General features: G+C 64.0%; 35 protein-coding genes, 1 tRNA gene, 2 rRNA genes and 4 pseudogenes (2 of these 42 cut by a window edge). 8 read left to right on the forward strand and 34 right to left on the reverse strand.

Features of this window, described 5'->3' with window-relative positions; translation table 11 throughout:
* Positions 1-299: the 3' portion of an SDR family NAD(P)-dependent oxidoreductase gene (locus LRS09_RS06425; RefSeq protein WP_257804972.1), read on the forward strand. It extends 463 nt beyond the left edge of the window; 299 of the gene's 762 nt are visible here — the last part of the coding sequence; its start codon lies off the left edge, out of view; it ends in the stop codon at positions 297-299.
* Between the two features lie 413 nt (positions 300-712).
* On the opposite strand, the gene LRS09_RS06430 is transcribed toward LRS09_RS06425, so the two are convergent.
* The 3 genes from LRS09_RS06430 to LRS09_RS06440 are packed head-to-tail and all read right to left on the reverse strand — an operon-like array spanning position 713 to position 3,391.
* Positions 713-1,555: a DUF1365 domain-containing protein gene (locus tag LRS09_RS06430; protein WP_257804973.1), complete on the reverse strand. Its 843-nt coding sequence runs from the start codon at positions 1,553-1,555 to the stop codon at positions 713-715.
* A complete protein-coding gene (locus LRS09_RS06435; protein ID WP_257804974.1) occupies positions 1,552-2,973 on the reverse strand; it encodes a deoxyribodipyrimidine photo-lyase in 1,422 nt (473 codons plus the stop codon). Before LRS09_RS06435 ends, LRS09_RS06430 begins: the two co-directional genes overlap by 4 nt.
* Before the next feature lie 34 nt (positions 2,974-3,007).
* Positions 3,008-3,391, reverse strand: coding sequence for a DUF2147 domain-containing protein (locus tag LRS09_RS06440; RefSeq protein WP_257804975.1), 384 nt, complete (start codon positions 3,389-3,391; stop codon positions 3,008-3,010).
* 131 nt (positions 3,392-3,522) lie between these two features.
* Between LRS09_RS06440 and LRS09_RS06445 the strand changes: the two genes are divergently transcribed.
* A complete protein-coding gene (locus tag LRS09_RS06445) occupies positions 3,523-3,924 on the forward strand; it encodes a DUF2177 family protein (RefSeq protein ID WP_257804976.1) in 402 nt (133 codons plus the stop codon).
* Here the strand turns inward: LRS09_RS06445 and LRS09_RS06450 are convergent.
* The 5 genes from LRS09_RS06450 to LRS09_RS06470 are packed head-to-tail and all read right to left on the reverse strand — an operon-like array spanning position 3,889 to position 7,557.
* Entirely contained in the window at positions 3,889-4,485 is a 597-nt protein-coding gene (locus LRS09_RS06450) for a hypothetical protein (RefSeq protein WP_257804977.1), read from the reverse strand. The two genes, LRS09_RS06445 and LRS09_RS06450, sit on opposite strands and share 36 nt — an antisense overlap.
* A 5-nt stretch (positions 4,486-4,490) precedes the next feature.
* Complete coding sequence (locus tag LRS09_RS06455; protein WP_257804978.1) at positions 4,491-5,531, reverse strand: cyclopropane-fatty-acyl-phospholipid synthase family protein; 1,041 nt, start codon at positions 5,529-5,531, stop codon at positions 4,491-4,493.
* A 12-nt stretch (positions 5,532-5,543) separates the two neighbouring features.
* Complete coding sequence (locus LRS09_RS06460; RefSeq protein WP_257804979.1) at positions 5,544-6,350, reverse strand: DUF1295 domain-containing protein; 807 nt, start codon at positions 6,348-6,350, stop codon at positions 5,544-5,546.
* Entirely contained in the window at positions 6,347-6,997 is a 651-nt protein-coding gene (locus LRS09_RS06465) for a ChrR family anti-sigma-E factor (RefSeq protein WP_257804980.1), read from the reverse strand. Before LRS09_RS06465 ends, LRS09_RS06460 begins: the two co-directional genes overlap by 4 nt.
* On the reverse strand, positions 6,994-7,557 hold the full coding sequence (locus tag LRS09_RS06470; RefSeq protein ID WP_257804981.1) for a sigma-70 family RNA polymerase sigma factor: 564 nt from the start codon (positions 7,555-7,557) through the stop codon (positions 6,994-6,996). The genes LRS09_RS06465 and LRS09_RS06470 overlap by 4 nt, the downstream gene beginning before the upstream one ends.
* A gap of 235 nt (positions 7,558-7,792) precedes the next feature.
* Here LRS09_RS06470 and LRS09_RS06475 point away from each other — a divergent pair.
* Positions 7,793-9,132 (forward strand): annotated as a pseudogene (locus LRS09_RS06475) (NAD(P)/FAD-dependent oxidoreductase).
* A gap of 833 nt (positions 9,133-9,965) precedes the next feature.
* Here the strand turns inward: LRS09_RS06475 and LRS09_RS06480 are convergent.
* From LRS09_RS06480 to LRS09_RS06565, 19 genes and pseudogenes are all read right to left on the reverse strand, one after another.
* Positions 9,966-10,718 (reverse strand): FadR/GntR family transcriptional regulator, encoded by a 753-nt coding sequence (locus tag LRS09_RS06480; RefSeq protein ID WP_257804982.1) that lies wholly within the window; start codon positions 10,716-10,718, stop codon positions 9,966-9,968.
* 8 nt (positions 10,719-10,726) lie between these two features.
* Complete coding sequence (locus LRS09_RS06485; RefSeq protein ID WP_257804983.1) at positions 10,727-12,346, reverse strand: acyl-CoA synthetase; 1,620 nt, start codon at positions 12,344-12,346, stop codon at positions 10,727-10,729.
* Positions 12,347-12,368: 22 nt separating this feature from the next.
* A complete protein-coding gene (locus tag LRS09_RS06490; RefSeq protein WP_257804984.1) occupies positions 12,369-13,562 on the reverse strand; it encodes a CaiB/BaiF CoA-transferase family protein in 1,194 nt (397 codons plus the stop codon).
* Positions 13,559-14,417 (reverse strand): annotated as a pseudogene (locus LRS09_RS30200) (SDR family NAD(P)-dependent oxidoreductase). Before LRS09_RS30200 ends, LRS09_RS06490 begins: the two are co-directional and overlap by 4 nt.
* The gene (locus LRS09_RS06500; RefSeq protein ID WP_257804985.1) at positions 14,332-15,504 is read right to left on the reverse strand and encodes an acyl-CoA dehydrogenase family protein; all 1,173 of its coding nucleotides are present in this window, start codon (positions 15,502-15,504) and stop codon (positions 14,332-14,334) included. The pseudogene LRS09_RS30200 and the gene LRS09_RS06500 overlap by 86 nt, the downstream one beginning before the upstream one ends.
* Before the next feature lie 12 nt (positions 15,505-15,516).
* On the reverse strand, positions 15,517-16,599 hold the full coding sequence (locus LRS09_RS06505) for a phosphotransferase family protein (protein ID WP_374684813.1): 1,083 nt from the start codon (positions 16,597-16,599) through the stop codon (positions 15,517-15,519).
* Between the two features lie 522 nt (positions 16,600-17,121).
* Complete coding sequence (locus LRS09_RS06510; protein WP_257804987.1) at positions 17,122-17,295, reverse strand: hypothetical protein; 174 nt, start codon at positions 17,293-17,295, stop codon at positions 17,122-17,124.
* 35 nt (positions 17,296-17,330) lie between these two features.
* The gene (locus LRS09_RS06515; RefSeq protein WP_257804988.1) at positions 17,331-18,368 is read right to left on the reverse strand and encodes an ABC transporter ATP-binding protein; all 1,038 of its coding nucleotides are present in this window, start codon (positions 18,366-18,368) and stop codon (positions 17,331-17,333) included.
* On the reverse strand, positions 18,368-19,348 hold the full coding sequence (locus LRS09_RS06520) for an ABC transporter ATP-binding protein (RefSeq protein WP_257804989.1): 981 nt from the start codon (positions 19,346-19,348) through the stop codon (positions 18,368-18,370). Before LRS09_RS06520 ends, LRS09_RS06515 begins: the two co-directional genes overlap by 1 nt.
* Positions 19,349-19,378: 30 nt before the next feature.
* Positions 19,379-20,194, reverse strand: a complete 816-nt coding sequence (locus LRS09_RS06525; protein ID WP_257804990.1) for an ABC transporter permease — start codon at positions 20,192-20,194, stop codon at positions 19,379-19,381.
* Positions 20,191-21,168, reverse strand: a complete 978-nt coding sequence (locus tag LRS09_RS06530) for an ABC transporter permease (protein WP_257804991.1) — start codon at positions 21,166-21,168, stop codon at positions 20,191-20,193. Before LRS09_RS06530 ends, LRS09_RS06525 begins: the two co-directional genes overlap by 4 nt.
* A 59-nt stretch (positions 21,169-21,227) precedes the next feature.
* The gene (locus LRS09_RS30205; protein ID WP_374684814.1) at positions 21,228-22,112 is read right to left on the reverse strand and encodes an ABC transporter substrate-binding protein; all 885 of its coding nucleotides are present in this window, start codon (positions 22,110-22,112) and stop codon (positions 21,228-21,230) included.
* A complete protein-coding gene (locus LRS09_RS30210) occupies positions 22,003-22,857 on the reverse strand; it encodes an ABC transporter substrate-binding protein (protein ID WP_374684815.1) in 855 nt (284 codons plus the stop codon). The genes LRS09_RS30205 and LRS09_RS30210 overlap by 110 nt, the downstream gene beginning before the upstream one ends.
* A gap of 354 nt (positions 22,858-23,211) precedes the next feature.
* Positions 23,212-24,570, reverse strand: a complete 1,359-nt coding sequence (locus tag LRS09_RS06540; RefSeq protein ID WP_257804992.1) for an amidase — start codon at positions 24,568-24,570, stop codon at positions 23,212-23,214.
* 56 nt (positions 24,571-24,626) lie between these two features.
* Entirely contained in the window at positions 24,627-25,556 is a 930-nt protein-coding gene (locus tag LRS09_RS06545) for a polysaccharide deacetylase family protein (RefSeq protein WP_257804993.1), read from the reverse strand.
* Positions 25,553-26,473 (reverse strand): polysaccharide deacetylase family protein, encoded by a 921-nt coding sequence (locus LRS09_RS06550; RefSeq protein ID WP_257804994.1) that lies wholly within the window; start codon positions 26,471-26,473, stop codon positions 25,553-25,555. The genes LRS09_RS06545 and LRS09_RS06550 overlap by 4 nt, the downstream gene beginning before the upstream one ends.
* Entirely contained in the window at positions 26,463-27,152 is a 690-nt protein-coding gene (locus LRS09_RS06555; RefSeq protein ID WP_257804995.1) for an isochorismatase family protein, read from the reverse strand. The genes LRS09_RS06550 and LRS09_RS06555 overlap by 11 nt, the downstream gene beginning before the upstream one ends.
* A gap of 11 nt (positions 27,153-27,163) precedes the next feature.
* Complete coding sequence (locus LRS09_RS06560) at positions 27,164-27,943, reverse strand: VOC family protein (protein ID WP_257804996.1); 780 nt, start codon at positions 27,941-27,943, stop codon at positions 27,164-27,166.
* Complete coding sequence (locus LRS09_RS06565; RefSeq protein WP_257804997.1) at positions 27,940-30,261, reverse strand: molybdopterin-dependent oxidoreductase; 2,322 nt, start codon at positions 30,259-30,261, stop codon at positions 27,940-27,942. The genes LRS09_RS06560 and LRS09_RS06565 overlap by 4 nt, the downstream gene beginning before the upstream one ends.
* A 194-nt stretch (positions 30,262-30,455) precedes the next feature.
* Here LRS09_RS06565 and LRS09_RS06570 point away from each other — a divergent pair, with 194 nt between their 5' ends.
* Positions 30,456-31,406 (forward strand): LysR substrate-binding domain-containing protein, encoded by a 951-nt coding sequence (locus LRS09_RS06570; protein ID WP_257804998.1) that lies wholly within the window; start codon positions 30,456-30,458, stop codon positions 31,404-31,406.
* 35 nt (positions 31,407-31,441) lie between these two features.
* On the forward strand, positions 31,442-32,776 hold the full coding sequence (locus tag LRS09_RS06575; RefSeq protein ID WP_257804999.1) for an FAD-binding oxidoreductase: 1,335 nt from the start codon (positions 31,442-31,444) through the stop codon (positions 32,774-32,776).
* 70 nt (positions 32,777-32,846) lie between these two features.
* Here the strand turns inward: LRS09_RS06575 and metC are convergent, their stop codons facing one another.
* Positions 32,847-34,028: a cystathionine beta-lyase gene (gene metC / locus LRS09_RS06580; protein ID WP_257805000.1), complete on the reverse strand. Its 1,182-nt coding sequence runs from the start codon at positions 34,026-34,028 to the stop codon at positions 32,847-32,849.
* Positions 34,025-34,867 (reverse strand): sulfurtransferase, encoded by an 843-nt coding sequence (locus tag LRS09_RS06585; protein WP_257805001.1) that lies wholly within the window; start codon positions 34,865-34,867, stop codon positions 34,025-34,027. Before LRS09_RS06585 ends, metC begins: the two co-directional genes overlap by 4 nt.
* Before the next feature lie 1,556 nt (positions 34,868-36,423).
* Here LRS09_RS06585 and LRS09_RS30215 point away from each other — a divergent pair.
* From LRS09_RS30215 to LRS09_RS06595, 3 genes and pseudogenes are all read left to right on the forward strand, one after another.
* A pseudogene (locus LRS09_RS30215) lies at positions 36,424-36,660 on the forward strand (transposase); the annotation flags it as partial.
* 151 nt (positions 36,661-36,811) lie between these two features.
* Positions 36,812-37,228: pseudogene (locus tag LRS09_RS06590) on the forward strand (transposase); the annotation flags it as partial.
* A gap of 165 nt (positions 37,229-37,393) precedes the next feature.
* A complete protein-coding gene (locus LRS09_RS06595) occupies positions 37,394-38,023 on the forward strand; it encodes a DUF1629 domain-containing protein (RefSeq protein WP_257805002.1) in 630 nt (209 codons plus the stop codon).
* 354 nt (positions 38,024-38,377) lie between these two features.
* On the opposite strand, the gene LRS09_RS06600 is transcribed toward LRS09_RS06595, so the two are convergent.
* From LRS09_RS06600 to LRS09_RS06615, 5 genes are all read right to left on the reverse strand, one after another.
* Positions 38,378-39,493 (reverse strand): IS110 family transposase, encoded by a 1,116-nt coding sequence (locus LRS09_RS06600; protein WP_374684816.1) that lies wholly within the window; start codon positions 39,491-39,493, stop codon positions 38,378-38,380.
* Positions 39,403-39,774 (reverse strand): Arm DNA-binding domain-containing protein, encoded by a 372-nt coding sequence (locus LRS09_RS30220; RefSeq protein ID WP_374684817.1) that lies wholly within the window; start codon positions 39,772-39,774, stop codon positions 39,403-39,405. The genes LRS09_RS06600 and LRS09_RS30220 overlap by 91 nt, the downstream gene beginning before the upstream one ends.
* Before the next feature lie 261 nt (positions 39,775-40,035).
* A tRNA-Met gene (locus tag LRS09_RS06605) sits at positions 40,036-40,112 on the reverse strand.
* A gap of 133 nt (positions 40,113-40,245) precedes the next feature.
* Positions 40,246-40,362, reverse strand: a 5S ribosomal RNA gene (gene rrf, locus LRS09_RS06610).
* A gap of 71 nt (positions 40,363-40,433) precedes the next feature.
* A 23S ribosomal RNA gene (locus tag LRS09_RS06615) occupies positions 40,434-40,938 on the reverse strand (it continues 2,298 nt past the right edge of the window).

Here is a 40,938-nt window from a genome sequence, read left to right on the forward strand (position 1 = left end):
GCTCGCTGGCCAGCAATGCCGACCCGGCCTTCCCGTACCGCAAGATCTACGGTCCTGGTTATGCCGCCTCGAAGACCGCGCTGAACGGCCTGGCGCTCTCGATGATGATCGAGCTCGAGGGAACCGGCATCAAGGTCAATCTGGTCTCGCCCGCCTTTACAGCTACCGCCCTCAACAATTTCGCCGGCACCGAGACGGTCGAGGACGGCTCGCGTGAGGTGGTGCGCGTCGCGCTCCTTGGCCCCGACGGTCCGACAGGTACCTTCACCCGCTGGAACAACCAGACAATCCCATGGTGACGGGAACTCGCGGGGCGCCCGCCATGCGGTACCGCACATTTGGCCGCACCGGCATCAAGGTTAGCCCATACGTCCTCGTGTCCTGATGTTCGAAACAATGGCCAGTTCCGATCACGAGCTATCGCCGGTGCCGCGCGATACATATCCAACCCTGTTGTCGACGCCGCATCAACATGCATCGACGTCGGCCGGAGTGGCGCCTCTCGCAAACGGTCTTCACAAGCAAACGATCGGCACGGAAAAGACGGACGGCTGATCTGCGTTCGCACCAGGCCGGGGGTGTCAAGGGCAAAGGCAGATTGCCGCTTGATGTCGTCGTTTATGACACAGCGGCAGGTCATCGACCCGGAAGCCGCCGGTCTGTTTCCCCTCCCCAGCGCTGCCGAGCAGTAATGCGTCCATGCCAAGCCCTTCTATTCGCCCGCTTCGATGCTTCCATGGTCGCGAAAGCTCGCGGGTGGCGGTGCCGGCGGACTCTTGTGGAACGGCGCGCCTTTCATCCAGAGCTTGAGCGCCTGCCAATGGATGCCTACGGTCACCTTCAGCGTGCTGAAGGGGAAGCGCGCGAGACATGCCAGAAGGCTTGCATCGCTCAGCAGCCGCGCCTCGCCGCTGAAGGTGGCTGCCAGCAGCGGCGTGCCGCCTTCAGTCTCGTGGATACGCAGCCGTACCACTCTTCCCGGCGGCAGCACGCGAAAATGATAACGCGCGTCCATGCCCACAAAGGGGGAGACATGAAGGATCTTCCTGCGGGTCTGGCGGATGCCGTCCGGGCCCGTCTCGCCTTCCCGCACGGGCGCGACATAGGCGTGGCGCTCGCCAAACGTGTTGCGAACGGCATAGATCAGCGCCAGCAGCTCTCCGTCCTCGTCATAGGCGAAGTAGACAGAGATCGGATTGAACACGTAGCCGAGAAAGCGCGGATAGGCGAGCAGGAGGATACGCGAGGCCGGCCGTTTCAGGCCGGCCTGGGCCAGCAGCCGGTCGGCGAGCCGCCGCGGCGTTTCGCCCTCACGTTCGGCATGGTCGCTCTCCCTGAAAGAGAGGATGCCCGGCCGGTTGACGCGAAGCAGTCTCGATATGCGGTCGAGCTCGTCCAGCCTGTCCAGATCGACAAGCAGAGAGAACACGGAATAGGTGAAGCGGTGGCCGAACGGCTTCAGTCGCTGGTGCATGACCTTGCCGGCATAGAGCGTGCCGGCCTCCGCCGGCGGCGCGCCGTTGGCGGCCATGGTGGTGACGCGCGCGCTGTTCATGCGTCGCCCCTCATCATGCGATAAGCGGCAAGGGCGCGTTCGCGCGCGCTCGTGTGGTGGACAACAGGGTGTGGATAGGTCTCGCCGAGCGTGACGCCCGCCCTTTCCAGCATCTCGCCCGGTGCGTCCCACGGCTTATGGAGATAGCGGGCAGGCAAGCCGTCGAGCTCTGGAACCCAGCGGCGGACATAGGTTCCGTCGGGATCGAACTTCTCGCCCTGAAGCACCGGGTTGAAGATACGGAAATACGGAGCGGCATCCGCGCCGCAGCCTGCGACCCATTGCCAGTTGCCGGGGTTGCTGGCCGGGTCGGCGTCGACCAGCGTATCCCAGAACCAGCGCTCGCCCTCGCGCCAGTCGATCAGAAGATGCTTGGTCAGAAAGGAGGCGGCGATCATGCGCACGCGGTTGTGCATCGTGCCGGTGCGCCATAACTCGCGCATGCCGGCATCGACGATCGGGTAGCCGGTTTGCCCGCGCCGCCATACGTCCAGCGCCTCATCGTCAGATCGCCACGGAAAGGCGTCGAAGCCGGGCTGGAAATTCTTCTCGTGAATGTGGGGGTTGTGGAAGAGTAAATGGTAGCAGAATTCGCGCCAGCCGATCTCCTTTCTGAACTTGGCGATGTCGGCCCTCCCGGCTTCCCTACCGCGCTCTCGCAGCGCCGCGAATATCTGGTAGGGCGTGATCTCGCCATGGGCCAGGTGCGGAGACAGGCGCGACGTCGAAGGGCGTCCGGGAAAATCGCGACCGTCCGAATAATCTTCCAGGCGTCCGGAGAGGAACTCTTCAAGACGCGCCTGTGCCCCGTCCTCGCCAGGCGTCCAGCATTCCCGCAGCCCGCCTGCCCAGTCAGGCGATGTCGGAAGCGGCAGAAGATCATCAAGGCTCTCCGACGCGACCTCACCGGAAAAGCCGTCCAGTCGTTTCGGCGCGTCGACCGGATCGCGTGGCTCGGTGTCGCGGGCGAGCGCGCTCCAGAACGGAGTGAAAACCTTGTAGAAGGATCCCGATCCGGTCAAAAGGCGCGACGGCTCGTGCAGCAGATGGCCGTCGAAGCTCTCTGCTTGCAGGCCGCGTTCGCGCAGGATCTGCTTCAGCGTGGTGTCGGCCGCGATGCCACCGGGATCGTAGCGGCGATTCCACAATACCGTGTCGGTTCCAGTTTCGGCGAGAAGATCCTCCATAACGGTCCCCGTCGCGCCGCGCCGCAGCACGAGGCGCGCGCCGAGCCTCTCGAGCTTGCCTGCGACAGCGGCCAGGGAGTGGTGGAGCCACCAGCGCGAAGCGTCGCCCAACGGTCGGGTTCGCTCGCTTTCCTCATCGAGGATATAGGCGGCGAGCACCGGCTTTCCCGTGTTGACCGCGGCCGACAGCGCGCCATTGTCACCGACGCGCAGGTCGTTACGAAACAGCACCAGCGCCGGCTTTTGGGCATGGGCTTTCGCGCACTCACCGTGCCGGCGTCCAGCTCACACTGCGGCAGAGCACGCCGCCCAAAACGCAGCCGCGCGTAACGAGTCGGTTTTCGCGCAGTTGGACCGTGATCGAGTAGGTGCGGTCACGTTTGGGGTCGTAGGCGGTTCCGCGTAGCTGCGTTTTGGAGTGCGGCTCAAGCGTCATCACGAGCACGTCGCCGGCTTCCTCGCCGCCGCTGGTGTCGCCGATCCACAGGTTCGTTGCGCAGATGTCATTGCCGCACGACGCGATCCGGACTCGGGCGTTGCCGTCGTCGCGCAGCCACACGCCGCTGAGGTCCGCAGTCTGCTGGGCAGCCACGGACGAAACCGCCGCTGGCAGGAGGGCTGCGACTGTCAGGAAAAGCAGGTTCTTCATGACCGTCCATCCAATTGGATTTCCCTTATACGCGCGCAAGCCGGCGCCGGTTCACCATGGGTGATCCAATTGCCGCCCGGTTCCGTAGAAACTCGCGCAGAAGCGGCAGACATTCCGACGGAGGCGCAGCCATGAAGACAGTGATCATCGCCTATCTCGCCGCCGGCATCGCCTTCCTGATCATCGACGCGATCTGGCTGACGATCATGGCCGATGCGCTGTACCGACCGCTTCTGGGCGACAGGATCGCGCCGCAGTTTCACCTCGCGCCGGCTGTTGCTTTCTACCTGATCTATATCGGCGGCATCGTGTTTTTCGCCGTGATGCCCGCACTGGCGAGCGGCGGTCTGGCAAAGGCTATGCTGAACGGGGCGGCGTTGGGGCTGGTGGCCTACGCCACCTACGACCTGACCAACCACGCTACCTTGCGTGACTGGCCGCTCGCGGTGACACTCGCTGACATAGCTTGGGGGATGGCGGTCACGGCCGTCGGCGCGTCAACCGGATTTCTGGCTGCTACCCGATTCGGCTGATCCTTCGGCGCGTGCAAGCACGTTTGAGAAGACGAGCGCCGCGCAGGTGGTGAGCGCGGCCGCGCTGACGGCGTTGAGCCGCATCAGCGCCGCATATTCGGCTGCAGTGTAGGCGACAGCTGGCGCGCCGTAGCGTCCGTGCAGGAGCAGGAAGCAGAGGAAGGCGAGGCCGGCGATGGCAAAGGCGACGACGCGCTCGCCCGGCCGGAACAGAAGCAGCGCCAGCACCGCGCAGGGGATCAGGAAGACTTCGACGGCCGAATGCACGCCGAACAGCTTTGCGCACAGGACCGTGTTGCAGATGCCGGTAAGCGGCAGCAGCGCGCGAGCGGCAAGCGTGCTCCTGCGCGCCAGGGCGGGCACTGCAAGGAAAAACGGCGTCGAAAGGAAGGTGCCGAAGGCCGGTGCGATGTCCGTGCTCACCAGCCACCAGAGATAGAGTGGATAGAAGGGTTGGTTAGAGGCCACGAGGAGTGCGATGAAATTCGATGATGCCACCAACGGGTCAGGATGGTCCGAGTAGGCGCGCAAGGCGGCGATGAACGCGCGGGCACGCCGCATCGCCGTCACCGCACCGGCGTCGGGGTGGCAGGGCACAGAAGGTAATGGCTGACACCCCATTCTTCCCCGCCCGCATGCCCGAATAGACCCGCGGTCGCCAGGAAGAACAGCCGCCATCGCCGCAGCCACAATGCCGCCTCGCCGCCGTAGATCTCGTCGAAAATCGTCCGGATAGCCGCCCGGTTGGAGTCGAAATTGCGAAGCCAGTCGAGCGCCGTGCGCTCGTAGTGCAGGCCGCTCCAGCGCCAGTCCTGCTCGACGGCGAAGGTTTCAGAAAACTGGCGCGCGAGATCGTGGCTCGGCATCACACCACCAGTGAAGAAGTGCCGTGCGATCCAGTCGGCCCTGTCCTCGTGGTCGAAGCGATAGGCGCTGTGGCGATGGGAAAAGACGTGGATGAACATACGTCCGTCGGGCCTGATCCACGAGCGCGCGCGGCGGAACAGCGCCCGCCAATTGGAAATATGCTCGAACATCTCCACCGAAACGATGCGGTCGAAGGTGGCGTCGGGGGCAAATCCGTTCATGTCGGCGGTAACGACGGCGAGGTTTTTCAGCCCACGCCGTGCGATCTCGGCCTCGATGTGCAGCCGCTGCGGGAGCGAGTTGGACACCGCGACGATGCGCGAGGCAGGAAACCGCCCCGCCATGAACAGCGACAGCGCCCCCCAGCCGCAGCCGAGCTCCAGTATGTCCTGCCCGTCTTGAAGCGCCGCATGATTACAGGTTTCTTCAAGAGCTGCAGTCTCCGCCTCCGCCAGCGTGGTTTCGGCTTTCGGATAGAGGCAGCAGGAATATTTGCGACGCGGTCCGAGCGTCAGTTCGAAGAAAGCTGGCGGCAGTTCATAGTGCTGCTCGTTCGCGTCCTCGACATGGGTGGCGATGGGCCACTGGTCCATGGACTGCGCAAAGTCGCGCGCCGCAACGCCGCCGCCCGCAAGCATTCTGCTGGTCCGGGCGACAAGCCGCTCCACACCGAAGCGCAACGCAGCGTCCGGGAGTGGCAGACGTTCGGCGGCAGCGATGGCGGTCACGGCGAGGCTCATATGCGTATCTCCTCAGCTCTTCAGGCCTGGCCAGAAAGCGTTTACTCGCCTGCGGTAGTCTTCATAGGATTGTCCGCGCGAACGGATCATGTGCGCTTCGAGCGGGGGAATGCCGGATGCTCGCGTGAGCAGCCAGTACATGAAGGCGGGACCTGCAAGCGCCGCCCAGCCCGGCAGCCATGCGCCGGCAGGGCCGATGGCGACGACCGCGTAGCCCATCCAGCCAAGCCACTGGAAGAAATAATTCGGATGCCGCGACAGGCCCCATAAGCCGATGTCGCAGACTTTGCCGTTACTGGCGGGGTCGCGACGGAATCGTGCAAGCTGGGCGTCGGCAACTCCCTCGCCTGCCACGGCCACGACGAGCAGCGCCATTCCTGCCAGATCGGTCCATTGAAGGCCCGGCACCGGGTTGCGCGCAGCGAGGAAGACGGTCGCAGCGAGCAGAAACGCTGCGGCGGCTTGTATCTGCAGGAAGGCGAATAGCCGGGGTCGCCAGCTTTCGCCCCACTCTTCCTGAAGCGCAGCATAGCGCGGGTCCTCGCCGCCGCGGAGCGTGCGCGCTGCGATGTGGAGACCAAGCCGCAGCGACCAGACGCCGGCAACGGCGGCGACGAGAGCGCGACGCCACGGATCACCCTCCCAGCCTTCGACCGAAGCCAGCGCCACGGCCACGCCGGCCGCGCCGACACCAAACGACCAGGTCGCATCCACCCAGCCGGATTTCCCTCCGCGCGCCACGGCAAGCCAGGCCAAACCCATGGCCAGCGACAAGAGGCCGGCCACGCAGAGGAACAGCGTCGCCGGCGTCACGGTCATATCCCGAAGATCGGCTGAAGCAGCCGGCCGATGAAACTGTTGAAGCGCATTCGCCCTTCCATCGCAGCGAGGCAGATGCATTCGCCACCAGGATCGACGATGGGCTGGTGCTCGACGTCCTCGTCCACCTCGGCGAGGTCGCCCTGCCTGAACTGGCCAAGTCTGTCGGTGTAGGAACCGGAGACGATATAGGTGAACTCTGCGCCGACATGACCGTGGTCGGGCAGGGCGCGGCCCGGCCCCACCTTCAGGAGGATAAGGTTCGCGTCGGGATCGTGCGGCACACCGACCCGGCTCATGTGCATGCCGGGACCGATCCAGCGCCAGCGGCCGATTTCGCAGCCGCGAAGCGCATCCGGCAGGGGTATGCGATCGATTTCCGCCGCCTTGCGCGCGGGTCCCGGCTCAGCCACGGCCTCCTCCGCGTCGATGCGGGCAAGCGTGTCGGCAAGCATGCTGGCCGACAGTGGGGTCGGTTGGGTTTCTTCCAGAACCGTGCCGCCCAGCGCCTCGAATTCGACCACGCGAGCGCGACAGGCGGGGCAGCCGGCCAAATGTGCTTCAACGACGATCCTCGGCCCGGTGGCCAGAGTGCCGGCGGCGTAGCGCAGCAACGTCTCGTCCGTGGCGTGATGAGAAATGGTCATGTCTCGTCTTCCAGAAGGGCGCGCAGGCGGTTCATCGCCAGCCGGATCCTCGATTTCACCGTGCCGAGAGGGACTCCGAGTTCGCCGGCAATCTCGCTTTGCGATTTCTCGCTGTAGTAGGAGAGGCGTATGATGGTCTGCTGCTCGGCCGACAGGCCGGAAAGCGCCTTGCGCACGCGCCACTCGCGTTCCGCTCCCAGAAGCGCTTCCTCCATCGAGGGCGGCATGTCTTCAGGGTCGGGCGGCAGATCGGCCGGGTTGCGCTGGCGGCGCAGATGGTCGATCCGCAGGTTGCGGGCGATGGTGAACACCCATGTCGACGCACCCGCCCGCGCGGGGTCGTAATAAGAGGCCTTACGCCAGACCGACAGCATTGTCTCCTGAACCAGGTCCTCCGCAAGGCCCGACGACATGCTGCCGCGCATGAAAAAGGTCTTAAGCCGCGGGCCGAAGTGCCGGAACAAGGCGGCGAATGCCTCCCGGTCGCGGCGCGCCGCAACCATCTGCAGGAGCCTGGAAAGGTCCTCCGCCGCAGGCGGTGGCGGGATGTCTCTGCTCACCACTGCCAACCGTCTGCCTGCCGGGACCGTCCAGCCTTTATCTGCAAAGAAATGGTTCGTAGCCTCATGCATCGACCCTTCTACGCCATCTGCCGGAAGGCGGATCACAACGCGGGCAACGATTCCTTCCTTTGCCGAGATCGCCAGGTGATCCATCGCCGTTAGCGCCGCGTAGAACGTAGCGGAACTTAAGACCCAGATCGACAGTCGCCCCCGAGACGGGCCAAGGATTGCGATGCGCCATTTCCCCGTTTCCGATCGTCCGTTGAAGATCGCCGTGGTCGGGACAGGCATAGCCGGGCTTTCCGCGGCCTTGCTTCTCGACGGGCGGCACGAGATCACCGTCTTCGAGGCAGAAACGCGCGTCGGCGGGCATTGCCATTCCATCGACACAGCCTCGGGGCGCGTCGATACCGGCTTCATCGTGTACAACGATTCGACCTATCCCAACCTTTCCGCGCTGTTTTCCTATCTCGACGTGCCCACGAAGGCCTCGAACATGTCATTCGCCGTGTCGATAGACGAGGGAGAGCTCGAATACTCCGGTTCAAGCCTCGCGGGCCTGTTTGCCCAAAGGCGCAATCTCGCAAGCCCGCGCTTTTGGTCCATGCTTCGCGATCTGCTGCGTTTTTACCGCGATGCTCCCGCCGACGTGCGCGGCATCAACCCGTCGGCCAGCCTTGACAACTATCTCGACGCCGCCGGCTTCGGCGCGGCTTTCCGCGAGGATCATCTGTATCCGATGGCAGCGGCGATCTGGTCGACACCAGCGGTCGAAATCGGCAACTATCCTGCGGTTTCTTTCATTCGGTTCTGCGAAAACCACGGCCTGCTGAAATTCTTCCGGCGGCCGGTCTGGCGCACGGTTGAGGGCGGCAGCGGTGCTTATGTCGAAAAGCTCGCCGCTCCTTTTCGCCACCGCATCCGCACCGGCGCGCCGGTGAGCGCGATACGCAGGGTCAATGGCGCGGTCGAGATCTCCACGCAGGGAGCAGAGCCTGAATGGTTCGATCATGTCGTGATCGGCGCGCATGCCGACCAGGCGCTTAAGATGCTTGCCGACCCTTCGCCGGACGAAAGTGCGCTGCTGGGGGCCTTTCTCTACGGGCGCAACGAGACGGTGTTGCATTGCGACCCGTCGCTGATGCCCCTCCGCCGTGGTGTTTGGTCGAGCTGGAATTATCTCGCCCGCTCGGGCACAGAAGGGGCCGCGCGGCGTAAGCCCTGCGTGACCTACTGGATGAACAGGCTTCAGGGCATCCCCGACGCGACCCCTCTCTTCGTGACGTTGAGTCCACTCAGCGAGCCTGCGCCGGACAAGGTAAGCTTTGGCGCGGTGTCTACGAGCACCCGCTGTTCAACGCGAAGACCCTCGCAGCGCAGGACCGGCTCTGGTCGCTGCAGGGTGCGCGCAACACCTGGTACTGCGGCTCCTATTTCGGATCGGGCTTCCACGAGGATGCGATCCAGGCCGGCCTTGCGGTCGCTGAGAACCTCGGCGGCGTGAGGCGGCCATGGGTCGTCGATAGTGAGACCGACCGCATTGCCTGGCGAGCTTCAATGATGGTGGATTGATCCCAGACCCGTCACCGCGGAAAGTCATCACCGTGACGGGCAATCGTCATGACAAGTCGATCTTCGGCAGATGTCGCAAGGTCTGCTTCTTCCGCCTCCGCGAGATGGGGCGGCGACTGCACCTGATGTGTGGTGAGGTCCGCAGGGCCTCGAGGTCGATGGCCACCGCTGACGATGTCGTGCCAAACTGAAACAGCTCCTGCTGGCACGCCTCATGCTCTGTCATTAATGCCTAGACCGCGGTCCTGCCCGGCCGGGGTAGGGAGTTGCCGATGGAGGCGTCCGGGCGGGCGTCGGCAACTCCTTCCGGCTCTTTCGGAATGGCTGCCGATGCTGTTTCCGGCTGTCTTCAGTCCGGGTGATAATCTGTGACCAGCCGCGAATTCTTCGGCCTGCGCATATCATTGATAAGGGTGCGATACCCCTCCGCCGGTCCCTATGTTGCACCCGGCCGACGCGCACCGGCAGGATTATTGCCCTGAAAGCGACGTCTGCACTTCGCGTAAGATGGCAGTTTTGCCCCCCAGATCTGTCGTTGTGATCGACATCGCGCGTCCTGGAAGCGGTCGAACGGCCCTTATCTATGTTAGGCAGAAACACGCACTGGCAGCGTTTGTCGCTGGCCGCGAACGGCCGGCTGGATGCCAGTTTGCCGGGCATCACACTGGCGGCGGCATGGAAAGCAGGATCGGCATCCCCGTGCTCGATTCCACGACGATTGGCGTCTGGCCGCGTTTGGGGTCGCCGGCGTCGACATCGAAAGCGCCGGAATCTTGGACAATGTTCGGTCAGCACCGGCCGCCACATCCCGTCTCTCGCTGACATGCTTTAATCTACTGAATTTCGGCCATTGGACCACTGATCGGCGCATTGAAATCCAGATTGGCCAGATCGCAGCCGCGCTGGAAGTCACCGATGTGCCTTTCCATCCACGACCGCGCCTCGGCGGCGTTTCGGGCCCGCAGAGCCTCGAAGATCTTGCGATGCGCGAGCAGCAGGCGCGCGCCGGCGTTGAGGCGCGTGATAACGAGGTTGAAGGCGGGGTAGAAGAGTTCGCCCACCGTGTCACGGCTGAGCCGCAGCGCGCTGTTGCCGGTCGCCGCCGCCACGAGATTATGGAATTCGATGTCGAGTTCAACCAGCCGTTCAGGATCGCCAAGCGCGGCTTCGGTGCGGGCCAGATTGTCGGCGATCATCTCGAGGTCGTGCTCCGTCGCTTTCGCGGCGGCAACGGTCGCGCACACCGGCTCGATCGCGCTCATCACCTCCCAGAGCTGCTCGAACGTCGTCTCCTGCAGCAGGAAGGCGGTGCGCATGCGCTCGCCGATCTCCTTGTGGCTCGGCGAGGTGACGGTGAGCTTGTTGCGTCCCTCCTCGCGACGAATGAGGCCCAGCTGTTCCAGCAGGCGGATCGCCTCGCGGATGGTGGAGCGACTCACATTGAAGCGCTTGGCCAGCGAGAGTTCGCCCGGCAGCACGCTGCCCACCACGAGGTCGCCGGACAGAACCTGCTGTTCCAGCTCCTGGGCGATGACCCTGAAGGCCGGTGCTCCTCGGTCGCGTGCTCGCGAACTGATCTGATCCATTCCGCCTCTCAAGTCGTCTGCCCGGCCATGCTTTCCCTGTCCCGAAGCTCGCTGCGCCTGATCTTTCCCGTCAGCGTCTTCGGCAGCGATTCCACGAAGGCAATCTCCCGCGGATATTTGTAAGGAGCGGTCAGCCGCTTGCAATGCTCCTGCAGGTTCTTCACCAATTCCGCTTCGCCCTCGCGGCCGGCACGCAGCACAACGAAGGCTTTGACGATCTCGCCACGCAGCGCATCCGGCTTGCCGATAGCCGCGCATTCCGCGACATCGGGGTGGTCGAGCAGTGCATTTTCCACCTCGGTCGGGCCGATCCGATAGCCAGCGGAGTTGATGATGTCGTCGAGGCGGCCGCGATACCAGATATAGCCGTTGGCATCGCGCGCGCCGCGGTCCCCGGTGACGTACCACCGGCCTTCAGGCCCGTCGACGAAGCACCTTTCGGTGCGATCCGGCTCGCGCCAGTATCCGAGCATGAGTTGCGGATGAGGCGTGAGTAACGCTATATCGCCTTCTTCGCGATCCGGCATTATATTGCCCATCTTGTCGATGACTTCCACCCGGCTGCCGGGTGCGGGACGTCCCATCGAGCCCGGCTTCACTGTTTCGCCCGGATAGTTCAGGACGATCATCAGGCTTTCTGTCTGGCCATAGGCCTCCGAGATCGGCATTCCGGTGGCGGCAAGCCAGCGCTCCGCGATGACCGGACTGACCGCCTCGCCGGCCGAAACAGTCTGGCGCAGCGCCGAGAGATCGAAGGAGGCCACATGCTGCTCGGCAACCCGCAACAGTTCGGTCGCCGGCGCGCAGTAGACATTCACGTTATATCGCTCGAGCAGCCTGAGCCGCTCCCCCGGCTCGAACGGCCCGTCATAGAACAGCGAGCAAGCGCCGCGCGCCCATGGGCCGAAGAGTATGCTGGTTCCGGCCTTGCTCCAGCCGGTGTCCGCCGTGCACCAGATCACGTCGCCGGGTTGCAGGTCGAGCCAATAGGCCGCCGACACCCACCACGAATAGAGCGCGCGCGAAGCATGCAGGACACCCTTCGGATTGCCGGTGGATCCCGACGTATAATACATGATCGCCGGATCCTCGGCCGCCACGACGGCCGCCGCGAAGCCGTCCGGGGCCTGCGCCACCGTCTCGGCGAAGTCATCCCAGCCACTGGCCGTGCCGACGCTGATCCTGACGTCCAGAACATCGAAGAGGCCGTCGAACTTCGCCGCGTGGTCGGCACGGCAGATCGCCGCGCGCGCGCCGGAATTGCGAACCCGGTAGTCGACATCCTTGGCCGTCAGCATCTCGATGCAGGGGATCGGAATGGCGCCGAGCTTCAGCAGCGCGACGATCGAGATCTGCCATTCGGGGATACGCGGCAGCATGACGAGGACGAAGTCGCCCTTCTTAACGCCCTTCCTGCGCAGCGCGGCGGCGAGACCGTCGCTCAGCCTGGCGATGTCGGAATAGGCGTAACGGCGCTCACCGCCATTCACGTCGACCGCGATGAGCGCCGGACCGTCGGCCTCACGCGCGATCCGGTCGACGACGTCGACGCCAAAATTGAACTCGGCCGGGACCTGCCATCGGAAACCGCCGTAGAACTTATCATAAGGCTCGTGCAATCGGGCCATCTTCCTCCTCCCTCGTCTGCGCCTAGATGGCGCCGCTCGCCTTCATCGCCACGATCGCCTCGGGCGCGTAGCCGGCCCGCCCGAGCACCTCCTCGTTGTGCTCGCCGAGCCGTGGCGGCGGCGTGCGGATCTCGCAGGGCGTTCCCTGCAGCTTGATCGGGAAACCGAGCTGGGGCACCCGTCCTTCGACGGGATGGTCGACCGACAGGAGCATCTTGCGATGCGCCAGCTGAGGATGACGGAACGCCTCCCCCATATCATTGACGGCCGTCAGCGGGATATCGGCGCTCTCGCCGACCGCAGCCCATTCGTCGCGGGTCCTGGTCAGGAACAGTTCGGCCAACGCCGTCTTCTGTCGCGCTGCCTCCTCGCCCTCCGGATAATGTGTCCGCAGATCCTGTCCCAGGTCGACGAGATCGCAGAACCGCTGCCAGAAGTGCGGCTCAAGCGCTCCGAGCGCGACATAGCGCCCGTCGGCGCAGCGGTAGATGTTGTAGCAGGCAGCCTGGCCGATCCAGGCACGCTCGCCGCCACGCGGCTCGATGCCGCCGAACAAATGGTCCGCGCCGTGCAGCGCCAGCCAGGCCACCGCGCCATCGGTCATGGAAATGTCGATATACTGGCCCTTGCCATCGACGGAACGAGAATAGAGCGCCGCCAGTATGCCTGTCGAGGCCATCAGCGAACCGCCGCCGACATCGGCGACGGACAGGCCCGGGACCATCGGTCCTTCGCCGGCCTTGCCGAAGAGCTGCAGCGCGCCGGCCGTGCCGAGATAGTTGATGTCGTGCCCGGGTGCCAGCCGCAGCGGCCCGGTCTGTCCGTAGCCGGAAAGCGAACAGTAGATGAGACCCGGATTTTCGGCCTTGAGTGCCTCGTAGCCGAGGCCCAGGCGGTCCATGACGCCCGGCCGAAAGCCCTCGAGCAGGATGTCGGCGGACCCGGCCAGCCATGCGAAGGCGGCGTGCCCCTCTGGACTTTTGAGATTGAGGGTCACGCTCTTCTTGTTGCGGTTGAGCAGCAGGAAGGAGCCCGACTCCGTCCTCGCCTTGGGCTCCCAGCTGCGGTTGTAGTCGCCACCGCGCGGGTCCTCGACCTTGATCACCTCCGCGCCCATGTCGGCCATGAGCTGAGAACAGAAGGCGCCCGGCAGCAGCCGCGTCAGGTCGAGAACGGTGACGCCTTCCAGCGCGCCGCGTCGCGGTTCCGCGCTCATGCGCTGGTCCACCCGCCGTCGACGGCGATGGACTCGCCGGTGAGATAGGACGAGGCGTCGGAGACCAGGAACACCACCGCGCCGGCGATCTCGTCGGTCCTGCCGAAACGGCCCATCGGCGTGCGTCCGGTGATCTTGGCGCCGAGCACGGGATGCTCGACCAGGCCTGAGGTCAGGTCGGTCTCGACATAGGCCGGAGCGACGCAGTTGACGCGAACGCCCTTTTGCGCCCAGTCGATCGCCATCGACTTCGACAGCAGCTCGACGCCGCCCTTGGACGCGCAATAGGCGGCCGTCTTGCCCAGACCGGGTACGGCCCCCGATAGAAGTAATATTGACGATGGAGCCCCGCCCCGCGGCAAGCATCTGGCGGCCGAATTCGCGACAGGCGAGAAACACGCCCGTCAAATTGGTGCCGATGATCGTGTTCCACTCGTCGAGCGTGGTCTTTTCGGCGCCCTTGTAGATGGCGTTCACGCCGGCATTGTTGACCAGAACATGCGCGGGACCGAACCGCTCTTCCACGGTCGCGGCAAGGTGTATCACGGCCGCCTCGTCCTGCATGTCGGCGGTCAGCCAGTCGGCGCTTCCGCCGGTGGCGCGGATATCCTCCACGGCCTGTTTCAGGGTGCCCTCGGAGCGACCGGTCATGACCACCTTGCCGCCATGCGCGGCCAGCGCCTCGGCGATCGACTTGCCGATGCCGCGCCCTCCGCCGGTGACGACGCAGACGCGGCCGCCGAGATCGAACATGGTCGGCATGGCCATCTCAGCCCCTCCCGCCGGCGATGCGCCGCGCCAGCGACCAGCGGTGCACCTCCGACGGCCCGTCATAAACTCGGAAGGCGCGGACATCCCGGAAGATGCGCTCCACCACGGTGTCGCGCGTCAGCCCCAGACCGCCGAGGATTTGCACGCAGCGGTCGGCCACGCGCCAGACAGCTTCGGAGCAGATCACCTTGGCGCGCGAGCTCTCCATATTACCCTTGTGGCCCTGGTCGAGCACCCAGGCAGCGTGCCAGATGGCGAGCCGTGCGGTGTGGATGTCCATGTCGTTGTCGGCCAGCATGAAACCGATTCCCTCATGTTCGGCGAGCGTCTTACCAAAGGCTGTGCGGCGCGTCGCATAGTCGCGGGCGATGTCCTGCGCGCGCACGGCGGAGCCCAGCCAACGCATGCAATGCGTAAGGCGCGCGGGCGCGAGACGCACCTGCGCGTAGCGAAACCCTTCGCCCACCGCGCCAAGGACGTCTTCCTCCGGCACGAACAGATTGTCGAAGCGCATCACCCAGTGGCCGCCGGTGAAGGAGGAATCCATGCTGTCGAGCTGGCGCTCCAGCACAATCTCCGGCTGATCCATGTCGGCCAGGAACATGGTCGCCGCGCCCGCCCTCTCGCCGCTGGAGAGCCTGGCCATGATGATGACGAAGCGCGCGTCCTCGGCACCGGTAATCAGCCATTTGCGGCCGCTGATGCGGTAGCCGCCGGCCACCGGTTCCGCGACGGTCTGCAGCAGCGAGGGGTCGGAGCCCGCGCCCATCGGCTCCGTCATGGCGAAACAGGAGCGGCTCTCGCCGCTGGCCAGCGGACGCAGCCAGCGCTCCTTCTGACGCTGGTCGGCCACCTCCGCCATGAGGTGCATGTTGCCTTCGTCCGGTGCGGCGCAGTGCAGCGCGACCGGCCCGAGCATGGAATAGCCTGCCGCCTCGAAGGCGATCGCGCGGCCGAAGTGGCCGAGGCCCAGTCCACCGAACTCGACCGGCACGTGCGATGCAAGCAAACCCTTCGCGCGGGCGCGGGAGACCAGTTCGAGGCGGAAGTCCTCGCTCGGGCCATGGCTGCCCCAACGCGGGTCTTTTTCCAGCGGGATGATCTCGTCACGCACGAAGCCGCCGATGCGGGCCGAGAGATCCTGCAGGTCGGTGGGTATGGCGAAGTCCATTTCTTGCCTCTTTCAAATCGGGCGCAGGGTCGAGGCCGCGGCGAAGTCGACGATGTCCGCGCCGAGCGCGGCAAAGCCGGAATAGCGGGCATCGCCCGCCGCGCCGCGAAGCCAGTTGCGGTGAAGCTGTATGAAGACGATGCCGAGCTTGAGCAATGCCAGTACGCGCCAGGGTCCGAAATCGGAGACGTCGCGGCGGGACTGCGACGCGTAGGCCTGCACGACCTCGGCGCGCGTCAGGAAGCCTGGCCGCGCCGTCGGCATTTGCGCCAGTTCCCGCATGCAGTCCGGGTCGCCCGGCTCGGCCCAGTAGCTGGTGAGTGTCGCCAGGTCCATCAGCGGATCCCCGCGCGTGCCCATGTCCCAGTCGAGCACGGTGCTGATGCGGAAGTCCGCATCGAGCATGCAGTTGTCCAGCTTGAAGTCCGAATGCAGCAGGGTTGCATGAAGCGGCGTCGGTGAATTCGCGCTCAGCCAGCCGCCGACCTCCGCCACGCGCCGCGCGACCTCGCCGTCGAGCTCGAGGACCGCACCACGCTTCAACCAGCCGGCTACGTTGCGCTCGAAGAACCCTTGCGGCCTGCCGAAATCGCTGAGCCCTATCGCGGACGCATCGACCGCGTGGAGTGCGACGAGCGTCGACACCAGTTCCTGCGACAGCGCTTTCGTGCGTTGCGGCATGTCCAGCATGGCCGGGAGGCGATCTCCGCCGACGACCAGACCCTGTCGATACTCCATCAGTTGGAACGGCACTTTGATGACGGACAGATCGGTGCACAGGAAGAAACTGTCGGGGGCAGGCGCGAAGGCCTTGGAGAGCCGCGAGAGGATGCGGTGCTCGCGCACCATGTCGTGCGCGCCCGGTGGCAGTTCCCCCGCCGGGGGGGCGGCGCAGATGCGGCGGGACGGCCGTTGACCGTCACGAGATAATTGAGGTTGGAGAGTCCGCCGGAAAGCCGCGGTGCACCGGCGGACATGTCGAGTTCCAGAGCTCGGCTCGCCAGATGCCGGGCGACCGAAGCTATGTCGAGCGTGAATGGATCGTTCGGTTTTGCCACCGATCCCGCGCTGATCGTCACGCTTTTCCCCCTCCATTCTGTCAGACAGAAAATGTTTCTGTCTGACAGAAATGTCAAGCGGAGGCGACTTAATGAAGAATTATATAATGTATTTGATGGTGGGAGGACAATTTCTCTGCATATATGTCTGACATGTATGTGTCCTAAATCCCTATTGGCCTCATTTGCGACCATTTGCGGGCCAGTTCATATGCATGGCCTATGAACTGGACGGACAGTGGCATGCCCTCGGCCGAGAACCCGCACAAGACGGCACGCCGAGTGCCCGGTGATACTGAACGGCGCCGTGATCGGATGAGACTTCCGACACGGTCCGTCGTCCACCTTCTCAAGGGGCGGTGGCGCGCCGGCGGCGGTGGCGCACATGATCGCATCGAAACCGCTCATGGCCCGATCGAGCTCGGCGATCAGGCGGCCGCGCACGCGCTGCGCCTGGATGTAATCCGTGCCGGTGACAAAGCCGCCGATCGAGACGCGCTCGCAAACCGTGCGGCCATAGTCCTGCGGCCGGCACTGCAGGTCGTGCCGGTGGACGCCGTCACGGCGCCGACACGTCGCCGAAGGCTTCGAGGGCGCGCAGGAAGTCCGCCGGCTCATCGGCGAAACCGGCGACGGGCGGAGCTTCGAATGCTGCGATCACGCGCGGCAGGTCGCGTGCGAAAAGATGAGCCGCGGGGTTGGGCGGCATGATCCCGTGCCAGGCATCGATCATGCGGACGATATCTTCGCCGGTGAGCGCCGAACGGATCATTGGCGTTGGAGAGCCGCCGGGCGTGCGGGCGCCGGCATGGCCTCCGCATGAAAGGCGCCTGTTGAAGACGCATCGACGGCATAGGCCGCTTCGATCTCCTCGGCAAAATGGCACGCGACCTGCAACCGGTTCCCGCGGTCGCGCAACAGCGGCACTTCCTCGCCGCAGCGCGCCCGGGCGTGGGGACAGCGCGTGCGAAAGGTGCAGCCCGAAGGCGGGTTCACGGGGCTCGGCACGTCGCCCTCGAGCAGCGCGACATCGTCGCGCCTCACCTTCTCGTCGGGGATCGCGGCGATCAGGGCGCGCGTGTAGGGATGGTTGCGGCGGTTCCAGACCTCCTCCGCAGGTCCGACCTCGACGATGCGCCCGAGATACATCACGGCGATGCGATGAGAGATGTATCGCACGACCGAAAGATCGTGAGAAATGAAGAGATAGGCAACGTTGAGCCGCTTCTGCAGGTCGACGAACAGGTTCAGCACCTGCGCCTGCACGGAGACGTCCAGGGCCGAAACGGCTTCGTCGCACACGAGAAGGCCCGGTTCGAGGGCGAGGGCGCGCGCAATCGAGACGCGCTGGCGCTGTCCGCCCGAGAGCTCGTGCGGATGCCGCGTCAGGTGATAGTCCGACAGCCCGACCTGGGCAGCGAGTTCGGCCACCCTTGCCTTGCGCTCGGCTCTGTTGCCCATTCCATGGACCTTCAGCGGCTCCTCGATCAGGCGGCCCACAGTGAGCCGTGGATTGAGCGCGCCGCTCGGGTCCTGGAACACCATCTGCACCAGGCGCGCGCGTTCGAAGCGCTGGCGGCGGCCATCCAGAATCTGGCGCCCGCCAAGGGTGATGGAACCGGAGGTCGGCTTGCTGATGCCGACGACGCACCGGGCGAGCGTCGACTTTCCGCAACCGGATTCGCCGACCAGGCCGAGCGTCTCGCCCGCGGTGACCTCAAGCGAAATGCCGTCAACCGCCCGCAGCGGACCACGCGGCGTTTTGTGATGCACTGCGAGATCATCGGTTTGCAGCACGACCGCCATCAGTGAGCCCCTCCGACGGGATGATAGCAACGCAGCGCGCGCCCGCCGGCAAGCAAAGAGAGCGGCGGCCGTGCCGCTCTGCAGTCGGCTTGGGCATAGGCGCAGCGCGGTTCGAACTGGCAGCCGCCGGGACGGGCTTCCGGCGCCGGCACCGTTCCGCGTATGTCCGCGAGGCGCTCGGCCCCGGCATTGTGGCTTCCATGCGGGCGCGCCGCCAGAAGACCGGCCGTGTAAGGATGACGCGGATTGTCGAGAACCGCGTCGACCGGACCTTCCTCGACCACCGAACCGGCATACATCACCACGATCCGGTCGGCGACCTGGCGTACGACCCCCAAGTCATGGGTGATCAACAGCAGGCCCAGGTCCGCGTCCTGCTGGAGCCGCTTGAGGAGGCGCAGGATCTGCGCCTGAACGGTCACGTCGAGCGCGGTCGTGGGCTCGTCGGCGATCAGCAAGGCGGGATTGCAGGCGATCGCTATCGCTATGACCACGCGCTGGCGCATGCCGCCCGACAGACGGTGCGGATAGTCGTTGAAGCGGGCCGCCGCATCGGGAATGCGGACCAGTTCCAGCAGTTCTATCGCCCGCCTTTCGGCGTCGGCGCTGCTCATTTTGTTGTGGGCGCGCAAGACTTCGACGACCTGCGCACCAATCGTCATGACCGGATTCAGCGCGGTGAGCGGTTCCTGAAAGATCATCGCCATCTGGCTGCCGCGTATCTTGCGCAGACTGCGCGCATCGAGCTTGGTCAGCTCGGTGTCGCCCAGCCGGATGCCGCCGCCGGATTTCAGGTTTTGCGGCAAGAGACCCATCACGGCCAGCGCCGTGAGTGACTTGCCGCAGCCGGACTCGCCGACCAGGCCGACGGTCTCGCCGCGCTCGACAGTGAAGTTGAGCTGTTCCACCAGCGGAACGTCGGCGCCGTAGCGGATCGACAGGTCCTGTACGGCGAGCAAGGGCTCGTTCGACTTGGCCATCAACGTTCCTTCAGGCGCGGATTGAAGATGTCATTCAATGCGTCGCCAACGAGATTCAGTGCGAGCACAGTCAGCACGAGTGCTGCGGCGGGCACGGCGGTGATGTGACCAGGCGCTGCGCAGCGCCGCCCGGCCGTTGCCGAGTATGGTTCCCCAGCTCATCATGTTGGGGTCTCCCAGACCGAGGAAGGACAGGCTTGCTTCCACGATGATCGCGGTCGCCACCAGGACGGACGAAGCGACGATGATCGGCGCCAGGCAGTTCGGCAGGATCTGCGCAAAGATGATGCGCATGTCGGACATGCCGATGATGCGGCACGACTGCACGAAGTCATAGGTGCGCAGGCGCAGGAATTCCGCGCGCACGAGCCGCGCGATCATCGGCCACGAGACGATCGCGATGGCGAAAATGATGGTGGGCAGCGAGGCTCCGACGACGCCGACGATGGCGATGGCGGCCAGGAAGGAAGGGATGGTCTGCATCGCGTCGGTGATGCGCATCAGCACGTCGTCGATCCATCCGCCGTAGTAGCCGCTGATCCCGCCGAAAAGCGTGCCGATCACGATCGAGACCAGTGCCGCGGCAGCACCGACCGCGAGCGAGACACGTGAGCCGTGCAGCAGCGCGGCCGTGAGGTCGCGACCAAGCGAATCCGTGCCCAGCGGATGGGCCGGATCCGCGCCCGGCCACAGGCGCGGCGAGCCGATGATGGGCCATGGGCCGTCCGGATAGATCCAGCCCGCGACGGCCGCCATCAGCACGGCCGACAGGATGATGAGGATGCCGACGACACCGCTCGGGTGGTGCACAAATCGATAGAGGAACGATTTCCGATCGAGGGTCATGCCAGTTCCACCCGCGGATCGAGCAGCATGTATATCATGTCGATCACGAAATTCACCACGACGACGCTGAGCGAGGAGATGAACAGCACGCCGAGCAGGAGGTTTATGTCGCGCTCGAACACCGCGTCGAAGGCAGTCCGGCCCATGCCCGGCAGGCCGAAGATCGTCTCGATGAGCACGGCGCCGCCGACCAGCGAGCTGACCTGCAGCCCGGCCATCGTAACGAGCGGGAGCATGGCGTTCCGCAGCGCGTGAACATAGATGACTCGGCGTTCGGAAATGCCCTTCGCCCGGGCGGTTCGTACATAGTCGAGCTTGAGAACTTCCAGCATGGCGGCGCGGCCGATGCGGCCGTAGATCGCGATGTAGAAGGTGCACAGGGCGCCGACCGGCATCGCAAGATGCCGGATCACGTCCCAGGCGTAGGCCAGCCCGGTTGCTCTGGTCCCCACCGTCGCGAAGCCGGCGATTGGCAGCAGATTCCAGAAGACTGAGAAGAACAGGATGAAGGCAATGGCGATGACGAAGGACGGCGTGGCGTAAAATACCAGCATCAGCATCGAGAGGCCGAGATCCACCGGCTTGCCTGCGTTACGCGCGGCGATGACGCCGAGCACCGTGCCGACAGACATTGAGATCGTGACGGAGGCCACGACGAGAATGGCGGTGACCGGCAACCTCCCCAGGATGACGTCGAGGACCGGTGCGGCGTTCAGCGGCGAATAGCCCAGATCAAGTCTCGCGAGTTTCGCGATGTAGTGGAAGAGCTGGACATAGGCCGGCTGGTCGAGACCGTATTGCTGCCTGAGCAGCGCCATGGTCTCGGCCGTCATGTCGGAATTGCCCGCGAGCACGTCGACCAGGTCGCCGGGAGCCGACTTGACGAGGATGAAGCTGCCGATCACCACCAGCAGCATCACCAGGATTGCCTGGCTCAGTCGCCGCAGCACGTAGCGGAGGAGCGGACCGGTCATGAAACGGGCCAGTCCGCCGGGCCTTCGCGCCGGCGCTGCAGTGGCCGAAGCCGGATTGGTCATGCCTCTACCCAACAGCTGGCCATGTTGCCGAGAGCGCCGCCGAGCGCGTCGACAGTATAGTCCTTGACCTTGGTATTGGCGATCGTGGCGCGGGTCGTCTCGCAGATCGGCAAGGTCGGCAGATCGGCCATCGCCAACTGCTGGAACTTCTTGAACTGCTCCTTGCGCTTGACCGGGTCCAGCTCGACCTGGCTGGCTTCGAGCAGCGCATCGACCTCGGGATTCGAGTAGCCTGAACCGTTGGAGAAGGCGACGCCGGGCTTGATGTTCTTCGACCAGTAGAAGCGCTGGACGCCAATCGTCGGGTCGGCGCCCATGGCGGCGGTGTAGACGCACATGTCGAAATCGCGATCGGTCCAGCAGCGCTTGATGAAGACTGCATAGTCCTCGGTGCGGATCTTGGCGGTAATGCCGATCTGGCGAAGCTGCTCGCGGATGTATTCCGCGGTCGGGAGCGACTCCTCACCATAAGGCGTCGGATCGATGAAGACCTCGAAACGCACGCCGCTGGCGTCGCGCGGATAGCCGGCCTCGTCGAGCAGGGCTTCTGCCTTCTTCAGATCGTATGGGTAGCTCGGCACGCCGTCGGTCGTGTAGAACTCCTTCTGCTCGTGATGCAGCGGGCTGGCGCCCGGCTTGCCGAATCCGTGCCAGATGTTTTCGGTTGTCCAGTTGAGATCGATGGCATGGGCGATCGCCTGGCGCACGCGCTTGTCCTTGAAATGCTCGCGATCCAGGTTGAAATCCATCTGCTGTGACGAGGCGGACGTCTCATAGCCTTTCTGGTCCATCTCGAAGCCTGGCTCCTTGGCCAGGCGCAGAATGTCGAGTGCCGGCAGGAAGTTCAGATAGACGATGTCGCACTGGCCCGACTCCAGCATAGCGGTGCGTGTCGCCGGATCCGGGATGCTGGATGATCAGTTGGTCGAGATAGGGCTTCCCGGTGTCCCAGTAATCAGGATTGCGCTCCATGACGACATTGGCCCCACGCTCATAGCTGGTGAGCTTGAAAGCACCGGTGCCGACCGGCTTCGTGTTGGCCGGATTCTCGAGGATATTGGTGCCCTGATAGAGATGGGCCGGCAGGATCGGCGACTCGCGGCCATCGAGCGCCTTCATCATGGCCGGCGCCGGACGAGACATGACGAAGACCGCGGTCAGGTCGTCCGGTGTCTCGACGGTCTCCAGGTTCGCGAACAGCGAGCGCCCGCGACCGTGATGGACCTTGATCACCTCCATGAAGGTGAAGGCGACGTCCTTGGAGGTGAACGGCTTGCCGTCATGCCACTTGACGTCCGGGCGCAGCTTGAAGGTCGTGCGCAAGCCGTCCTCCGACGTCTCCCAACTGAGCGCCAGCGCCGGCTTCGGCTTCATGCCGTAGTCGTAGCCGCAGAGCCCGTCGAAGAACTTCGGCGACAGGAACGACTCCGGTCCGGACGTCGTGATCGCGGCATTGAGATAGGTCGGGCCGGGCCAGGCGACAGTGGTCACGGTGCCGCCCGGCTTCGGCGTCGCGGATTGAGCGAACGATTTGCCGGATACGGCGATAGCGGCGGGAAAAGCTGCGCTTGCGGCAAGACCCGCGAGGAATGCGCGACGGTTGAAGGTGAGATCAGAGAGTTTCACGGCTGTGGCTCCTTATGGGTGGCGCAAGATCTAGACGGGCGTCGACCGTGAGGGAGGTGCCGCGGATGAGCGAGTGAAAGCCGCGCGAGCTGACCTGCGCATACGGGCGAAGATGCTCCGAGTTCCCGGCCAGGCCGAGAAACTCCAGTCGAGTGTTCCCCTGGGCCATTTGGCCTCTTTTGTCTGACAAAGTTGTTCCATTGGCTGCGCTTCTCGTCAAGGGAAAAGATGGCTGGAAGCTCGAAAAATCCCGACAATCAGCCAAGTTCAGCGCGCGAATGGCAAAAGCATGCCCAACATTTCTCTGAAAAATAGTCAGACAACTTTTGAAGCGGAGAAAGCGACCTAACGTCGTCATGGCTGCCCCTCCCGTGTTCGCAGATCGAGAAGGTCGCCGAACAGCCGTGCCGCTTCGAGCACGCGACGGTCGCAGAAACGTGGACCGGTCATGGTGACGCCGATCGGCATCCCGTCCGGGCCGCTCAGACCGGGCACGTTCACGCAAGGCGTATGCAGCAGCGTCCAGATCCGGTTGAACGTGGCAGCTCCGGTATCCTCCAGCCCGATCGGCGCTATTCCCGCCACACTCGGCGTCAGGACCGCCGTATAGCTGGCCGCGAGTTCGTCAAAACGCGCGCGGCACGTAGCCGCGAGATCGTAGGCGGCGCGCAGATCGGCCCGGCTGAAACCCGAGTCGTTTCGCATGGTCGCGACCAGTTCCGGATAGAGTGCGTGTCCGAAAGCCAGGAATTCCGGCAGGAACGTGCTCCGCATCTCGCTCTGCATGACGACTTTGTGGGCGGCTGTCAGCCCGTCGAAGCTCTCCGGCAGATCCAGGAACGTCACCTCCGCGCCATGGGAATGGAACAGATCGGCGCACAGGTCGAGGGCGTCGCGCGTCGGCTGTTCGGCGAGGTGCCAGACCGGGGAGCGGCAAATCGCGATGCGCGCTCCATCGATCGACGGCAGCGCGACGGGTTCATCGTCGACAATGCGGAACACGTCGCACAACAGGGCGATGTCCTGCGCCGAGCGGCCGTACCAGCCGAGCGTGTCGATGCTGGGGGCACAGACCTTCATCCCCTCGGCGGACACGGCGTTCCAGGTCGGCTTCATGCCCCATACCCCGCAATAGGATGCCGGGCGGATGACCGAGCCGCCGGTCTGCGTGCCGATCGAAAGCGGCACCTGGAAATCCGCAACCGCAGCGGCGGAACCGCTGGACGACCCGCCGGGCGTGCGCCGCAGATCATGGGGGTTGCGGGTGCGCGCACGTCTGCCGTTGACGGCGAACTCCACCGTGTCGTTCTTGCCGAAGACGACTGCGCCGGCGGCGCGCAAGAGCGAAACGACCGCCGCGTCCATGTTCGGATGGTGCGACTGGAAATGCGGCGAGTTGTAGGTAGTCGGCAGGTCGCGCGTGAACAGGATGTCCTTGATCCCGACCGGAACGCCGTGAAGCGGACCGCGCAGCGGCTCCGCATCGCGTTCCGAGGCCTGCGCCAAAACCATCTCGGTTTCGAACACCGTCCAGGCGTGGATCTGCTCGTCGCGCAGCAGCGTGCGGTCAATGCATGCCCGCGCCAGTTCGCCTGCCGTCAGCCGACGGTCGCGGATCAGTCGGGCCGCCTCGCTGGCGGTCAGCCTTTCGGCGCCGGCGCTACCACCGCGTTCCTCGCCCTCCGGCCTTCCGACAGATACCAACTGGCTCATACGACGCTCTCGTTCCTGCATGGCGGTTCCCCGGACCGCCGCTGCGTTACGGCTCTCTAGCTTCCCCGGCCTGCCATCCAGGCCGAGCGGATTTCTTCGCCGCTTGCCGAGCGCGTGTCGGGCGTGGCCATGATGCGTCCGAGCACGGCGTCGATGGTGCGTATCTGAGCCGGCAAACCGGCGACCCACGGGCTGAGCGACAGCGACAGGATACGGCCGCCTCGCTCATCTGCCTCGGCGCGCAGGCACTGGCGCGCCATGTCGATCTGGTGCGCATAGACGGCGGAAGGCAGCGACTGCTGATAGAGAATCTTCCGATCCGACAGGTCGTAGGACAGCGGCATCTGCGTCAGCGCGCCCGCGCGGGCGGCGAAGGCGTAGGGCATGTCGTCGTTGATCCAATCGGCGATGTAGAGGCCACCGGCTTCTGCGACCAGATCGGGTGTGTTCTGCGATTGTGAGTGAGAGGGCGAGTGCCAGCCGGTCACGGCCTGCCCGGAAAGCCGGCGCAGGTCGGCGAAGGATCGCTGCACCTGCTCGCGCTCGGCCCCCTCGTCCAGTCCGCCGTAGTGGAGATGGCCCATGTCGACGCCGCTGGCCGCGATCTCCCAGCCGCGCTCCAAGATCCGGTCGAGCAGATAGGGATATCGAACCGCAACCTGGGAGTTCATTGCGATGGTCGGGCGGATGCCGTGGCGGTCGAACAGCTTCATTAGGCGATAGAAGCCGACGCGGTTGCCATAGTCGCGCTGGGTATAATCCCAGACGCTGATGCCGGGCCGGTTCATGCCGCCGGCCGGGATGAACGGCTTGACCGGCATGTCCATGGGAAAGTGCTCCAGGTGCAGCGTGACCCACACCAGCAGCTTCGTTCCGCCGGGCCAGACGACAGGCGCGCTCGTCGCCAGCCGGCGGAACGGATATCGGTCCTGGTCCATGCCAGGGCCGCGGTGCGGATAGTCGAAATAGCCCTCGACGATGCTCATGCCGCATTCCCCTTCACACCGGCGATAAAGGCGTTGGCATCGTCATAGTGATTGTCGCGATACCACTTCGCGATCTCGCGGCCGGTCGCCAGCCACACGCCGTCATGCGACGTGACATATTTCAGCGCCTCGTCCAGCAGCCAGAGACGATGCGGCTGGCCGATGAGGTAGGGATGCAGCGGCAGGCACATGACGGTGCCGCTCTCCGCCCCTTCCTCGTAGAGCTGGTCGAAATGATCCTTGATCAGCTGCAGGTAGTCCTGCGGGGAGATGTTGCGGAAGTTCAGCACCGGGACGTCGTTGACGTCCATCATGTAGGGAACGCTGACGAAACGCTTGCCCGACCTGGTCTTCACCGGCATGGGCTGATCGTCGTGGAAGAGGTCGAGCGTGTAGACGAGGCCCTCCTCGGCGAGCAGGTCCTGCGTCGTTTCCTCGTTGGAGATGGCCGGCGAGAGCCAGCCGTCGAGGCTTTGGCCAGAAATGCGCCTGATCGTGTCGCGGCTGTCGCGGATCACCTGGCGCTGCTCGTCCTCCGTCATGCCGTAGAGATAGCGCGTGTTGTAGATGCCGTGGCTGAAGAGCTCCCAGTCCAGCTCGCAGCAGCGTTCGATGATCTCGGGGAAGTGGTCGCAGAGCGCCACGTTGAGGGAGACCGAACCGCGCACGCCGTATCTGGCCATCACGTCAGCCATGCGGTCGAAGCCGACGCGGTTGCCGTAGTCGCGCATGGAATAGTTCAGAATGTCGGGCTCCGGACGATACCAGACCGTGCGGGCGGCGCTCTTCGGCGGCGCGTATTCGTAGAACTCGATGTTGGGCGCCACCCAGAACGCCAGGCGCTTGCCATCCGGCCAGACGATCTTCGGCCGTCCGAGATAGGGCGCGTAGTCGTAGCTGAAGGGTTCAGGCTGCATCGGAAGTCTCCGCCGAAGCGAGTTGAGCCAAGTCGGCGAGCAGTTTGCGGGCCGGCACGACGTCGCCGTATTTTACCGCGATGTCGTAGAGCGAGGCGTAGTGAGCCCAGTCCTCGCGATCGGCCACGCACTCTTCCGGCACGATGACGCGGTAGCCGTGCGACATGGCGTCGACCACCGTCGCGCGCACGCAGCCCGAGGTCGCGCCGCCGGTCACGATCACCGTGTCGATGCGGTTGAATGTGAGATAGGACGGCAAATGGGTTTCGAAGAAGGCCGACCCCATGCGCTTGTGCAGCATCAGGTCGTGCACGCGATCGACATCGAGCCGCGCATCGATTTCCGCCTGCGGCGAGTCATGGCCGACATTCTGCAACGCCATCGGCGACTGACTGCGCACGCCCCACCAGCCGCAGTCCGCTCCGCCCGGCAGATAGGCGACGAAGGTCCAGATCACCGGCATGCCAAGGCGACGAACCGTGCGCGACAGTTCGTTGACCAGCGGTAGCTGTTCCGGGTCCGCCTCATAGGCGGAGGCAAAGGTCGCGGTGTCGGTGTAGCGGCGCTGCAGGTCGACATTGAGCAGCGCGACGCGCTTGCCCATGCCGAAGTTCGGCAGCTTCGGCGCGCGCTGATGGTCCTTGAATATCTCTTTGGTAGTCTTGTCGGAGGTCAGCATGGTGTCGTCCTTCACGCCTTGATGAGCCGGATCGGCGCGCCGTGAGCGAGAGCGAGATCGAGCACGCGGCCACCGGCGGGCAGGCCCGCATCCGTCGACGTCAGCACGACCTCGACAATGCCGCCGCCGGCGCGGCTGCCCGCGACATTCTCCGGCGCGACGTCGATCCAGACAGGGCCGAAGTCGACACGCCGGTCGCCGGCGTTGGCGGGAGACATCCCCGCATCTTTTCCGCCGATTGCGGCGAGTGTCTTCACGACAGTGTCGCCGTCGACGCTGGAGAGGCGGATGCCCGCCATGGCGCTCGCGCCGTTGGCATGGATGGAGGGGCCCGGAACGCGATGGTTGCGCCCCTCATTGTCGGACACCACAAAAGGCAAGGCGACGTCGCCACCCGCGCCGCGTCCGAGCATCAGGAGATCAAGCCCCCATCTGTGCCCGCCTTCGACGACGTTGGACACTACGACGGGGCCGCCCACAGGCTTGCCGGCCGCCCTCATTGCAGCGCCGAGTGCCGAGGCATCCGCCACCGCGAACGACCAGTCGGCGTGGCCTTCGCCTGCTTCCAGCACCGGGCCGAGACGATGCCTGGCCATGGCCTCGGGACCGGTGAAGGCCGTGAGCAGAATGTAGGAACCGTCGGCGAGCGACACGAAGCGGAACATGGTCGAACCATGGCTGGCATTGATGTCCGCCCGCTGGAGGATGGTGAAGCCCAGCGTCGCGAAATCGCGCGCCGCCTTCTCAAGATCGTTGACCAGCAACACCACATGGTCGAATTGCAGACTCACGCCGCGCGTCCCTTTCTGCCCACGCCAATCTCATCCTCGCCACGCTCGTGCTGGACGGGCGGGCGATTGACCCTGAGCTCCGGCAGCTCGCCGGAGAACTTCTCGATCTCCACGAGACACGATTGCGCGGACGACCCCTGCCCGAGTTCCGATGTGCCGATATCGCGCGTGAGCACATTGGGATTGCTGTTGCGGTCGCTTGCGCCGTCCGGATCGTAGGTCGCCCCGGTGGGCAGAAGCGCCACGCCCCGCACGAGGCCGACGGTCAGGCGGGCAACAGCGAAGCAGGCCCCACGGTCGTTGAAGAGGCGCACCGGGTCGCCCTCCGCGATGCCGCGCGCGGCCGCGTCTTCCGGGTTGAGTTGCAGAACCTCGCGCTCGCGCACCTTGCCTGCACGGCTGTATGCGCTCCAGTCCATCTGGCCGTGCAGGCGACGGGCCGGCTGAGGCGTGAGCAGATGAATCGGATAGGTGGCCGCGAGGTCCGCGCCCAGCCACTCTTCCGGATCGAGCCATGCCGGATGACCAGGGATACGGCCCTCTGTCATCGTCGCCACGTCCTCGCTGTAGAGCTCTATGCGACCGGACGGCGTCGGCAGGCGATGCTGTTCGGGATCCTCGCGAAAATCCGCGAACATGACGTAATTATCCTTCGGGTCGGGCATCTCGAAATAGCCATCCTCCCAGAAGCGTTCGAAACTTGGCGGTTCCAGACCGCGCCGCGCCAGCCTCGCGCTGATCTGATCCCAGGCGAAGCGGACCCACTCGTCGGTCGTCCGCCCTTCGGTGAAGGTGTCCGCGCATCCCAGCCGCGTGGCGAGTTCCGCGAAGATGTCGTAGTCGTTGCGCGCCTGGCCGACCGGCGGCACGACCTGCTGCATCGCAAGGATGTAGGGATCGCGGGAGGCTCCGCCGATATCGTTGCGCTCAAGGGCCGTGGTCGCAGGAAAGACGATGTCGGCGTGGCGTGCGGTCGCCGTCCAGTAGCATTCGTTGACGATGACCGTGTCGGGCCTGCGGAAGCCCTCGCGCAGCCGGTTCAGATCCTGATGATGATGGAACGGATTGCCGCCGGCCCAGTGGATGAGCCTGATCTCCGGATAGATCCCGACCTTGCCGTCGAAACGGAAGGATCGTCCGGGGTTCAGCAAGAGGTCGGCCACCCGGGCGCAGGGGATCGAATAGCCGGCGGCGTTCTGACCTGTCGGAAGACCGTAGAGCGGCGTGTCGTAGCGCGGGTTGCCCATCCCGTTGGACGAGCCGTAGCCGAAAGCGAAGCCGCCGCCGGGCAGTCCGATCTGCCCCAGCATGGCGGAGAGCGCGATGATGGCCCAATATGGCTGCTCGCCGTGACGGGCGCGCTGCAGGCTCCAGTTCGCCGTGACGAGCACCCGCTTCCCGACCAGGCTGCGGGCCAGCGCGACGATCGCGTCGATATCGATCCCGGTGATCGTGCTGGCCCAGGCCGGCGACTTCGCCACACCATCCGTCTTGCCGGTCAGATAGGCGATCAGCACTTCCGCACCTTGGCAGTATCTCGCGAGGAAATCGCGATCGTGCGCGTTGTCCGACACCAGCACGTGCATGACGGCGAGCAGCAGCGCGGTGTCCGTGTTGGGCCTGATCGGCAGCCACTCCGCCGGGAAGCGGTCTTCGATGTCGCCCTTGTAGGGGCTGACGTTCACCACCCGCGTGCTGCGGGCGATACCATGGAGAAAAGGCTCGTAGCGATGCTGGCCGAAGCCGCCGGAATTGACTTCCCAGTTCTTCGCTGGAATGCCTCCCAATGCGAGCATGACATCGCAATGATCGCGGATCGTGTTGAACGCGGTAAGCGATGAGCCGACAGCATTGTGCACACCGACGACGCGCGGAAGAAACGCCATCGCGGCGCCATAACTGTAATTGGTGACCTGGTCGGTGAAGCCGCCGAGGGAGTTGTAGAAGCGGCGGATCAACGTTCGCGCGTGATGGATCCGCCCGGCGCTAGACCACCCGTAGGAGCCGGCGAACAGGGCGGAATTGCCGTGTTCCCGCCGGACCCTGCCGATCTCCTCGGCCGCCATATCCAGCGCTTCGTCCCATGGAATGGCGACATAATCGTCCTCTCCGCGGGCCGCGCCACCGTCATCGGCAAGCCAGCCCTTGCGCACGACGGGCCGCGCGACCCGCATGGGAGATGTCAGCATCTCGGGCCAGATCGAGTTCAGAGCCGTGGGGTGAGGGTCGTGCTCAAAAGGAGAGATGGAGACGAGCCGGCCTTCCGCCTCATGAGCCGTGAAGGCGCCCCAGTGCGCGGCCGACCGACGAGATCTCATCGGCCAAGGCCTCCATGGTCAGGATATGCACATTCGTGGGGCAAACGAATTTCCTGTCTAGCTTTAAGGCAAATTATGACATAACATTCACAGCGTCAAGTTGCATAATTTTGATAAGAATGTTATGTTCAAACGCATGAGGTCGGCGGAAAACGGTTCCGCAATGCCCTGTTTCCGCGCAAGGGGAGCGAGGATTGGCTCACTTCAACATCCGGCAGGTTGAGGCGTTTCGGGCGGTGATTACGCTCGGCAGCATGACGAAGGCCGCCGAGTTGCTCGGCATTTCCCAACCGGCCGTCAGTCGCCTGATGATGGACTTCCAGGCTGCCGTCGGGTTCCGGCTCTTCAACAGGCAGCGGGGCGGCGCCGAACCGACGGAGGACGCGCGCCGCCTGTTCGCCCAGGTCGAGAAGCTGTTCATCGGACTGGAGGAACTCAACCATCAGGTCCATGCCATCAAGAACCTGTCGAGCGGGACGATCTCCATCGCAGCCATGGGACTCTACGCCAACGGCCTGCTGCCGGAAATCATAGCCAAGTTCCGGAAATCCTATCCCGACATCGCGATCAAGCTCGACAGCCAGCCGCAGGACCGGATCGTCGAGTGGGTGTCGTCGGGCCGCGCCGATATCGGTGTCGCGACCTTGCCCATCGCCAACGCCTCCATCCCGGTGGTCGAACTGCTGCGTCGGCCTGCTCTGTGCGTCTTTCACGCGTCACATGAGTTCGCCGGGCGCAGCGAAATACATGCCAGGGACCTGGCGAGCCGGCCCTTCGTCAGCTTTCCGCGCGGAACCCCATTCCGCTTCGAGGTCGACACCCTGTTCGACCGCGAGGGCGTCGACCGCATCATGATGCTGGAGGCCAGTACGCATGAGGCCGTCTGCAACCTGGTCGCGGCGGAAACGGGCGTATCGATCGTCAGTCCCTATTCGCCGCATCTGCGGCGCAACAGCCAGCTGGCTTTCCTGCCGTTCTTTCCGGCCATCCCGATCTCGCTCGGTCTGATCGGGGACGAGGACAGGCTCTCCGTCGCCGCGCGCTGCTTCTACGATTTCGTCATCGACTACGTGAACCAGATCAAGGCGCGGCGACAGGCCGCGGACGCGGCCCGAACTCCTGACACCGCGCATCAACCCACTTGAACACCGACACGCCGTCCCACCGGAATGGAACCCTCATGAACGTTCACAGCAGTCCTAATCGCGATTTCAACGTTGTCCCTGCCGAGACGGAGGTCGTGATCGTCGGTGGCGGCATCGTCGGTGCCTGCACGGCCCTGTATCTCGCCCAGAAGAGCGTGCCTGTGGTGCTCTGCGAAAAGGGCGCCATCGGCGAAGAGCAGTCGAGCCGCAACTGGGGCTGGGTGCGCAAGATGGGTCGCGACCCTCGCGAACTGCCGCTCATGATCCATGCCATGAAATTGTGGGCCGACCTGCCCCACATCGTCGGCGATGATCTGGGATTTCGGACCCACGGCATCACCTATTTCTGCGACGAGGAAAAGGACCTGGCCAAATATGAGGGCTGGATGAAGGCGGTGGCCGATTACAATCTCGACACGCGCTATGTGTCGGCGACCGAAATCGGCAATTTCGCGCCCGGTGCCACGCGCAAATGGGCAGGTGGATTGCACACCGCCAGCGACGGCTTCGCCGAGCCGCACATTGCCACCCGCCTGATCGCACGCGGCGCGGAAAAGCTTGGTGCGCGCATCGTCGAAGGCTGCGCCGTGCGCGGCTTCGAGACGAAGGGCGGTCGCGTATCGGAGGTGGTGACGGAGAAGGGGCGCGTTCGCTGCAACTCGGTCGTGCTGGCCGGCGGCAGCTGGTCGGGCCTTTTCGCGCGCAATCAGGGTGTGAAGGTGCCGCAGTTGAAGCTTCTATCGCAGGTCATGCGTACCCGGCCGCTCGAGGGCGGTCCGGTCGGCTGCGGCTCCGGAAAAGGGTTCGGCTTCCGCAAGCGGCTCGACGGCGGCTACAATTTCTCGATGCGCTCGGCGCATCCGGTGGACATCGTGCCGGACAGTTTCCGCTACCTGAAGGACTACATTCCCGCGCTCAGGAACGAGTGGCGGGCGATGAAATTCCGCATCGGCAGGCGCTCCTTCCAGGAAACGCTGCAAGCCGGAAGCTGGAAGCTCGACCAGCGCACACCATTCGAGGCGATCCGCATCCTGCGACCGCAGCCGGCTCATGCAATTCTCGACCAGGCCATCGTCAATATCAAGAAGCTGTTCCCGGTCTTCGCAGACAAGCTGATCGTCAACGAGCGCATGGGCGCCTGGATCGATGTCTCGCCGGACGCCATTCCGACCATCTCGGGGGTGGATGCAATCCCCGGCTTCTTCGTCTCGACCGGCTATTCGGGGCACGGCTTCGGCATAGCACCGGCGGCCGGCCAGTTGATGGCGGAGCTGGTGACGGGCACAAAGACGGTGGTCGATCCCACGCCGTTCCGTCACAGCCGCTTCATCGACGGCTCGCAGATCAACCATTGGCCGATCGGGTTCTGAGACCACGGCTTCGCGGACGTGGAATGCTCCGGCATCGGCCGGAGCATGTTTCGTCAGCGATCTTCGAGGGTCAGAGCGGACGCAATCGCTCCAGGCCGGCGGCGAGATCGGCCTTCAGATCCGACACAGTTTCGAGGCCGACATGCAGCCGCAGCAACGCGCCCTTGCCGTCCCAGCGCGCCACCTGCCGCGCCTTTTCGGGGTGCATGGGCAGGATGAGGCTTTCGTAGCCGCCCCAGCTGAAGCCGATCTTGAAGTGACGCAGCCCGTCGACCAACGACCGCACCGAGGCGGGGTCGCTGTCCACCAGTTCGACGGCGAACAGGCCACAGGAGCCGCTTAGCTGGCGCTTCCAGATATCGTGGCCGGGAAAGCTCGGCAGGCCCGGATGAAGCACGCGCGCCACCTGTGGCCGGCCCTCTAGCCAGGAGGCGATGTCGATTGCGGCAGCCTCATGATGGCGTAGCCGCACCTCCAACGTGCGCAGGCCGCGAAGTCCGAGGTTGCACTCTTCCGATCCGGCGCAAGCGCCGAGGTCCTGGGTCGACCGGCGAACCGCGTCATAGGTTTCTGCATTGGCAGTCAAGACGCCCAGCATCGCATCGGAATGCCCGACGATGTATTTTGTCGCGGCGTGAATCGAGACATCGACCCCAAGCGCCAGCGGCTTCATGAAGAGCGGCGTCGCCCAGGTGGCGTCGATGGCCGTGCGGAGCCCGCGCGCCTTCGCCACGGCGACGATGGCCGCCACGTCCTGCATGTCGAACGTTCCCGAGCCGGGCGACTCCATATAGATCAGTCGCGTCTGTGGCCTGATCAGCGTCTCGATCTCGGCGCCCATCGCCGGATGGTAGAACGTGGTCTCGATGCCCAGCCGCGAGAGCATCCGGCCGCAGAAGCGGCGAACCGGGTCGTAGACGGTGTCGACCACCAGCACATGATCGCCTTTGTCCAGGAACGCGAGAAATACAGCCGAGATCGCTGCAACACCTGACGACGTCGCGATCGAGCGGTGACCGCCCTCCAATTCCGCAATGGCCTGCTCGAACGCAAACGTGGTCGGCGTGCCAACCCGGCCGTAGAAAGGCCCGTCGAAAGGCGTTCTGCTCGCCGTCTCGAATGCAGCGAGCGTGTCGAACAGGAAGGTCGAGGCACGATGAACGGGCGGATTGACCGAGCTGCCGCTGACGCCGTGCGCATGGCCCGCGGAGACCAGCAGGGTGCCAGGACCGCCGGATGTTTTCCCGCTCATACCGACACCTTGGGCAGATCGTCGCGCTGCCCCCATTCGTGCCAGGATCCGTCGTAGAGCGTGACGTCGCGCTTGCCGAGGCGCGCCAGCTGGAAGGCGAGGATCGCGGCGGTCACTCCCGACCCGCACGTCGTGATCACGGGTTTGGCAAGGTCGACGCCCGCTTCCGCGAAGAGCTCGCGCGCCCTGTCGGGCGCAACGAAGGTGAAGTCGCCGTTCTGCGGGATCATCTTGCCCCAGGGCAGGCTGATTGCCCCGGGCATGTGGCCGCCGGCCACGCCCGGATAGCCCGACGGCAGTTCGCCGGTGAAGCGTTCCCTGGTGCGGGCGTCGACCACAGCGATGTCGTTGCCTTGCGTGGCCGCGAGCACATCGTTCCAGGCGGCTACGCCCTCGACCGGCTCGGCGGCGGAGAAATCCCCCACCGGAGGCGATGCGCCGTCGCCGCTTTCGACCGGGCGGCCCTCCTGCTTCCAGCGCTTCCAGCCTCCGTTCAGGACACGGACGTTCTCATGGCCGAAGAGCTTGAACATCCACCAGACGCGTGCCGAGACATAGCTCGAATCGTAAACAACGACCAACGTGTCGCGTCCGATGCCGAGCGACCGCGCAACGGTCGTGAACCGATCGGCCGAGGGAAGCATGTTCACATAGGGAGAGTTCGCATCAGACGCCGCATCGAGGTCGAAGAAGCCGGCGCCGGGAATATGAGCCTCGCGAAAGTCCGCCAGCGCACTCTTGCCCGTCTCGGGGATGTACCACGAACAGTCGATCACCCGCACGCGCGGGTTAGAAAGGCGCTCTTCCAGCCACGATGGTTCGACAAGAAACGGATCCATTCATTCCTCCTGGAGATATCTCCCACCAATCTGCATAATTGTCAGACAGAAATCTACTCGGAAGTAATGGAAATGATCGCATTTTGTCTTGTCTTGGTGTCGAATTGCGAGGCATTCAAAACTCCCACGCGGAAGCCGTAAACTTTGTCAGACATTTTATGGCCCTTTGTCCTACCGCGTCGTCAGGGCTGATCAGACAATTAGCGAGGGAATGATAACGCAAATAGCTGCGGTCGATGCGTGCCGCGCACCGCGGCGTCAAACGCGTCACAGGTCAGGCAAGGAACCAGCGAGAGACCTAGCCGGTTGGCATCGGCTGGTAAACGTCTCGGCCAGCATTCGAAACGGTCTCTACGAAGAAGGCCGGAAGCCGCCCGAAGTCAGGTAGCAGAAACGGAGCGAGGTCGCTGTTCGTCGGCAGCTGTCGATCCAGCAGACCATTCCATCCTGTGCTTTAAAAGCCAACACGATCAGGTAGTTGCTATCCCATCGAATTGCGGTGTACCCGGCGGCCGGCATTTGATGGGGTTGAACTCCACAAGTAGGCTGCGATCTTGAATCAAGATTCGCCGCCCGGAAACACGTTGAAGTAAACATTGCCAGTTCGCAAAAGGCTGATTTTGGTGGCGCTCGTGGCTCGAACACTGGAGATGACTTCCATGAGTTTTGGGACATGCGACAAGCGTTGCGCCTCATTGAGCGGGGCTCGGGACTCAGTGCAATGGCGTTGGAGGGCTTGACGGCCGATGCCGGGACGGGGAGCGAATGGGATGGTGCCGACTGCACCTTACTGTATGGAGCTGAGCGGGGAGATAACCGCCGATAGGGTTGAACTTCAGCAACTGAATGCTCCGCAGCAAATGCGGGCGCTTCCTGGACAGTTTCACGCATTTCCGCAGCAAAGACCGCGAAACCGGGGGCCTCGGTCATTGGGAAGATGGCTAAAGCCTACGCTTTTCTGGTGGCCAAAAGGACCGCGCACGACCCGATCGCTGTTACGGTGCAGATCGTTACCAATCAGCAGATTGATAACGCTTATCAAGGCGATCGATGAGGCGAAGGGTATCCGTGTCCCTGGCCTGTCAAGGCGCCCTAAATATTGAGCACCTACAGACCCTTATCAAAGCCCGTGGTTTGGCACAGTCTGATTTTTGCTAGTTTGCGAGATCGCTCGATCTAGCTGGCGCAGCCGGCTCTCGCCTTCTTATCGAAGGCGACGTCTTGAAACGAATCTCGCAGTGGGAAGACATAGAATTTGTTGAGATCGCAAGCGAATTACGACGATATGTCCATGATCATATGCTCCCCGAGCGCGCACCACTCACGACATCTTGCTGAAGCTTGGCGCAGGCGATCCGTCTGTTCTTTTCCCTGCCCTCGTATATCGATTTTGTCGACCAGCCAGTTAAGCGTGAGAGCATTTCAGATGCCGCGAAAGCCTTGGTAGGCGACGGACATCAATACCTCCGCTTGCACGGCAACGGCGGGCTTGGAGAGACGACAGCCTTCAGCTCATAGCGTAAGCGGCGTATCCGCCCCACCTTCCGGGAATGCCAATGATTTGTGAGCCTGCCGATTCTGCATCGGAATCGGAAGTCGGCCTTGACCTTACGCTTGACCCTGAGCAGCACCCTGGGCGCTTCGAGGTGATCAACGGCGCCGGCGGTCGGCGGCGATGGTCCAAGGACGACAAGGGGCGGATCATTACAGAGACGCTGGAGCCGAACGTGGTCATCTCCGGGATGGCCCGCCGCCACGGGCTGAGCCCGCAACAAGTCTTCACATGGCGACGGAGGCTCGCAAGCTTGCGATCTCGCCGGCGCGGGACATTCCGGCCTTTGTTGCGGTGGTGGTGTCGGCAACGCGAGAGCCAGCGGCTAGCATCCAACCCGGACGCGCAGGCAGAAGGCGATCCGCGACGCCGGCGTGATCGAGCTCGAGATGCGCCAGGAAAGGAGCCAGCCGATCGTCGCCGAGCTCGAGCCCTGGTGCGCGAGAAGCTCGGCCTGATCAGCCAGAAGACCAAGCTTGCCGAAGTGATCCGTTACGCGCTCTCGCGCTGGGAGGGTCTGACCCGCATCCTCAACGACGGCCGCATCGAAATCCATTCCAACGTTGTCGAACGCTCGATCCGTCCCATCGAGCTCAACCGCAAGAATGCGCTCTTCGCCGGCTCCGACGGCGGTGCCGAGCACTGGGCCGTCATCGCCTCGCTCATCGAAACCTGCAAGCCCAACGGCGTCGAGCCGCTGGGCTATCTCACTGACGTGCTCACCAGGATCGTCAACGGCCACCCCCAGCAGCCAGATCGACCAGCTCCTGCCCTGGGCCTACATCCGCGCTCGTGACCGTGCTGACTGAAGGGTCACCGCGGGGACTCGCCGGCTGTCGCCGTCACGTTAAACAGCAGGGCTCGCCCCTTGCTGACCTGCCGACAATTCAGCGGCACGCGCTAACCGTTCTGCAATCGGCATCGTGTAGGAATGTGACTGAGGTTAGACTGGGCCAAAACGAAAGTTATCGCCGATGACCGTCTTTACGATCTTCGCCGACGAGGGCGCGGATTTCGGGCGGCGAGCCTATCTGCTCGACGGAGACTTCCGGAAAGTGTTTCCGGTCGGCTTCGAGTTCCACCCGGTTACGAATTCAGTGAGGTTGGAAGACGGAACTTGGGTAGATAAGTCGTCTGTCTATCAAGGCCTTCCGGTCGATACCGCCAACTTGCCCACAAAGATCAAGATCGGCGGGGGGAAGAAAATGCCAGCCGATCTGATGCAGCACAGCTACTTCTTCGTAAGCGACAAGCTTCGCCAAGTTATTGAAGGGCTGGAGCCCGACGTCCATCAGTTTGCTCCGGTCGAGCTAGTCTGGAAGGACGGAAAACACGCCGCTTCCTACTTCTGGTTCTATCCCTGCACCCGTATCGATTGCATGGACAGGGAGCATACGACACACGAGTTCCGCGAGAAGTCCGGGCTCTGGATGAACAGGCCTGGGGGCTCCTGCGTGGTGAGCCTCGAGCGGGTCACCGGACGTCATGTCTGGATCGATCCCCGTTTGAGCGGCCGTTATCCTTTCGTGTCAGAGGCCTTCAGGCAAGCGACGACGGATGCCGGCATCCGAGGCATAGGCTACAACACAATGAAGGCAGTGTAGGTCTGCCCTCCAGTCTCGCGGACTTCCTCACGACCGTCAACGGCCACATCCCCACTCGTGGCCTGAGAACACCGCTCTGATGTCCGCTGTCAAGGTTTGAGGCGCAGGATATCATCCGGTCCGAGGAACGGCTGCTCATTCTGATGATCGCGCATGGGTGGAGGCGGAACTGAAGGACGTCGGTGATCAAGCTCTGATGCGCGGGTTGGCTACCGCATTCCCGATTGTGCGTCCGGGGCTGTTCCTATCTTACTGCGGGCGTCGGCCAGGTTGCCGGCCACAAAGCGTCTGACGGACATTCCCCTGCCGTGGTTCCGCCTCCGCCCATGAGCGAGATGAAGCCGTCGCAGCGGTCTACGACCTGATCGCCTGCGCCTCCCTTGCAACGGCCCACATGAAGCCGGCCAGCTCTCGGGCGATTGCTGTGCAGACCACCGTTGTCTTCTTGCCCCGGCCGCTCAACATCCGATACCGGGTCGTCAGCCGGGTCTGTGCCTTCCAGGCGATCTCTCGCACCTTTGGCGATGCTTGCTCGAGACGATATAGCTTCTTCGCGCCGACCCTCGGCGGGTGTCTGTAGGTCCACGCGCTTTCGACCAGCATATGGCGGACGCGGCCGTTCCCGGCCTTGGTGATGCCGCCCCGTCTGACTGTTTCGCCTGTTGATCGTTCTCCGGGAACGAGGCCGAGATACCCCATGAGCTGACGCGGGCTCTCGAACCGCTGTACGTCGCCAACTTCGGTTGCGAATGTTACGGCGACGATCAGCTCTACGCCGCGCAACGTCTGCAGAGCCCGCACGACGGGGGCCAGCGACCAAGCCGGAACGAACTCCTCGATCACACGCTCAAGTCGCTCGACCCGCTCTTTCGAGACGCGGACCGCTTCGACCATTTCCTGAAGCGCGATCTGATGCGCAGGGTGATCGAACGGTTGCTCCTGCAGCCAGCGCAGATAGCGCATCGTCCAGCCCTTCTTGCGGGGATAGATACGCCCGTGCTTGAGCATGAAGGCGCTCACATGCTGCCGGTGGACGCGAAGCGTCTCGACTGCTGCTGCTCGGGCGCGGACAAGATCCCGCATGGCCTCGTGACCTTCATCGGGAACCCACACCGCCGTCAGTTCGCCGGCGCGCAGCAGTCGAGCCAACGCAAGAGCATCTCGGCGATTCGTCTTCACCCGATCGCCGGGCTTCCTTGGGATCAGCGACGGGGCGACCACCATGCATTCATGGCCGAGCGATCGGATCAGCCGATAGAGACCATAGCCGGTCGGTCCGGCCTCATAGCAGAAATGGACGCGATTGAACCTGCAGGCGATCCGCTGGATAACGCGGCGCATGCTCTGATCCGAGGCGTCGACCTCGCCGAAAAAGCGAACTACTCCCTCCCGGCCGGAATCCGCAATCGCCACGGCGTTCCTAAGCTTTGCGACATCGATTCCGACAAATGCTTCCCTATAATCTGCCACGGCTCGTCCTCCTGTGATGAGGATCGGCTCGGCCAGTCCAAGCAACCCTCGGACGCGCAGTGTAGGACGAGCCACCTCACCAACAGAGGCGGACATACGGTCTTACAGCCGTTACGGACGGCGACCCGTAGTTCCTCGGCCCTCTGTCGGGCCGCATGTAGCCCCACGTTGCGCACGGCACCGAGTCCGTGCCGATGGGCCTTGCCGTGTTGCATCGATCGGAAGAGCCATGACCGCGTTCCGTCCGGCGAAGCTGAAGGTACAACGAGGGCGCGACCCATTGGAGGCCGGGGCTCTTAATCGCATCGACCTCGCGGGCCAACAGGGCGCGGACGCTGGCCATGCCCCACGATGTCGCTTACCCCGCCGGCATAGTCCAGTCGGGCACATGCAGGTCCACATACGGCAACGCCCCGGCCGCAAGGCCCCAGAAATCCGGGATTCTTGCAGTCGGGGCGGCATAAAGCCGGGAAGTGTCGGGAAAATGGGGCCGTTAGGGACAGCAGCGGAACGCACTGGGATAGGTGGTGCGTCCGGGAAGTTGGTTGCGGGGGCAGGATTTGAACCTGCGGCCTTCAGGTTATGAGCCTGACGAGCTACCGGGCTGCTCCACCCCGCGTCACCATCTTCATATAGGCACTTTGCCTAGACGAAACCAGATGCCTGAATGACAAAGGCCGCTTGCGCGGCCCGGTCGCCGCCGTCGAGGCGGGCATTCGTAAGGAGAAGATTTGACAACATGCGCTTTGCAGACCTGGCAGCGACCTACTCTCCCGCGTCTTAGGACGAAAGCTACCATCAGCGCTGGAGCGTTTCACGGCCGAGTTCGGAATGGGATCGGGTGCAGCCGCTCCGCCATAACCACCAGGTCAACGAAGAGCATGTTGTTTCGAGAAGCTGTCTTTTTTGCCAACCCACAGAATGGGCATGAGTAATGAGAATGATCAAGCCAATCGAGCTATTAAGCACCGGTAAGCTTCACACATTGCTGCGCTTCCACACCCGGCCTATCAACGTGGTCGTCTTCCACGGCTCTCAGGGAATGCTCGTTTTGAGGTGGGTTTCCCGCTTAGATGCCTTCAGCGGTTATCCCGTCCGTATATAGCTACCCTGCTATGCGGCTGGCGCCACAACAGGTCCACCAGAGATACGTCCATCCCGGTCCTCTCGTACTAGGGACAGATCCTCTCAACATTCCTACACCCACGGCAGATAGGGACCGAACTGTCTCACGACGTTCTGAACCCAACTCACGTACCGCTTTAAATGGCGAACAGCCATACCCTTGGGACCTGCTCCAGCCCCAGGATGCGATGAGTCGACATCGAGGTGCCAAACAACCCCGTCGATATGGACTCTTGGGGGTCATCAGCCTGTTATCCCCGGCGTACCTTTTATCCGTTGAGCGATGGCCCTTCCACACGGGACCACCGGATCACTATGAC

The organism is Mesorhizobium sp. J428 (assembly GCF_024699925.1).
In the GTDB taxonomy this organism is placed as follows: domain Bacteria; phylum Pseudomonadota; class Alphaproteobacteria; order Rhizobiales; family Rhizobiaceae; genus Mesorhizobium_A.

Bases quoted from the DNA above. Each gene is read 5' to 3' on its own strand.
- LRS09_RS06430 (WP_257804973.1), bottom strand. From the start codon at position 1,555: ATGAACAGCGCGCGCGTCACCACCATGGCCGCCAACGGCGCGCCGCCG.
- LRS09_RS06550 (WP_257804994.1), bottom strand. From the start codon at position 26,473: ATGCAGCCTGAACCCTTCAGCTACGACTACGCGCCCTATCTCGGACGG.
- LRS09_RS06455 (WP_257804978.1), bottom strand. From the start codon at position 5,531: ATGAGCCTCGCCGTGACCGCCATCGCTGCCGCCGAACGTCTGCCACTC.
- LRS09_RS06565 (WP_257804997.1), bottom strand. From the start codon at position 30,261: ATGAGATCTCGTCGGTCGGCCGCGCACTGGGGCGCCTTCACGGCTCAT.
- LRS09_RS06510 (WP_257804987.1), bottom strand. From the start codon at position 17,295: ATGATCGATGCCTGGCACGGGATCATGCCGCCCAACCCCGCGGCTCAT.
- LRS09_RS06505 (WP_374684813.1), bottom strand. From the start codon at position 16,599: ATGGAGGGGGAAAAGCGTGACGATCAGCGCGGGATCGGTGGCAAAACC.
- LRS09_RS06515 (WP_257804988.1), bottom strand. From the start codon at position 18,368: ATGGCGGTCGTGCTGCAAACCGATGATCTCGCAGTGCATCACAAAACG.
- LRS09_RS06575 (WP_257804999.1), top strand. From the start codon at position 31,442: ATGAACGTTCACAGCAGTCCTAATCGCGATTTCAACGTTGTCCCTGCC.
- LRS09_RS06545 (WP_257804993.1), bottom strand. From the start codon at position 25,556: ATGAGCATCGTCGAGGGCTATTTCGACTATCCGCACCGCGGCCCTGGC.
- LRS09_RS06490 (WP_257804984.1), bottom strand. From the start codon at position 13,562: ATGAGCGCGGAACCGCGACGCGGCGCGCTGGAAGGCGTCACCGTTCTC.
- LRS09_RS06540 (WP_257804992.1), bottom strand. From the start codon at position 24,570: ATGAGCCAGTTGGTATCTGTCGGAAGGCCGGAGGGCGAGGAACGCGGT.
- LRS09_RS30205 (WP_374684814.1), bottom strand. From the start codon at position 22,112: ATGCTGGAGTCGGGCCAGTGCGACATCGTCTATCTGAACTTCCTGCCG.
- LRS09_RS06555 (WP_257804995.1), bottom strand. From the start codon at position 27,152: ATGCTGACCTCCGACAAGACTACCAAAGAGATATTCAAGGACCATCAG.
- LRS09_RS06480 (WP_257804982.1), bottom strand. From the start codon at position 10,718: ATGGATCAGATCAGTTCGCGAGCACGCGACCGAGGAGCACCGGCCTTC.
- LRS09_RS06440 (WP_257804975.1), bottom strand. From the start codon at position 3,391: ATGAAGAACCTGCTTTTCCTGACAGTCGCAGCCCTCCTGCCAGCGGCG.
- LRS09_RS06585 (WP_257805001.1), bottom strand. From the start codon at position 34,867: ATGGATCCGTTTCTTGTCGAACCATCGTGGCTGGAAGAGCGCCTTTCT.
- LRS09_RS06465 (WP_257804980.1), bottom strand. From the start codon at position 6,997: ATGACCATTTCTCATCACGCCACGGACGAGACGTTGCTGCGCTACGCC.
- metC (WP_257805000.1), bottom strand. From the start codon at position 34,028: ATGAGCGGGAAAACATCCGGCGGTCCTGGCACCCTGCTGGTCTCCGCG.
- LRS09_RS06445 (WP_257804976.1), top strand. From the start codon at position 3,523: ATGAAGACAGTGATCATCGCCTATCTCGCCGCCGGCATCGCCTTCCTG.
- LRS09_RS30220 (WP_374684817.1), bottom strand. From the start codon at position 39,774: ATGGGTCGCGCCCTCGTTGTACCTTCAGCTTCGCCGGACGGAACGCGG.
- LRS09_RS06520 (WP_257804989.1), bottom strand. From the start codon at position 19,348: ATGGCCAAGTCGAACGAGCCCTTGCTCGCCGTACAGGACCTGTCGATC.
- LRS09_RS06595 (WP_257805002.1), top strand. From the start codon at position 37,394: ATGACCGTCTTTACGATCTTCGCCGACGAGGGCGCGGATTTCGGGCGG.
- LRS09_RS06530 (WP_257804991.1), bottom strand. From the start codon at position 21,168: ATGACCGGTCCGCTCCTCCGCTACGTGCTGCGGCGACTGAGCCAGGCA.
- LRS09_RS06500 (WP_257804985.1), bottom strand. From the start codon at position 15,504: ATGGACTTCGCCATACCCACCGACCTGCAGGATCTCTCGGCCCGCATC.
- LRS09_RS06525 (WP_257804990.1), bottom strand. From the start codon at position 20,194: ATGACCCTCGATCGGAAATCGTTCCTCTATCGATTTGTGCACCACCCG.
- LRS09_RS06450 (WP_257804977.1), bottom strand. From the start codon at position 4,485: ATGCGGCGTGCCCGCGCGTTCATCGCCGCCTTGCGCGCCTACTCGGAC.
- LRS09_RS06485 (WP_257804983.1), bottom strand. From the start codon at position 12,346: ATGGCCCGATTGCACGAGCCTTATGATAAGTTCTACGGCGGTTTCCGA.
- LRS09_RS06460 (WP_257804979.1), bottom strand. From the start codon at position 6,350: ATGACCGTGACGCCGGCGACGCTGTTCCTCTGCGTGGCCGGCCTCTTG.